Source organism: Streptomyces sp. STAM6 (assembly GCF_054963715.1).
Genome location: NZ_JBUEFZ010000046.1, coordinates 1 through 43,660, shown reverse-complemented (window position 1 = coordinate 43,660; position 43,660 = coordinate 1). Strand labels below are relative to the sequence as shown.

At 71.7% G+C, this 43,660-nt stretch carries 42 protein-coding genes and 7 tRNA genes; 34 read left to right on the top strand and 15 right to left on the bottom strand.

Annotated elements, in window-relative coordinates; all coding sequences use genetic code 11:
- Window positions 1–188 precede the first annotated feature (188 nt).
- Window positions 189–1,415, bottom strand: a complete 1,227-nt coding sequence (locus ACY34K_RS31120; RefSeq protein ID WP_462753091.1) for a serine/threonine-protein kinase — start codon at window positions 1,413–1,415, stop codon at window positions 189–191.
- 233 nt (window positions 1,416–1,648) lie between these two features.
- Here ACY34K_RS31120 and ACY34K_RS31115 point away from each other — a divergent pair, with 233 nt between their 5' ends.
- The 4 genes from ACY34K_RS31115 (at window position 1,649) to ACY34K_RS31100 (ending at window position 3,843) form a co-directional block, all read left to right on the top strand.
- A complete protein-coding gene (locus ACY34K_RS31115; protein ID WP_462753089.1) occupies window positions 1,649–1,906 on the top strand; it encodes a hypothetical protein in 258 nt (85 codons plus the stop codon).
- 188 nt (window positions 1,907–2,094) lie between these two features.
- On the top strand, window positions 2,095–2,301 hold the full coding sequence (locus ACY34K_RS31110) for a hypothetical protein (protein WP_462753088.1): 207 nt from the start codon (window positions 2,095–2,097) through the stop codon (window positions 2,299–2,301).
- A 255-nt stretch (window positions 2,302–2,556) separates the two neighbouring features.
- Window positions 2,557–3,528, top strand: a complete 972-nt coding sequence (locus ACY34K_RS31105) for a phosphotransferase family protein (protein ID WP_462753086.1) — start codon at window positions 2,557–2,559, stop codon at window positions 3,526–3,528.
- Between the two features lie 39 nt (window positions 3,529–3,567).
- Window positions 3,568–3,843, top strand: coding sequence for a TFIIB-type zinc ribbon-containing protein (locus tag ACY34K_RS31100; protein WP_462753084.1), 276 nt, complete (start codon window positions 3,568–3,570; stop codon window positions 3,841–3,843).
- 58 nt (window positions 3,844–3,901) lie between these two features.
- Here the strand turns inward: ACY34K_RS31100 and ACY34K_RS31095 are convergent.
- The 5 genes from ACY34K_RS31095 to ACY34K_RS31075 all read right to left on the bottom strand — a co-directional run bounded on the left by ACY34K_RS31095 (window position 3,902) and on the right by ACY34K_RS31075 (window position 4,367).
- A tRNA-Val gene (locus ACY34K_RS31095) sits at window positions 3,902–3,973 on the bottom strand.
- A 34-nt stretch (window positions 3,974–4,007) separates the two neighbouring features.
- Window positions 4,008–4,079 (bottom strand) — tRNA-Val (locus tag ACY34K_RS31090).
- Window positions 4,080–4,112: 33 nt separating this feature from the next.
- Window positions 4,113–4,184, bottom strand: a tRNA-Val gene (locus tag ACY34K_RS31085).
- 1 nt (window position 4,185) lies between these two features.
- A tRNA-Cys gene (locus tag ACY34K_RS31080) sits at window positions 4,186–4,259 on the bottom strand.
- Window positions 4,260–4,294: 35 nt separating this feature from the next.
- Window positions 4,295–4,367 (bottom strand) — tRNA-Gly (locus ACY34K_RS31075).
- 146 nt (window positions 4,368–4,513) lie between these two features.
- On the opposite strand from ACY34K_RS31075, the gene ACY34K_RS31070 reads away from it, so the two are divergent.
- Genes ACY34K_RS31070 through ACY34K_RS31060 form a run of 3 tightly spaced genes read left to right on the top strand, consistent with a single transcriptional unit; the run spans window position 4,514 to window position 7,271 of the window.
- Window positions 4,514–5,569, top strand: a complete 1,056-nt coding sequence (locus tag ACY34K_RS31070) for a chorismate-binding protein (protein WP_462753082.1) — start codon at window positions 4,514–4,516, stop codon at window positions 5,567–5,569.
- Window positions 5,566–6,378 (top strand): aminotransferase class IV, encoded by an 813-nt coding sequence (locus ACY34K_RS31065; protein WP_462753080.1) that lies wholly within the window; start codon window positions 5,566–5,568, stop codon window positions 6,376–6,378. Before ACY34K_RS31070 ends, ACY34K_RS31065 begins: the two co-directional genes overlap by 4 nt.
- Window positions 6,379–6,434: 56 nt before the next feature.
- Window positions 6,435–7,271: an N-acetyltransferase family protein gene (locus tag ACY34K_RS31060; RefSeq protein WP_462753078.1), complete on the top strand. Its 837-nt coding sequence runs from the start codon at window positions 6,435–6,437 to the stop codon at window positions 7,269–7,271.
- A gap of 157 nt (window positions 7,272–7,428) precedes the next feature.
- On the opposite strand, the gene ACY34K_RS31055 is transcribed toward ACY34K_RS31060, so the two are convergent.
- Window positions 7,429–7,968, bottom strand: a complete 540-nt coding sequence (locus ACY34K_RS31055) for a DsbA family protein (protein WP_462753076.1) — start codon at window positions 7,966–7,968, stop codon at window positions 7,429–7,431.
- A 184-nt stretch (window positions 7,969–8,152) separates the two neighbouring features.
- Between ACY34K_RS31055 and ACY34K_RS31050 the strand changes: the two genes are divergently transcribed.
- Together ACY34K_RS31050 and ACY34K_RS31045 are read left to right on the top strand one after the other, a co-directional pair.
- On the top strand, window positions 8,153–8,599 hold the full coding sequence (locus ACY34K_RS31050; RefSeq protein WP_462753074.1) for a hypothetical protein: 447 nt from the start codon (window positions 8,153–8,155) through the stop codon (window positions 8,597–8,599).
- A gap of 166 nt (window positions 8,600–8,765) precedes the next feature.
- On the top strand, window positions 8,766–8,927 hold the full coding sequence (locus ACY34K_RS31045) for a hypothetical protein (RefSeq protein WP_462753072.1): 162 nt from the start codon (window positions 8,766–8,768) through the stop codon (window positions 8,925–8,927).
- A 22-nt stretch (window positions 8,928–8,949) separates the two neighbouring features.
- Here ACY34K_RS31045 and ACY34K_RS31040 read toward each other — a convergent pair whose 3' ends face one another.
- Together ACY34K_RS31040 and ACY34K_RS31035 are read right to left on the bottom strand one after the other, a co-directional pair.
- Entirely contained in the window at window positions 8,950–9,510 is a 561-nt protein-coding gene (locus tag ACY34K_RS31040; RefSeq protein WP_462753070.1) for a CGNR zinc finger domain-containing protein, read from the bottom strand.
- Between the two features lie 232 nt (window positions 9,511–9,742).
- Entirely contained in the window at window positions 9,743–10,156 is a 414-nt protein-coding gene (locus tag ACY34K_RS31035) for an SsgA family sporulation/cell division regulator (protein ID WP_003959770.1), read from the bottom strand.
- Window positions 10,157–10,346: 190 nt separating this feature from the next.
- On the opposite strand from ACY34K_RS31035, the gene ACY34K_RS31030 reads away from it, so the two are divergent.
- Window positions 10,347–10,823 (top strand): TIGR02611 family protein, encoded by a 477-nt coding sequence (locus ACY34K_RS31030; RefSeq protein WP_462753068.1) that lies wholly within the window; start codon window positions 10,347–10,349, stop codon window positions 10,821–10,823.
- 52 nt (window positions 10,824–10,875) lie between these two features.
- Window positions 10,876–10,950, top strand: a tRNA-Val gene (locus tag ACY34K_RS31025).
- Between the two features lie 65 nt (window positions 10,951–11,015).
- On the opposite strand, the gene ACY34K_RS31020 is transcribed toward ACY34K_RS31025, so the two are convergent.
- Complete coding sequence (locus tag ACY34K_RS31020) at window positions 11,016–13,406, bottom strand: SCO7613 C-terminal domain-containing membrane protein (RefSeq protein WP_462753066.1); 2,391 nt, start codon at window positions 13,404–13,406, stop codon at window positions 11,016–11,018.
- A 92-nt stretch (window positions 13,407–13,498) separates the two neighbouring features.
- Between ACY34K_RS31020 and ACY34K_RS31015 the strand changes: the two genes are divergently transcribed.
- The gene (locus ACY34K_RS31015; RefSeq protein WP_462753064.1) at window positions 13,499–13,948 is read left to right on the top strand and encodes an SRPBCC family protein; all 450 of its coding nucleotides are present in this window, start codon (window positions 13,499–13,501) and stop codon (window positions 13,946–13,948) included.
- Between the two features lie 39 nt (window positions 13,949–13,987).
- Window positions 13,988–14,059 (top strand) — tRNA-Val (locus ACY34K_RS31010).
- Between the two features lie 48 nt (window positions 14,060–14,107).
- On the opposite strand, the gene ACY34K_RS31005 is transcribed toward ACY34K_RS31010, so the two are convergent.
- Window positions 14,108–14,836 (bottom strand): exonuclease domain-containing protein, encoded by a 729-nt coding sequence (locus tag ACY34K_RS31005; protein ID WP_462753062.1) that lies wholly within the window; start codon window positions 14,834–14,836, stop codon window positions 14,108–14,110.
- Between the two features lie 175 nt (window positions 14,837–15,011).
- On the opposite strand from ACY34K_RS31005, the gene ACY34K_RS31000 reads away from it, so the two are divergent.
- From ACY34K_RS31000 to ACY34K_RS30985, 4 genes are all read left to right on the top strand, one after another.
- A complete protein-coding gene (locus tag ACY34K_RS31000; RefSeq protein WP_462753060.1) occupies window positions 15,012–15,608 on the top strand; it encodes a DUF4365 domain-containing protein in 597 nt (198 codons plus the stop codon).
- The gene (locus ACY34K_RS30995) at window positions 15,608–16,831 is read left to right on the top strand and encodes a hypothetical protein (protein ID WP_462753058.1); all 1,224 of its coding nucleotides are present in this window, start codon (window positions 15,608–15,610) and stop codon (window positions 16,829–16,831) included. Before ACY34K_RS31000 ends, ACY34K_RS30995 begins: the two co-directional genes overlap by 1 nt.
- 105 nt (window positions 16,832–16,936) lie before the next feature.
- Window positions 16,937–18,913 carry a threonine--tRNA ligase gene (gene thrS, locus ACY34K_RS30990; protein ID WP_462753056.1) on the top strand — a complete coding sequence of 659 codons (1,977 nt, stop codon included), beginning with the start codon at window positions 16,937–16,939 and terminating at the stop codon, window positions 18,911–18,913.
- Window positions 18,914–18,985: 72 nt separating this feature from the next.
- A complete protein-coding gene (locus tag ACY34K_RS30985) occupies window positions 18,986–19,546 on the top strand; it encodes an HIT family protein (protein WP_462753054.1) in 561 nt (186 codons plus the stop codon).
- Between the two features lie 52 nt (window positions 19,547–19,598).
- On the opposite strand, the gene ACY34K_RS30980 is transcribed toward ACY34K_RS30985, so the two are convergent.
- Window positions 19,599–21,242: a hypothetical protein gene (locus tag ACY34K_RS30980; protein ID WP_462753093.1), complete on the bottom strand. Its 1,644-nt coding sequence runs from the start codon at window positions 21,240–21,242 to the stop codon at window positions 19,599–19,601.
- Between the two features lie 192 nt (window positions 21,243–21,434).
- Window positions 21,435–23,636, bottom strand: a complete 2,202-nt coding sequence (locus ACY34K_RS30975) for an elongation factor G-like protein EF-G2 (protein WP_462753052.1) — start codon at window positions 23,634–23,636, stop codon at window positions 21,435–21,437.
- A 271-nt stretch (window positions 23,637–23,907) separates the two neighbouring features.
- On the opposite strand from ACY34K_RS30975, the gene pgsA reads away from it, so the two are divergent.
- The 15 genes from pgsA (at window position 23,908) to ACY34K_RS30900 (ending at window position 39,015) form a co-directional block, all read left to right on the top strand.
- Window positions 23,908–24,570, top strand: coding sequence for a phosphatidylinositol phosphate synthase (gene pgsA, locus ACY34K_RS30970; protein WP_462753051.1), 663 nt, complete (start codon window positions 23,908–23,910; stop codon window positions 24,568–24,570).
- Window positions 24,567–25,481 (top strand): phosphatidylinositol mannoside acyltransferase, encoded by a 915-nt coding sequence (locus ACY34K_RS30965; protein WP_462753050.1) that lies wholly within the window; start codon window positions 24,567–24,569, stop codon window positions 25,479–25,481. Before pgsA ends, ACY34K_RS30965 begins: the two co-directional genes overlap by 4 nt.
- Window positions 25,478–26,641 (top strand): glycosyltransferase family 4 protein, encoded by a 1,164-nt coding sequence (locus ACY34K_RS30960; protein ID WP_462753049.1) that lies wholly within the window; start codon window positions 25,478–25,480, stop codon window positions 26,639–26,641. Before ACY34K_RS30965 ends, ACY34K_RS30960 begins: the two co-directional genes overlap by 4 nt.
- A gap of 222 nt (window positions 26,642–26,863) precedes the next feature.
- Window positions 26,864–27,397, top strand: coding sequence for a hypothetical protein (locus tag ACY34K_RS30955; RefSeq protein ID WP_462753047.1), 534 nt, complete (start codon window positions 26,864–26,866; stop codon window positions 27,395–27,397).
- Window positions 27,398–27,493: 96 nt separating this feature from the next.
- Window positions 27,494–28,402, top strand: coding sequence for a pyridoxal 5'-phosphate synthase lyase subunit PdxS (gene pdxS / locus ACY34K_RS30950; protein ID WP_462753045.1), 909 nt, complete (start codon window positions 27,494–27,496; stop codon window positions 28,400–28,402).
- Window positions 28,402–28,989: a pyridoxal 5'-phosphate synthase glutaminase subunit PdxT gene (gene pdxT, locus ACY34K_RS30945; RefSeq protein WP_462753044.1), complete on the top strand. Its 588-nt coding sequence runs from the start codon at window positions 28,402–28,404 to the stop codon at window positions 28,987–28,989. The genes pdxS and pdxT overlap by 1 nt, the downstream gene beginning before the upstream one ends.
- Before the next feature lie 62 nt (window positions 28,990–29,051).
- On the top strand, window positions 29,052–29,804 hold the full coding sequence (locus tag ACY34K_RS30940) for a YebC/PmpR family DNA-binding transcriptional regulator (RefSeq protein ID WP_462753042.1): 753 nt from the start codon (window positions 29,052–29,054) through the stop codon (window positions 29,802–29,804).
- A 115-nt stretch (window positions 29,805–29,919) separates the two neighbouring features.
- On the top strand, window positions 29,920–30,450 hold the full coding sequence (ruvC, locus tag ACY34K_RS30935) for a crossover junction endodeoxyribonuclease RuvC (RefSeq protein WP_462753040.1): 531 nt from the start codon (window positions 29,920–29,922) through the stop codon (window positions 30,448–30,450).
- Complete coding sequence (ruvA, locus tag ACY34K_RS30930) at window positions 30,447–31,064, top strand: Holliday junction branch migration protein RuvA (RefSeq protein WP_462753038.1); 618 nt, start codon at window positions 30,447–30,449, stop codon at window positions 31,062–31,064. The genes ruvC and ruvA overlap by 4 nt, the downstream gene beginning before the upstream one ends.
- Window positions 31,065–31,084: 20 nt before the next feature.
- Window positions 31,085–32,164 (top strand): Holliday junction branch migration DNA helicase RuvB, encoded by a 1,080-nt coding sequence (ruvB, locus tag ACY34K_RS30925; protein ID WP_462753036.1) that lies wholly within the window; start codon window positions 31,085–31,087, stop codon window positions 32,162–32,164.
- A 163-nt stretch (window positions 32,165–32,327) separates the two neighbouring features.
- The gene (gene yajC / locus ACY34K_RS30920) at window positions 32,328–32,807 is read left to right on the top strand and encodes a preprotein translocase subunit YajC (protein ID WP_462753034.1); all 480 of its coding nucleotides are present in this window, start codon (window positions 32,328–32,330) and stop codon (window positions 32,805–32,807) included.
- 144 nt (window positions 32,808–32,951) lie between these two features.
- Window positions 32,952–34,718, top strand: a complete 1,767-nt coding sequence (gene secD / locus ACY34K_RS30915; RefSeq protein WP_462753032.1) for a protein translocase subunit SecD — start codon at window positions 32,952–32,954, stop codon at window positions 34,716–34,718.
- 1 nt (window position 34,719) lies between these two features.
- Window positions 34,720–35,823: a protein translocase subunit SecF gene (gene secF / locus ACY34K_RS30910; protein ID WP_462753030.1), complete on the top strand. Its 1,104-nt coding sequence runs from the start codon at window positions 34,720–34,722 to the stop codon at window positions 35,821–35,823.
- Window positions 35,820–36,362, top strand: a complete 543-nt coding sequence (locus ACY34K_RS30905; protein WP_462753028.1) for an adenine phosphoribosyltransferase — start codon at window positions 35,820–35,822, stop codon at window positions 36,360–36,362. The genes secF and ACY34K_RS30905 overlap by 4 nt, the downstream gene beginning before the upstream one ends.
- A gap of 178 nt (window positions 36,363–36,540) precedes the next feature.
- A complete protein-coding gene (locus tag ACY34K_RS30900; RefSeq protein WP_462753026.1) occupies window positions 36,541–39,015 on the top strand; it encodes a RelA/SpoT family protein in 2,475 nt (824 codons plus the stop codon).
- A 90-nt stretch (window positions 39,016–39,105) separates the two neighbouring features.
- Here the strand turns inward: ACY34K_RS30900 and ACY34K_RS30895 are convergent, their stop codons facing one another.
- A complete protein-coding gene (locus tag ACY34K_RS30895) occupies window positions 39,106–40,335 on the bottom strand; it encodes a DUF349 domain-containing protein (protein ID WP_462753024.1) in 1,230 nt (409 codons plus the stop codon).
- 174 nt (window positions 40,336–40,509) lie between these two features.
- A complete protein-coding gene (locus ACY34K_RS30890; RefSeq protein ID WP_462753022.1) occupies window positions 40,510–41,301 on the bottom strand; it encodes a peptidylprolyl isomerase in 792 nt (263 codons plus the stop codon).
- A gap of 140 nt (window positions 41,302–41,441) precedes the next feature.
- Between ACY34K_RS30890 and ACY34K_RS30885 the strand changes: the two genes are divergently transcribed.
- Together ACY34K_RS30885 and hisS are read left to right on the top strand one after the other, a co-directional pair.
- Window positions 41,442–42,149: an MBL fold metallo-hydrolase gene (locus tag ACY34K_RS30885; protein ID WP_462753021.1), complete on the top strand. Its 708-nt coding sequence runs from the start codon at window positions 41,442–41,444 to the stop codon at window positions 42,147–42,149.
- Window positions 42,150–42,161: 12 nt separating this feature from the next.
- A complete protein-coding gene (hisS, locus tag ACY34K_RS30880) occupies window positions 42,162–43,424 on the top strand; it encodes a histidine--tRNA ligase (RefSeq protein WP_462753019.1) in 1,263 nt (420 codons plus the stop codon).
- Window positions 43,425–43,660: the final 236 nt, after the last annotated feature.

The window sequence follows — 43,660 nt, the reverse complement described above, 5'->3', positions numbered from 1 at the left end:
GCGGACCCTGCTGGGGCTCGCGAGCCCCGGCACGCGCGACCGCCGCGTTGTCGTCGGTCGCGCCCCTGTCTCCGCGGTCCCGCGGGCACGGGAGGTGCCCCCAAGAAGCGCCCTCGGGCGCGTTTCGAAAGTCCCGTCCGGCCGGAGCCCCGCCCTCCGGGCGATCGACGCTACCTCCGGAACACGCCCTAGCCCTGCAGCCCCTGCGCCGCCGCGATGCCCAGCAGCACGATCAGCGTCACCACGACGAAGACGAAGATCCGCTGGCGCAGCAGACGCGGGTTCGCCGGCCTGCGCCCGCCGCCCGACGTGCGGATGCCGGGCCGCGAGCCCGGACGGCCTCCGCCGGTGCGGGGCGACGAGCCGCGCGTGCCCCGTGGACGCCCCGCGGGCTTCGTCCCCGGCCTCGATCCCGCGGTGCCCGGCGCCGTCCGCTGCCCGGGCGCCGGCGTCCGCTGGGGACGTCCCTGTGCGGACCGGTCCCCGGCCCGCTCGGTCGTGCGCTCCGTGTAGCGCTCCGTCAGCCGCCCCGTGGTGCGGTCGTGCCCGCCGTGGTCGGGCCGCGGCACCGTGGGCCGGGTGTCCGGCAGGCCCTGGGCCTCCCGCGCGGCGATCTCCTTGAGCCGCATGGACAGCTGCAGCGTGCTGGGACGTTCCTCCGGCTCCTTGGCGAGACAGGCCCGGACGAGCGGGGCGAGCGCGTCCGGAACCCCGTGCAGCTGCGGCTCCTCGTGCACCACCCGGTACAGCATGACCTCGGAACTGCCGTGCCCGAAGGGTGAGTCGGCCATCGCCGCGTACGCCAGCGTGGCGCCCAGCGCGAAGACGTCCGTCGCGGGCGTGACCACCGCGCCCCGCACCTGCTCGGGCGCCAGGAAACCGGGGGAGCCCACGGCCGTGCCCACATGCGTGAGGGTGGACGCGCCGGTCGCCCAGGCGATGCCGAAGTCGATGATCCGCGGGCCCTTGGGGGAGAGCAGGATGTTCGACGGCTTCAGGTCCCGATGCACCACTCCGGCCTCGTGGACGGCCACCAGGCCCTCCGAGAGCGCCGCGCCGATCGCGGCCACATCGGCGGCCGGCAGGGGTCCCTCCTCGGCCACCTTGTCGTGCAGCGACGGCCCCGGCACGTACTGCGTGGCGAACCAGGGACGGTCCGCCTCCAGGTCGGCGGCCACCAGCCGGGCCGTGCACCCGCCGCGGATCCGCCGCGCGGCGGACACCTCGCGGGCGAACCGCGACCTGAACTCCTGGTCCTCGGCGAGATCCGGTCGGATCACCTTCAGGGCGACCCGCTGCCCGCGCCGGTCGGAACCGAGGTACACGACCCCCATGCCGCCCGCGCCCAGCCGCCGGTGCAGCCTGAACGAGCCGACGACACGCGGATCCTCGCGCCGGAGCCGCATCATCGCCATGTCCGTCCCCTACCTACGGTGGGGAGACCCCACCCCCGCAGCCGCGGTTATCCGTTTGACGTGGCACAGCTTACGTACCCGCGCCCCGGCACGCTCATAGGCCGCGCCCTCACGACCCGGTCGATTGTCAGTGCTGGGTGGGAAACTTGAGGAGTGGTCAGAGGGCGGCGGATCCACGCCTCCTGGCCCGTGCGATTTCCCAATGGTCCGTCGCAGAAGGGGGAGTTGGATCAATGAAGGGTGACCGCGTGGAGATAGTCGTGGACGCCGGTGACACGACTCGTACGTATGAAGTGGTGGCAAGCCGGGCGGGGCGCAGGGTCGAGACGGCGGTCCGCAGGGGGGTGGTGGAAGTGAGCGAAGTCACCCGGAACGGCTCGGTTGTACGGACCGCCCGATTCATGGCCAACCGCGTACTGGCCCTGGTCGAGCAGCCCGTACCCAGGGAGGACTCCTCGGAGCGTCCCCTCGGGGAAGTCCCCCAGTCCTAGGTCCGCGTCTCCACCCAGGGGAGTACGCCGCGGGGTGGTGGCTCATCCTCCGGGAGGCCCGCCAATCGGTACGCGGGCATGACGCCCGGAGGCCGCCGTTTCCCTAGTGTTGAGGTCAAGCGGCGGGTGCAGCACTCGTCCCCCGAGGCCGGACGCCCGCCGCTGCCAGACACGACAGGAGAGGAACCATGGCGGACACGGCATCGCGGACCATGATCCGCACGCAGGGACGGAAGGCTTCCGCCTCGTTCGGCGTCCGCCCGTCCGGCCGGCGCCACCCGCTGGTGGCCACGGCGATGGTTCTTCCCCTGGCCGCACTGCTGGTGGTCGTCTTCGGCGGCTGGGAGGCAGTGATGACACAGGCGTCGTCCGTGGGCGTGATGCTGGGGCGCTGAGCGGCGCCCCGGGCCCGGGAGAGCGGCCCGGGCCGGGGACATCCGGCCAACAACCCCGTGGGGACGGGGGTGCGGCGGACGGCAGCGGTGGCCGGTCGGCTGGGGAGCTGACCGGCCACCGCTTTGTCTTCTCCCGGGCGGCCGCCGGGAGCCTCCGTGCCCGACGGCGTGTCCCGGGCAGCGGCCCCTCCCCGGGGACCGCCCGTTTCCGGTCCCCGGCCGCGGGGCCCTGGTGAGGGGCCGTAGGGTCGGGGCGTGCAGCAGGAGACCGAGCCACTCGTCAGGGCGCTCGACGCCGTCGCCGGCCGGGCCGCGCACCTGCCCGGGCCACGCCGAGAGTGCTCCGCCTGTGGACGGACCGGGGGAGTGCTGGCCGACCGGGCCGACGGGACCGTCGTACGGCACGGGCGGGCCGTCGCCAAGGCGCACGCTCCCGGCACGGACCCCGCCGCCCACCGTGTCCGGCTCGCCGTCGCCGCGCACCCGCGGCTCGCCGGGATCCTGCTGCCACCCCTCCCGGTGGCCGCCGGCGACGTGCGGGGCCGTCCCGTGACCGCCTGGCCGTACGGGACGCCCGTCGACCCCGACGACCCTTCCGCCGCCCCCTGGGAGGAGACCGCGGCCCTGCTCGCCCGCCTCCACGCCGTACCGCCCGGGGCGCTTCCCGGGCCGTTGCCGGCCATGCGGGGGCCCGCGAAGGCGGCCGCGGCCGTGGCCCGGATGCGGGCGGCCGGTGACCGTCCCGCCACCGCTCCCGTGCTGGCCGCGTGGGCGGGGCTGCCCGCCTGGGCCCGCGACGAGGCGCCCTCGCCCGTGGCGGGCGCCCTCTGCCACGGCGACCTCCACCTCGGCCAGCTCGTCCGCCACCCCGCGGGCAGCGGCCCCTGGCTGCTGATAGACGTCGACGACCTGGGACTGGGCGACCCGGCCTGGGACCTCGCCCGCCCCGCCGCCTGGTACGCGTCCGGCCTGCTGCCCCCGGACGTCTGGGACCGTTTCCTCGGTGCCTACCGCGCGGCCGGCGGTCCGGCCGTGCCGCCCGCGGGAGACCCGTGGCCGCGTCTCGACGTGCCCGCCCGGGCCCTGACCGTCCAGACCGCGGCGCTCGCCGTCGCCAAGTCAACCGCGGAGGATCGGGAGCTGGACGAGGTCGAGCTGAGCGTCGTCGACGCTTGTGCCCGAATCGCCACACTCCCACCCGAGTTGAAGCAGACCCCCTCGTCGTAGGGTGATACCACCATCCGAACGGCGAGGAGTTGAGCCGACATGCAGTGTCCCAAGTGCCATGCGCCCATGCACACGTACAACCGCAATGGCGTCCAGATCGAGCAGTGCAGCGGCTGCCGGGGGATCTTCCTCGACTACGGGGAGCTCGAGGCGCTGACCCGCCTGGAGTCGCAGTGGGTGCAGCAGGCGCCGCCCGCGCCGCCGGCCCCGCAGGCCTACCCGGCCCAGCCCGCCCCCGCCTGGGGCGCCCCGCACCACGGCCACCACGGCCACGGCCACCACCGCAGCTTCGGCCGGATGCTCTTCTCGTCCTGAGAAGTCCGGGCAACGACGGAGCCCCCGGCCGCGAGCTGCGGCCGGGGGCTCCGGGCTGTGGACGATACTGGGATTGAACCAGTGACCTCTTCCGTGTCAGGGAAGCGCTCTCCCGCTGAGCTAATCGTCCTCGGGACCACGATCCGAAGATCGTGGGCACTGCGTGCGCGATACTGGGATTGAACCAGTGACCTCTTCCGTGTCAGGGAAGCGCTCTCCCGCTGAGCTAATCGCGCGTGGTCCTCGCGGACCCGATCCTTGCGGATCAGTGGACGATACTGGGATTGAACCAGTGACCTCTTCCGTGTCAGGGAAGCGCTCTCCCGCTGAGCTAATCGTCCTTGGAGGTGGAGACGGGATTTGAACCCGTGTAGACGGCTTTGCAGGCCGTTGCCTCGCCTCTCGGCCACTCCACCCGGAGTGCAGGGGTTCGGGAAGATCCCCCACTTCGAGCGGACGACGAGATTCGAACTCGCGACCCTCACCTTGGCAAGGTGATGCTCTACCAACTGAGCCACGTCCGCTTGTCGTTTCCGTTTCGCTTGCGCGTCCCGGCGACGTGTTGAACTCTAGCGGATTCCTGGGCCAGTACAAAAACGCGTTTGCCCAGCGTGCTGCGCTGACCCCAGCCCCAAGCGTCCCACCGGCCCTCCGCCCTAGACTCACATCCGTGCCACACCTCGCTCCCCTGGCCCGCTTCGGCGGCCTCGTCGCAACCGACCTGCGGGATGTCACCAGCGATCCCGAGGCCCTGGACTCGTCCGGCTTCTGGGCGGTCTGCGCCGACTTCGAAGGCCGTCTGACCTGCGCCCGCTTCGGTGGCGTCCGCCCGGCGCCGGTGCCGGAACCCGTCCCCGGCGCCTGGCGCGGCCCCGCGCCGGGCGACTGGACGTCCTCGCTCGACCGCGCCGCGTACACGGCGGGCGTGCGCAGGATCCGCGAGCACATCGCGGCCGGGGAGGTCTATCAGGCCAATCTCTGCCGGGTGCTCTCCGCGCCGCTCCCCGGCGGCGGCGCCGAGGCCGATGTCGAGGCCCTCACGGCGCTGCTGGCCCGGGGCAACCCCGCCCCCTATGCCGGAACGATTCGGCTGCCCGCGCACGGCGTGGAGATCGCCACGGCCTCGCCCGAGCTCTTCCTGCGGCGAGAGGGCCGCACCGTGGAGTCCGGCCCGATCAAGGGCACCGGCAGGACCGCCGAGGACCTCCTCGACAAGGACCGCGCCGAGAACGTGATGATCGTCGACCTCGTCCGCAACGACCTCGGACGGGTCTGCGCCACCGGTTCCGTCACCGTCCCCGAGCTGTGCGTGATCGAGCCGCACCCCGGCCTGGTCCACCTGGTCTCCACCGTGCGCGGCGAGCTCGCCGCCGGGGCCGGCTGGAAGGAGCTCCTCGACGCCGCCTTCCCGCCGGGCTCGGTGACCGGCGCGCCCAAGTCCAGCGCCCTGAAGATCATCGACGCGCTGGAGACCGCCCCCCGCGGGCCGTACTGCGGCGGCATCGGCTGGGTCGACGCCGACCGCCGCACCGCCGAGCTGGCCGTCGGCATACGCACCTTCTGGATCGACCGGGCGGAGGGCGTCCTGCGCTTCGGCACCGGAGCAGGGATCACCTGGGGATCCGACCCCGAGCGGGAGTGGGCGGAGACGGAACTGAAGGCCTCCCGGCTGCTCGCGGTAGCGTCGGGAACGTACGAGGCGAGCGGAAGGACCATCGGGAAATGAAGCTGTGGGTCAACGGCGGACTGCACGACGCGGACGCCGCCAGGGTGTCGGTACTGGACCACGGGCTGACCGTCGGCGACGGCATCTTCGAGACGCTCAAGGCCGTCCACGGCCGGCCCTTCGCGCTCGACCTCCATCTGGACCGGCTCACCCGCTCCGCGCGCGGCCTCGGCCTGCCCGACCCGGACCTCGACGAGATCCGCCGGGCCTGCGCCGCCGTCCTGGAGGCCAACCCCATGGAGCTGGGCCGGCTGCGCATCACCTACACCGGCGGGCTCTCCCCGCTCGGCTCCGACCGGGGGGACTCCGGCCCCACCGTCGTCGTCGCCCTCGGCGAGACCAAGCCCCGCCCCGACACCACCGCCGTCATCACCGTCCCGTGGACCCGCAACGAGCGCAGCGCGCTCGCCGGGCTCAAGACCACCTCGTACGCGGAGAACGTCGTCGCCCTCGCGAAGGCCCACGAGCGGGGGGCCTCGGAGGCACTCTTCGCGAACACCGTCGGCCGGCTCTGCGAAGGCACCGGGTCCAACGTCTTCGTCGTCCTGGACGGCCAGCTGCACACCCCACCCCTCGCCTCCGGCTGCCTCGCCGGCATCACCCGCGCCCTGACCGTCGAATGGACCGGCGCCCAGGAGACCGACCTGCCCATGGACGCCCTCGAGCGTGCCGAGGAGATCTTCCTGACCTCCACCCTCCGCGACGTCCAGGCGGTCCACCGGATCGACGGCCGCGACCTGCCGGGCGCCCCCGGCCCCGTGACCGCCAAGGCCATGCGGGTCTTCGCCGAGCGCTCCGCACAGATATAGCCGCCTCCGCGCCCAACCGGATGATGTGCGGGCCCCGGGCGGGTAGAACACCGGTGATGACCACCACCCTGCGGCCGTCCGGGCCGCTCCAGAAGGCCGCCGACGGCGCCAAGTTCCGTACTTACGACGTCTGCGTGAACAGCCGGCCCGTGGGCGCGGTCGAGCTCGGTACATCGGCCGCGTTCGGACCGGGGGCGGGGGAGATCCGGTCCCTGCGCATCCACGAGGCCGACCGGGGGCGCGGCCGTGGCACGGTCGCCGCCCTCGCCGCCGAGGAGGTCCTGCGGGGCTGGGGCTGCGACCAGATCCTGATCTCCGTCCCGGCGGACGCGGCGGTCGCCCTGCGCCTGGCCGCCGCCCTCGGCTACACCGAGCGCAGCCGGAACATGGCCAAGCGGCTCGGACAGGCCCCCGAGCTGCCCCCGGGCCTCCGGATCCGGCCCATGACGGAGGCGGAGTTCCGGCCCTGGCGGGCCGCGTCGATGGAGGGCTACGTCCGCAGCTGGACCGAACGCGGCGTCCCGCCGGAGCAGGCCAGGGCGAAGGCCGAGGCCGGCCACCGGGAGTACCTGCCCGACGGGCTCGCCACCGAGGGCGCCGCGCTCCGGGTGGCGGTGGCGGACGGCGCCGTCGTCGGGCACCTGTGGACCGGGCGGCACGTCCTGGCCTCCGGCGACCCGGTCGCCTACGTCTACGACGTGGAGGTCGCGGCCGGACAGCGCGGCAAGGGTTACGGCCGGGCACTGATGCACCTCGCCGAACGGCTCGCCCTGGACTCCGGCGAGACGCTGCTGGCGCTGCATGTCTTCACCGGCAACACCCCCGCGCTGCGCCTCTACGAGTCGCTCGGCTACCGGACCACCCACATCAACAGCTTCAAGCCGCTCCTCTAGGGCGTGTTTCGAAAGTAGCGTCGTCCGCGCGGAGGCCGGACGGGACCTTCGAAACACGCCCTGGGCCGACGCCGCGGGCTCGGGGCGGGGGCCGACGGCCGGGGAAGGGCCGGGGCGCAGGGCGGGAGCAGGCGCAGGGCCGGAGAAGCGACCGCGACTACGCCCGGGCCTCGGCCAGCAGCCGGTCGGCGATCTCCTCGACGCGCTCGCGCAGCCCCTCCTGGATCTTGCCGCCGTCCAGCCGCTGTCCGCCGATGATGTACGTCGGGGTGCCGGTCACACCGATCGCCTTGCCCTCGGCCTGGTCGGCGTCGACGATCAGCAGATGCCGTCCGTCGATGAGGGCGGTGTCGAACTCCTCGGCGTCCAGGCCCAGTTCCCGCGCCACGTCCAGCAGCAGCGGCTCACCGCGGGAGGCCAGCTCCTCGTGCCTGGCGAGCACCGCTTCCGCGTACGGCCAGCCCTTGCCCTGCGCCACGGCCTCCTCGGCCGCCTGCGCGGCGGCGTAGGCGTGCTTGTGCTTCTCCAGCGGGAAGTGGCGCAGCCGCACCTCCAGCGCGTCCCCGTAGCGCTCGCGCAGGGCGCGCAGGTCGTCCAGGGCGGTGTGGCAGTCGGGGCACTGGAGCTCGCACCAGACGTCCAGGACGACGGGGGAGGGGGCGGGCTCGGAGGCGCGGTCGGTGGTGGAGTCGCTCATGGGAGCAGTCTTTCAGGAGGGCCGCCGCCGCCCCAACCGGACCGGGGTCGCGGAGGGAAACGGAACCCGACCTGGGGAGGAGACCGCCCCGGAGATCTCCCTGAGGTCGCCCCCGACCGTGGCCGCCGCACCGCGGTCCGGTGCAGGATGGAAGGGACGTATCGCCCCACGCCTGGAGGACGGGATGCTTGCCGAGACCATTTGCTCCGCCGTCTCCGTGGCCGGGCTCGGGATCGCCGCCGTGACGGCGTACCGCAAGCGCTTCCTGGCCGCCGCCCGGATCGCGGCCTACTCGCTCGTGCCGCTCGGGCTGGTGATGACCGGTGCCGTCGAGTGGCTGGCCCGTACGGCGTTCAGCCCGACGGCATGGGCGGGATTCGGTGTGCTGGGAGTGGCGTGGCTGCTCCTCATGACCACACGCGCCGTCGAACGGCGCAGGGGCGGCGCCCGCAAGGAGCGCGGGGCCGCCGGGGCCGGGCGACCGGGGGCGGTCGCCCCCGGCGCTTCGGCGCCCTCGCTCGGGTCCGGTGCCGGGTCGTCCGCCGGCCGGCCGGCCACCGGGCCGCGGGCCGCCGCGCCCGCCGACGACCTTAGCGACATCGAGGCCATCCTCAAGAAGCACGGCATCTGAGCGGAAGCGCGGAGTCCGGGCCACCCGCGGTACGGCTTTCGGGTCCGCGGGCGTCTCGCATCCTGGGACGAGTGGCGCCCGGGGGCACGGGATGGGGTGAACTGCGGCTGAAGAAAGGCCTATTGGGTGATCGGCGGGGTGCGCGCTGCGTCATCATCACCCCGAGATGCTCGACACCACGCGGGACAGTGCGCCCGCCCCCACCGATCCTTCCGGAGAGCCGCGCGGCTGCTTGTTCGCGCTGTCCCAGCCACCGCTGATGATCTTTCTCTCCGTCGTCGGCCTGTTGCTCCTGATGGCCGCCGTGCACGATCTCTTCGTCCTGTGACGCCGGCGCGGCGGCCGCCCGGTCAGCCGGTGGCCGCCTCCTTGCGGCGCGCCCGGTACGCGGCCACGTGCAGGCGGTTACCGCAGGTACGGCTGTCGCAGTAGCGACGGGAGCGATTGCGTGACAGGTCGACGAAGGCGCGGCCGCAGTCCGGGGCCTCGCAGCGGCGCAGCCGCTCCTGCTCGCCGGCCACGACGATGAACGCCAGCGCCATGCCGCAGTCGGCGGCGAGGTGGTCGGCGACCGACGCGCCCGGCGCGAAGTAGTGCACGTGCCAGTCGTAGCCGTCGTGGTCGGTCAGCTGGGGCGTGGTGCCCGCGGCGGCGACCAGCTGGTTGATCAGCTCGGCGGCGGACCGGGCGTCGGGCGCCGCGAACACCTCGGCGAACCGTTTCCGTACGTCCTGGACGGCTTCGAGATCGCGGATGCCGAGGTCGCCGACGTCGCTGACGTTGTGGCTCCGTACGAACGTGTACAGCGACGCGACGTCCCCGAGTTCGTCGTCCCGGCCGCTCTCGGCCGCGGTGTTCATCAGATCGACGACGGTGTCGAGGGCGATCCTTGTGTCGTGTGGGATCAGCACGCTTCGCTCCCTGGCCTGCTGCGGGCCGGTGCCCGCAGAATTGCGCTGACTCTAGCGGCTCTCCCGTGCAGGGCTCCGGCGGCTCCGGGGCAGGGCCGGAACACGGCGGTGCCGTCACCGCGATGGATTCGCGGTGACGGCACCGGATGTCCGCCGGTCGGCGGCCGTATGAGGTTGTCCGCGCGGCGCCGTCGCCCCGAGTCGGACGGCGCCGTGCGGCTCTCGGCCTGGCTCAGCTTTCGGCCAGGATGTGCGAGAGCTCTGTGTCGAGATCGAAGTGACGGTGCTCGGTGCCGGGTGGCACCGCGGCGTCGGTCCTCTTCAGGAACGACTCCAGGGCCCGCGCGGGGGCTTCGAGCAGGGCTTCGCCTTCCGGCGAGCTCAGTGCGATGCAGACGACGCCCTGACCGTGGCTGCGGGACGGCCAGACTCGGACGTCGCCGGTGCCGGTGGGCCGGTGGAGCCCTTCGGCGAGGAGGTCGCGGGCGAATACCCACTCGACCGTCTCTTCGGCTCCGGTGTGGAAGGTGGCGTGCACGGCATAGGGATCGGCCGTGTCATACCGCAGGCCCGCCGGTACAGGCAGTGAGGACTCGCTCGATACAACGAGGCGCAGGTGCAGCTCGCAGCTGACCGTGGTGTTCATAAGCGCCAGGGCCTTTCGCTCAGTGTGCGCTCGGGGATTCGCACGTCGGCGAAATCGACATGCCACCTACGGTGCCGTTGTAAACCCCTCTGTCTGTTTTGTGATTGTTGAGGTACCTCGTATGGCGGTGTGTAACTGGTGGTTATACGCCCATTCCGGTGACGTCGCCGAGTCGGGTAGGTTGGGCCCTATGAATGCGGAGAGTGACGAGCGGGGGAAGGTCGTCCAATCGGCGGCCCCGGCCCCCGCGACGGGGGACGTGACGGACGGCGCGGTGGTGGAACCGGCGGTGGATCCGCCGCTCGGCTCCCGGGCGCCCGAATTCATCAAGGCGCGGCGCTCGCTGCACCTGAGCTGGCAGGTCGGTGTCTTCATCGTCGGCCTCGCCGTGGTCGGGGCAGGCGTCAGCATGCTCGTGCTGCCCGGGCCGGGCTGGGTGGTGATCTTCGCCGGTATGGCGATCTGGGCCACCGAGTTCGTCTGGGCCCAGCTGGTCCTGCGCCGCACCAAGAAGTGGGTCGCCGACGCGGCGCAGCGCGCGCTCGACCCCAAGGTCCGCAAGCGCAACATCATCCTGACCACCGTCGGACTGGTGATCACGTGCGCACTGCTCGGGATCTATCTGTGGAAGTACGGCCTCGCGATGCCGTGGGACGTCTGGGGCTGACCGGGGATGGTCAGGGGCCCCGCTGACATGGGGTAATGTTTGCGGTGCGCCCGGGCGATTAGCTCAGTGGGAGAGCGCTTCGTTCACACCGAAGAGGTCACTGGTTCGAACCCAGTATCGCCCACCACCCGGACCGGAGGCCCCGGAGACCGCGACAGTCTCCGGGGCCTCCGGCATGTCCGGGCCGGGGGCTCAGCGCATCCTGCCCAGAGCGTCCCGTAGGCGCCGTGCCTCCCGCAGCCGCTGCTCGTACGTCGCGCCCACCGCCAGCAGCAGCATCCCCGCCAGCGCCGGCGGCAGCCAGCGCGGCAGCGCACCGGCCAGCTGGACGACGTACGGCGCGAGCTCGTGCAGCCCCACCAGCGCCAGCACCGCACCGCCCAGCACCAGCGGTGTCCGCAGCCGGAAGCGGGCACCGGCCAGGGTGACCACCAGCGCGGCGACGCCCAGCAGCAGCGGCCGCGGCCAGTCCGGGTCCAGCCAGGCAGCCACCAGACTCGGCACGAGCGTCGCCGCCAGCCCGGGACCGTACGCCGTCCAGGACGACGCCCCCGCGTCGCGGCGCCTGCGCAGCGCACCCACCACGAGCGCCGGCACGGTCGCCGGCAGCGTGTACGCCTCCGGCGCCGTCACGTCCCACACCGCCAGCCGCACCCACGTCGCCGCCACGAACAGCACGGCAGCGGTCCACCCCGCCGCGCGCCCCCGCTCCGGACGCATGGCCGTCGCGGCCGCCACGACGCCGCCGAGCGCCAGCACCAGCGCCAGGACGGCCGGCCGGGAGGCCGCCAGGGCGACCGCGGGGATCGCGGCGCCCGCGCCCGTCAGCTCCACCGGCAGCGCCACCGCATGACGCCCCAGCCGGGTGCCGAGCACGGCGGTCCCCGCCGGCACCATCAGCAGGACCAGGGCGGCCCGGTGTGCCGGAAGCCCCGCGGACGCGGCCGCCGCACCGATGAACCCGGCCGCCGCGACCACCGCCGCACAGGCGAGCACCGCCCGCGGCGCCCGCCCGGCCGAGGGCCCGGCCCCCACCGCCGCACCGGCGAGGAGCACGGTGAGCAGCCCCGTCGCCGTGAGCGTGGCCGCCTCGGTGGCCAGGGACAGCGCCACGGCACTCAGCGCCGAGGCCAGCGCGCAGCCGAGAGCGACGCCCCCGAGGGGCGCGCCCGCCGCCGACGGGTCCGGCAGCCGGGTCGTCAGGACCGAGGGGCGCACCGCCAGGGCCGCGAGGGCCGCGGCGATCACCAGCTGCGCGGCGAGCGCCGGCGCGTACGGCAGGTGCAGCGCCGCCGGCACGACCGCCGTCGCCGCCCACACCAGCGCCAGCGCCCCGCACCGGGCGTCCGCCCGGGGAAGGAGCGCCAGGACCGCGGCCACCGTCAGCAGAACCGCCGGAGTCGTCCAGGGAGCCCCGGGCGCACTGGACGGGACGTCCGGCCAGACGGCCGTCAGGGCCGTCGCGGGCTCCGTCAGCGCCGTCACGGCCGGCGCCGCCGCCCACAGCACCACCACCGACTGCACGACCGCGGACGCGCTCCACAGGCCGAGCCGCACCCCGCGCGGCGTCCCGGCCCGGACCGCCGCCACCAGAGCCACCGCGCACCACAGGTAACCCGGCACCGCCCACGTGCCCGGCAGCACCTCCCGCAGCAGCCCGCCCGCACCGGCCACGGCCGCCAGACCCGCCCCGGACGCGCACGCCACCGCCCCCACCGCGGCCGGCGCACGCCACGCCGCGAACAGCCCGAGCCCCGCCACGGCCAGCAGCAGCGCCGCCGGCGCAGCGCCGCCCCCGGCCACCGACAGCCACCCGCCCGTCAGTGCCGCCCAGCTCCCCGCCACGCACGCCGAGACCGTCGCGACCACCCGTACCGCCACCGGCCGCGCCCACAGCGCGACCGCCACGTCCAGGCCCGCCGTCGCCCACGCCGCCCACCCGAGCGCCGTCGCCCCCGCGTCCGAGGCCAGCGCCGCGAGCGGCAACGGCAGTTGCGCGGCCACCACCGCGACCGGCACGGGAGTCCGCAAGCCCTTCACACCCGTCCCGTACGCCGCCCACAGCACCGCCAGGACACCCGACGCGACCGCCGCGTACCCCAGCCCGTCCGCGCCCGGCAGCGCCACCCGGTGCAGCGCGTACGCGTCCAGCACCGTCAGCACCAGTGCCAGCGCCGCCACGGACTCCGCCGTCGACGCCAGCGTGCGGCGCAGCAGCGCGACCGGCGCCGCGAGCGCCGCGGCTGTCACCACGGCCAGCACCGCGGCCCGGCCGCCAATACCCATCCGGCCCCAGCTGACCAGCGTGAAGGCGACCGCCGCGACCGTCAGCAGGACCCCGCCCAGCGTGAGCAGCACATTCTGGGCACTGCGCGGAGTCGTTTCCGGGGTCCGTGGCGGGAGCGGCCCGCCCGCTCCCGCGGCCGCCGGCCCGGCGGCCGCGTGCAGCACACCCAGCAGCCACGCCCGGCGCGCCAGCAACTGCGAACGTCGTGCGTCGAGCTGGGCGAGCTCCCGGTCGATCAGCACCAGCTCATGGGCGGGCTGCGGCGGCGACGGCTGCGGTGGTGGCACATTCTTCATGGGGGGAGTGTGGAGCCCGGTCACACCGCCCGGCCATGGGCGCGGATACTCAGATACGGCGTGAGTACGGCCCCCGCGGACACACTGGCCGCATGGACTGGAGCCACTACCGATTCCGGAGCGTCTGGTGTCTGCCCGCCCCGCCGGACGCCGTGTACGCGGTGCTGGAGCGCCCCGACGACTACCCCCGCTGGTGGCCCCAGGTGCGCGAGGCGGCCCGGCGCGACGACCGCACCGGAACCGCTCGCATCCGGTCCTTCCTCCCCTTCGACCTCGTCCTTACCGTCACCGAGCGGCGCCGCGACCCCGCCGCGCGCGTCCTGGAGTCGGCGCTCTCGGGTGACGTCGAGGGCTGGGCGCGCTGGACCGTCAGCGCGCACGGTGCCGGTGGCAGCCGGGCGCTCTACGAACAGGAGGTCGACGTCCAACGGCCCCTCCTGCGGTACCTCGCCGTCCCCTGCAGGCCCCTGTTCGCCGCCAACCACAGGCTGATGATGCGGTCCGGGCGCCGCGGCCTCGCGGCCCTGCTCCGCGCGGTTTGAAGGAAGCCCCGGGGGACCTGTATGGTTCAGTGCGTTCCCGGGCGATTAGCTCAGTGGGAGAGCGCTTCGTTCACACCGAAGAGGTCACTGGTTCGAACCCAGTATCGCCCACCGGGAAAGGCCGGTCCGTGCGTCCACGGACCGGCCTTCTTGCGTCGGTCACGCGGCGGCGGCCGGCAGCTCCGGCCGCAGCGGCCACGCCGGATCGACCTCTTCCTCCGAACCGTTGCGCGCGAACCACGCCTGCAGCCCACGCGCCTGCGCCGCGTGCCACACCGCCTGCAGCGTGTGCAGCTCCGCCGGGGACAGCTGCTGCATCCGGGCCGCGAACCGCCGCCCCACCGCACGCACGACCTCCATCGCCGCCGTGGCGTCGGCCGCCGCGTCGTGCGCGCCGTCCAGCACCACGCCGTACTGCGCGCACAGATCGGTCAGCGTCCGCCGCCCCTTGCGGTACCGGTCCAGATGCTTGTCCAGCACCCTCGGATCCAGCACGCACAGAGACGCGTTCTGCAGATAGCGGGAGAGCGACGAGGCGCGGTGACGGCGCAGCTCACGGTCGAGCAGCGTCAGATCGAACGGCGCGTTCATCACCACCAGCGGACGGCCCGCCGCGCACTGTTCGGCCAGCGCCCGCCCTATCTCCTCCATCACCGGCGAGGGCCAGCGCCCGTTGCGCCGGAGGTGATCGTCCGTCAGACCGTGCACCTCGGTGGCGGCCGGAGGTACCGGTATGCCCGGATTCACCAGCCAGCGAGTGACACGGGCACGGCCGCCCGCGGCGTCCTGGACGACGACGGCGGCCGAGACGATCCGGTCCTCCTCGACGTCAACTCCGGTGGTTTCCGTGTCGAATGCGGCCAGGGGCCCTTCGTACCAGAGCGTCATTGCCCGAACTCCTCGCGCCGGTCGGGCAGATGGCGTCATCCCCTGCCCGAATCGGTGATACCCGGGCTGTTTGCACCGTACGCAACCCGGTGACAACACAGATGACGGACACAGAAGATGACGCTCCGTCGCGGGGAAACCGATCGCACCTCCCTCCCGGAAGGCACCAAGAGCCATGGCGCTCGCGCAGCCCGAACCTGGGAGCACCCCCCGCGCCGACGGCCGCGGAGGAGGGGTGCTGCCCCAGCGGGTCGCACCGCAGCGCGGCGCACTCGCCACCACCGCCTGCATGGAGACCCTCCAGGTGGGCTACCTCCACGCCGTCGCGGCCGCCGCGGGCTGCTCGCTCTCCCAGCCGTTCCCGGACAACGGCATCGACTGGCACGTCAGCCACAGCGCCCCAGGACACACCGTCGACGACGAAGTCACCATCAAGGTGCAGCTCAAGTGCACGTACCAGATCCCGCCGCACCCGCCGGGGCCCGCGTTCTCCTTCACCCTCGACAACGACCACCTGGTGAAGCTGGCCCGCACCCCGGTGTCCGTGCACAAGATCCTGGTCGTGATGCTCGTGCCCAGATCCCAGGACGACTGGCTGCGCGCCGGCCACGACCGCCTCGATCTGCGGCACTGCTGCTACTGGACCAACCTCGCGGGCCACCCGGTCACCGGCCGGCGCCGCACCACCGTGCGCATACCGACCACACGGATCTTCGACGACCGGGCACTCTGCGAGATCATGACCCGGGTCGGGGTGGGAGGGAGACCCTGATGCACCGCCCCTTCGACGAGCCCGTCCGGCCCCACCCGCCGGTCGGCGCCCCGCCCTTCGGAGCCACGGCCGCCGTCCCCGACCCCGCCCACGTCGACCCCGTCGTGCTGGGCGCGCTCCTCGGCCGGCACGGCTGGCGCCGCCGCGGCGGCGCCGCCGGACGGTACAGCCGCTGGACACCCCCCGGCCCCGGCACGCCCGCCATCAGCCTCCTCGTTCCCGAGAGCCGCGCCTTCCCCGACTGCGAGGACCTGCTCGGGGAGGCGCTCACGGCCCTCGCCCGCTGCCCGGCGCCCTCCGCACGCGAGGTCCTCGTCGGCCTCACCGTCCCCAGCGACGAGATCCGCTGGTGGCGCGACGTGCCCCCCGGACCCTCGGGCAACGTCCCCTGGACCGTCCAGGACCAGCTGCGCTCCGCCGCCCGGCAGATCCTCCTCGCCGGGGCGCTCGCCGCCCGGGCCCGCGCCGGCTACCACGGCGCCCGCCACCGCCGGCAGGCCCAGGCCTCCCTCGAAGGCGTCCTCGTAGGCACCCACGCCGGTGAACGCGGACTCACGGCCTTCGTCCCCGTCGAGCCCGGCCGGGCCGTCACCGTCCGGCTCTACCACGCGTTGTACGCCGCCCGGGAGGCCGTCGACTACGCCCGCGCCACCGGCCGCACCGAGGCCTTCGACGCGGCCGTCGCCGCCGGCGTCAGCCGGGAGCTGACCGAGGCGCTCGTCGCCCTGGTCCGCGGCGCGGAAGGAGCCAGGATCGCCCTCGAATGGTCCCCCGCCGCCGGTGTCCCCGAAGGCTGCGCCGCCCGCCCCGAACCCGTCGAGTTCTCCCCGGGCGACCTGCCCGCCCTGCGCGAGGCGGGCGCCCGCTACCTCAGGGACGAGCCGTCCGTACCCGTCCGCATCACCGGCGCCGTCGTACGGATGCGCAGGTCCGGCACGGGCGGCGAGGGGACCGTACGGCTGCGCGTCCTGGCCGGGGCCGAGGTGCCGCACGTCCGGGTGACGCTCGGCGAGGACGACTACCGCACGGCGGGCCACGCCCATCTGCTCGGCCTGCCGGTCCGGGTCGTGGGCCGGCTGGAGAGCCGGGGCGGCTTCCGGCGGCTGACCGACGCCTCCGGCCTGACACCCGTCCTGGTCGACGAGGCCGAGCGGGACCGGCTGATGAAGTCCCTCCACGAGAACCTGGGCTTCTTCGGGGAGACCGGCGGCCTCGGCGACTGAGCGGCGGGCGGGGAAACCGTTTCGCGACCGGGGGCGGCCGGTCGGTACCATTCGGTACTGCGCGCGTACCGAACGCGGCGCATCCCCTTCAGGCAGGAGAGACCGGTGTCAGACGTCCGTGTGATCATCCAACGCGATTCCGAGCGGGAAGAGCGCGTGGTGACGACGGGCACTACGGCCGCCGACCTCTTCCACGGCGAGCGCACCGTCGTGGCCGCCCGGGTCGCGGGCGAGCTCAAGGACCTCGCGTACGAGATCAAGGACGGCGAGACCGTCGAGCCCGTCGAGATCTCCTCCGAGGACGGCCTGAACATCCTGCGCCACTCCACCGCGCACGTCATGGCCCAGGCCGTGCAGGAGCTGTTCCCCGAGGCCAAGCTGGGCATCGGCCCGCCGGTCAGGGACGGCTTCTACTACGACTTCGACGTCGAGCGCCCCTTCACCCCCGATGACCTCAAGGCCATCGAGAAGAAGATGCAGGAGATCCAGAAGCGCGGCCAGCGCTTCTCGCGCCGCGTCGTCACCGACGAGGCCGCCCGGGAGGAGCTGGCCGGCGAGCCGTACAAGCTGGAGCTCATCGGCATCAAGGGCTCGGCCTCCAGCGACGACGGCGCGGACGTCGAGGTCGGCGGCGGCGAGCTGACCATCTACGACAACCTCGACGCCAAGACCGGCGAGCTGTGCTGGAAGGACCTCTGCCGCGGTCCGCACCTGCCCACCACCCGGAACATCCCGGCGTTCAAGCTGATGCGCAACGCCGCGGCGTACTGGCGCGGCAGCGAGAAGAACCCGATGCTCCAGCGCATCTACGGCACCGCGTGGCCGTCCAAGGACGAGCTCAAGGCGCACCTGGACTTCCTCGCCGAGGCCGAGAAGCGCGACCACCGCAAGCTCGGCGCCGAGCTCGACCTCTTCTCCGTCCCGGACGAGATCGGTTCCGGCCTCGCCGTCTTCCACCCCAAGGGCGGCATCATCCGCCGGGTCATGGAGGACTACTCGCGCCGGCGGCACGAGGAGGAGGGCTACGAGTTCGTCTACTCGCCGCACGCCACCAAGGGCAAGCTCTTCGAGAAGTCCGGCCACCTGGACTGGTACGCCGAGGGCATGTACCCGCCCATGCAGCTCGACGAGGGCGTGGACTACTACCTCAAGCCCATGAACTGCCCGATGCACAACCTGATCTTCGACGCGCGCGGCCGGTCCTACCGCGAGCTGCCGCTGCGCCTGTTCGAGTTCGGAACGGTGTACCGGTACGAGAAGTCCGGCGTCGTGCACGGCCTGACCCGCGCCCGCGGCTTCACCCAGGACGACGCGCACATCTACTGCACCAAGGAGCAGATGGCGGAGGAGCTCGACAAGACGCTCACCTTCGTCCTGAACCTGCTGCGCGACTACGGTCTGACCGACTTCTACCTGGAGCTGTCCACCAAGGACCCGGAGAAGTTCGTCGGCTCCGACGAGATCTGGGAGGAGGCCACCGAGACCCTGCGGCAGGTGGCCGAGAAGCAGGGCCTGCCCCTGACTCCCGACCCCGGTGGTGCCGCCTTCTACGGCCCGAAGATCTCCGTCCAGGCGAAGGACGCCATCGGCCGCACCTGGCAGATGTCGACCGTCCAGCTCGACTTCAACCTGCCGGAGCGGTTCAACCTCGAGTACACCGCGCCCGACGGCTCGCGCCGGCGCCCGGTCATGATCCACCGTGCGCTGTTCGGCTCCATCGAGCGGTTCTTCGCGGTGCTGCTGGAGCACTACGCGGGCGCCATGCCGCCGTGGCTGGCCCCCGTGCAGGCGGTCGGCATCCCCATCGGCGACGCCCACGTGCCGTACCTGCAGGAGTTCGCCGCCGAGGCGAAGAAGAAGGGCCTGCGGGTCGAGGTGGACGCCTCCTCGGACCGGATGCAGAAGAAGATCCGCAACCAGCAGAAGCTCAAGGTGCCGTTCATGATCATCGTCGGTGACGACGACATGAACGCCGGCACGGTGTCCTTCCGCTACCGCGACGGCTCGCAGGAGAACGGCATCCCGCGCGACGAGGCGCTGGCGAAGCTGGCGGACGTCGTCGAGCGGCGCGTGCAGGTCTGATCCGGCCACGGTGCGAGGGGCGGTCCCGCAAGGGTCCGCCCCTCGCCGCATCTCCCGTCACCATCAGCGAATATGCTGGCCCGCATGACGACTGAGCCGGAACAGCAGATCGGAGTCGGGACGCCTGACGCGTTCCAGCGCCTGTGGACGCCCCACCGGATGGCCTACATCCAGGGGGAGAACAAGCCCACCGGCCCGGGGGCCGAGGACGGCTGTCCGTTCTGCACGATCCCGTCGAAGTCCGACGAGGACGGCCTGGTCGTCGCCCGGGGCACGAAGGTGTACGCCGTGCTCAACCTCTACCCGTACAACGGCGGGCATCTGATGATCGTCCCGTTCCGGCACGTCGCCGACTACACGGAGCTCGACGACGCCGAGACCGCCGAGCTCGCGCTGCTCACCAAGCAGGCCATGACCGCGCTGCGGGCGGCCTCCGGCGCGCACGGCTTCAACATCGGACTGAACCAGGGCTCGGCGGCGGGCGCCGGCATCGCCGCCCACCTGCACCAGCACATCGTGCCCCGCTGGGGCGGCGACACCAACTTCATGCCCGTCATCGGCAACACCAAAGTGCTGCCGCAACTTCTCGGCGACACCCGGGCGATGCTCGCCGACGCGTGGCCGACGGCCTGAGCTCGCCGGTCATGCGTCGTGAACAACGGCCCGATGGCCTGACGGCAGCCGGTCACGCGTCGTAGACGTCGGCCTTCTTGGGCATCGGGTCCTGCACCAGACCGCTCAGCACCATCGAGCGGTTGGTGAAGCGCTCGGTGTCCACGCCGTGCTCGTCGAGCATCTTGATCGTCGCGGCGTGCACCGCCCGCAGCACGGGCGTCGCCGCGCGGATCGCGTCGTCGGCCATGAAACGGTGCGCCCAGGGCTTTCCGGCCCAGGCGTGTCGCAGACCGAACGGCTCGGGCAGCACCAGCTTGCCACCGAGGAAGTCGAGGACCGGCGGGAACCAGGTCAGCGGCGCGCGGACGGCCAGCCGCACCACCTCGTCGTTCTCGACCAGCGGCTGCGGGATCTCCTTGGTCTCCCAGAACCGGATGGACTTCGACACCACCTTCACCTTGGGCTCCGACTTGGTGGTGAACAGACCGTGGACCGGCCCGAGCGCATGCCCGGTCACCTCGATACGGAGGGTGTGCAGCAGTGCCGTGACGGTGACCATCATGGTGAGCACCAGCTGGCCGTCCCACAGGACGAACTGCACGCCCAGATAGTGGCGGTTGCCCTTGTCGAACTGGTTCTCGTTGCAGACGCGCTGTATCTCGTGCGGCTTCACCTGGAACGCCACGACGTCCTCGCCCTCCGGGCGGGCCACTTCCTTGGCGCCCTCGCCGATCGGGGCCACGATCCAGTGGTTCACCGACGGCGTCGGGAAGCCGGTCTTCAGCGAGCCGCGCTCCAGCAGCTTCAGCTGGTCGTGGATCGGCCGGATGACGTCCCACGTCCGGAAGGTGTGGATCTCCTTGCCGGCCTGCGGAACGAGTTCCTCGGCGAGGTGCCAGCTGCCCCAGCGGGTGCCCATGCCGAGTATCCCCTTGGGACCGGCGTAGAAGACGAGGTTGGAACGCTGCTCGGCCGTGAGCTTCTCCAGCGACTGGCGCAGCTCCTCCGCCGCCGTCTCGTTGGGGTCGTGCGGAACCGCCTCCGGCACCTTGGGGCCGACACCGCCGCCGCTGAGCAGCCCGTCCCAGCGAGCCCGCAGATCCTTGGCGGTCCGCTCGCAGATCCGCTTGGCCAGGAACCAGCCCACCACCGGAGCGATGATCATGCCCCTGAGATAGAGCGCCAGCAGGCCCGTGAACGGCAACCGGAGCAGGAACAGCGCGGCCAGGATGCCGACCCCGATGAGCAGCCCGGTGCCCATCGCCCCGGCCTTCCTGTCGGCGGCACCGGCCGCGAGGGTGCGGCGCAGCTGGAACACCGCGAGCCAGAGCAGCAGCCCCGGCAGGAACACCACGCCGAAGAACACCGTGATCAGGGTGAGCAGCTTGTCGCGCTCCTTGCGGATGCGGCTGGCGGCCAGGCAGTGCTCGACCACCGGCTGCGGCTCGGTGCCGAACGACTGGATGAGCGGCTTGCGGGCCCCGCCGAGCATCCGCACCTGGACGGCGCGCGAGAAGGCCTCACCCAGGTTCGGCTGGAAGAGCTTGTGCAGCTTGCCCTTGGTGACGGTCGACTCGTGCCACTCGTTGTTGGCCTTGAGGATGTCCTCGACCGGGCTGTCGCGGTACGCCGCGGACGCCAGCGCGTGCGTCGCCACCGTCTGCCCCGCCGAGCCCTGGAGCGGAACCTGAGCCCCGGGACCGAAACTGTCCATTGCCACTGCCGCCCCCATCGCCGCGTGTAACGCCACCGCATCGCCCCGCACTGCGGCTGTTCCCAACCACCGAGCTCCGCACACCTGCTGAGCTGGGCACTACAGCGTATCGGGGGACCCCGGCGCTCGTCAGGAGACGGCTGAATGCCGCCCGTCCGGGGCCAGTTGGACGGGCGGCGGGGTCAAACCGGTTCAGCTCGCCGTTCGTTCGCGGACCTTCTCCGCGACCTGCGGCGGCATCGCCTCGTGGCGTGCGTAGGAGCGGTCGAACCGACCGGTGCCGTGGGAGATGGACCGCAGGTCGACGGCGTACCGGCCGATCTCGATCTCCGGGACGTCGGCCCGAACGAGGGTCCGTCCCGGGCCCGCCTGTTCGGTGCCGACGACGCGGCCGCGCCGTCCGGACAGATCGCTCATCACCGGACCGACGTACTCGTCCGGGACGAGGACCTGCACCTCGGCGACCGGTTCCAGGAGGTTGATGCGGGAGTCCGCGGCGGCCTCGCGCAGCGCGAGCGCGCCCGCGGTCTGGAAGGCGGCGTCCGAGGAGTCCACCGAGTGCGCCTTGCCGTCGAGGAGGGTGACCCGGACGTCGACGAGGGGGTAGCCGGCCGCGACACCCCGGGCGGCCTGCGCCCGTACGCCCTTCTCCACGGAAGGGATGAACTGGCGCGGCACGGCGCCGCCGACCACCTTGTCGACGAACTCGATGCCGGAGCCGGGCGGCAGCGGTTCCACCTCGATCTCGCAGATGGCGTACTGGCCGTGCCCGCCGGACTGCTTCACATGGCGTCCTCGCCCGGCCGACTTGTCGGCGAAGGTCTCCCGCAGGGACACCTTGTGCGGGACGACGTCGACCTGGACGCCGTAGCGGTTGCGGAGCCGCTCCAGCGCCACGTCCTTGTGCGCCTCGCCGAGGCACCACAGGACGACCTGGTGGGTGTCCTGGTTCTGTTCCAGGCGCATGGTGGGGTCCTCGGCGACCAGCCGGGCCAGCCCCTGCGACAGCTTGTCCTCGTCCGCCTTGCTGTGCGCCTCGATGGCGAGCGGCAGCAGCGGGTCGGGCATGGTCCACGGCTCCATGAGCAGCGGATCGTCCTTGCGGGACAGGGTGTCGCCGGTCTCCGCGCGGGCCAGTTTGGCGACGCAGGCGATGTCGCCGGCGATGCAGTGGTTCAGCTGCCGCTGCTGTTTGCCGAACGGCGCGGACAGCGCGCCGATCCGCTCGTCCACGTCGTGGTCCTCATGGCCCCGGTCGGCGAGCCCGTGACCGGAGACGTGGACCGTCTCGTCGGGCCGCAGGGTGCCGGAGAAGACCCGTACGAGCGAGATCCGGCCCACATAGGGGTCGGAGGCCGTCTTGACGACCTCGGCGACCAGCGGACCGTCCGGGTCGCAACCGATCTGCGGGCGCGGCCGCCCGTCCGGGGTGGTGACCGCCGGTGCCTCGCGCTCCAGCGGGGTGGGGAAGCCGCGGGTGATGAGCTCCAGCAGTTCGACCGTGCCGAGCCCCTGTTTGCCGCCGTGGGCCGCGGGCGCCGCCGCCAGGACGGGGTGGAAGGTACCCCGGGCGACGGCCTTCTCCAAGTCGTCGATCAGCGTCTTCAGATCGATGTCCTCGCCACCGAGATAGCGGTCCATGAGGGACTCGTCCTCGCTCTCGGCGATGATTCCCTCGATGAGCCGGCCGCGGGCCTCCTCGATGAGCGGCACCTGGGCCTCGTCCGGCGGGTTCTCCTTCCGCTCGCCGGAGGCGTAGTCGAAGATCTTCTGGGTGAGCAGCCCGACCAGTCCGGTGGCCGGGGCGTGCCCGTCCGGTGTCTGGGCGCCCAGCACCGGCACATAGAGCGGCAGCACGGCGTCCGGGTCGTCACCGCCGAAGATCCGGGACAGCACCCGGGTGAGCTCGTCGAAGTCGACACGGGCCGTGTCCAGGTGCGTGACGACGATCGCGCGGGGCATGCCGACCGCCGCGCACTCCTCCCAGACCGCGCGGCAGGAGCCCGCGATGGCGTCGGCCTCCTGCGCGGCCGACACGACGAAGAGTGCCGCGTCCGCGGCGCGCAGGCCCGCCCGGAGCTCGCCGACGAAGTCGGCGTACCCGGGGGTGTCCAGCAGGTTGATCTTGCAGCCGCCCCATTCGAGGGGGACCAGGGAGAGCTGTACGGAGCGTTGCTGACGGTGTTCGATCTCGTCGTAGTCGGAGATCGTCCCGCCGTCCTCGACCCGGCCCGCCCGGTTGACCGCTCCGGCGGTCAGCGCGAGTGCCTCGACCAGGGTCGTCTTGCCGGATCCGCTGTGGCCGACCAGCACCACATTCCGTACCGATGAGGGCTGGTCGGCCGTAAGAGCCCTGCCGGCGGCTCCGGGGTGTGTGTTCGCCTTGTCGCCCATGATTCTTCCTCCTGATCGCCGGTGCACGGGGTGCACGGTGGAGGTGGGGGGCGCGGGCGCGGGGAGCGGCCCTTCCTGGGCAGCTCCTGGGGTGCCCGCGGTCGTCTTTCGAGCTTTCCACTCCCTTCAGGTTGCGTCCATACGTCGGACAGCGCCGGACGCCACGGCGGGTGCCCGGGTAGCCCGGCACGGGCGGTCGGGCCGCGCTGGCTACGATGGGCCAGCCGGTGGCCGTAGGGGCCGCGCGGCCCACCGACCCCTCGGGAAGGCCATGCTGAACAAGTACGCGCGTGCGTTCTTCACGCGTGTTCTCACGCCGTTCGCCGCGTTTCTGCTACGGCGGGGGGTGAGCCCCGACGCCGTCACCCTGATCGGAACGGCCGGCGTCGTCGCGGGCGCGCTGGTCTTCTTCCCGCGTGGGGAGTTCTTCTGGGGCACGATCGTCATCACGCTGTTCGTGTTCTCCGACCTCGTCGACGGCAACATGGCCCGGCAGGCCGGGATCTCCAGCCGCTGGGGAGCATTCCTGGACTCAACCCTCGACCGGGTCGCGGACGGTGCGATCTTCGGCGGATTCGCCCTGTGGTACGCGGGCAAGGGCGACGACAATGTGTTGTGTGCCGTGGCCATCTTCTGTCTCGCCAGCGGTCAGGTCGTGTCGTACACCAAGGCGCGCGGCGAATCGATCGGGCTGCCGGTGGCCGTGAACGGGCTGGTCGAGCGCGCCGAGCGGCTGGTGGTCTCACTGGTCGCGGCGGGCCTCGCGGGTCTGCACGGGTTCGGTGTACCCGGCATCCAGATCCTGCTGCCGATCGCGCTGTGGATCGTCGCGATCGGAAGCGCGGTCACGCTGGGACAGCGCGTGGTGACGGTGCGGCGGGAGTCCGCCGAGGCCGACGCGGCCTCGGCCAGGGGGAGTGAGGCGACGTCATGAGCGGGGTCAAGGACCGGTTGACCGACGGGTTGTACGGGCTGGGCTGGAGCGCCGTCAAAAAGCTGCCCGAGCCCGTCGCGGTCGCCCTCGGCCGCCGGATCGCGGACACGGCCTGGAAGCGGCGCGGAAAGGGCGTGCTGCGCCTGGAGGCGAACCTCGCGCGCGTGGTGCCCGACGCGTCGCCGGCCCGGCTGGCCGAGCTGTCGAAGGCCGGCATGCGCTCGTACATGCGGTACTGGATGGAGTCGTTCCGGTTGCCCACGTGGAGCGCGGAGCGGGCGAGGAACGGTTTCGCCGTCAAAGACGTGCACCACCTGACGGACGGGCTCGCGGCAGGAAAGGGCGTGATTCTCGCGCTGCCCCACCTGGCCAACTGGGACCTCGCCGGCGTCTGGGTCACCCGGGCGCTCGGCGTGCCTTTCACCACCGTCGCCGAGCGGCTCAAGCCGGAGACGCTGTACGACCGGTTCGTCGCCTACCGCGAGTCCCTCGGCATGGAGGTCCTCCCGCACACCGGGGGCGCCGCCTTCGGCACCCTGGCGCGCCGGCTGCGCAACGGCGGGCTGGTCTGCCTGGTCTCCGACCGCGACCTGTCCGCATCGGGAGTCGAGGTGAAGTTCTTCGGCGAGACCGCCCGGATGCCGGCCGGTCCGGCGCTGCTCGCCCAGCAGACGGGCGCCCTGCTGCTGCCCGTCACGCTCTGGTACGACGACTCGCCCGTCATGCAGGGACGGGTCCATCCGCCCATCGAGGTACCCGAGACAGGTACCCGCACCGAAAAGACGTCCTCCATGACACAGGCGCTGGCCGACGCCTTCGCCACCGGTATCGCCGACCACCCGGAGGACTGGCACATGCTGCAGCGGCTGTGGCTCACCGATCTCGACCCCGCGAAGGGGCCGTCGGCGTGAGGATCGGCATCGTCTGCCCGTACTCCTGGGACGTGCCGGGCGGCGTCCAGTTCCACATCCGGGACCTCGCGGAGCACCTCATCCGCCTCGGTCACGAGGTGTCTGTCCTCGCCCCCGCCGACGACGAGACCCCGCTCCCGCCGTACGTGGTGTCCGCGGGACGCGCCGTGCCCGTGCCCTACAACGGCTCGGTGGCCCGGCTGAACTTCGGCTTCCTGTCCGCCGCACGAGTACGGCGCTGGCTGCACGACGGGGTCTTCGACGTCATCCACATCCACGAGCCCGCCTCCCCCTCACTGGGACTGTTGTCCTGCTGGGCGGCCCAGGGGCCCATCGTGGCGACGTTCCACACCTCCAACCCGCGGTCCCGCGCGATGATCGCCGCGTACCCGATCCTCCAGCCCGCGCTGGAGAAGATCAGCGCGCGCATCGCGGTCAGCGAATACGCCCGGCGCACCCTGGTCGAGCACCTCGGCGGCGACGCCGTGGTCATCCCCAACGGAGTCGACGTCGAATTCTTCGCCCGCGCCGAGCCAAAGGCCGAATGGCAGGGCGAGACGATGGGGTTCATCGGGCGCATCGACGAGCCCCGCAAGGGCCTGCCGGTGCTGATGAAGGCCCTGCCGAAGATCCTCGCCGAACGGCCCCGGACCCGGCTCCTCGTCGCCGGCCGCGGCGACGAGGAAGAGGCCGTCGCCTCCCTGCCGGCCCGGATGCGGTCACACGTCGAGTTCCTCGGCATGGTCAGCGACGAGGACAAGGCGCGGCTGCTGCGCAGCGTGGACGTGTACGTCGCCCCCAACACCGGCGGCGAGAGCTTCGGCATCATCCTCGTCGAGGCGATGTCGGCGGGCGCGCCCGTACTCGCCAGCGACCTGGACGCGTTCGCGCAGGTACTGGACAAGGGGGCGGCGGGGGAGATGTTCGCCAACGAGGACGCGGACGCCCTCGCGAAGGCGGCGGTGCGCCTGCTCGGCGACCCCGAACGCCGCCAGGAACTCCACGAGCGCGGCAGCGCGCATGTGCGGAGGTTCGACTGGTCGACCGTCGGCGCGGACATCCTCGCGGTGTACGAGACGGTGACGGCGGGCGCGGCGGCGGTGGCGGCGGACGAGCGCGTCGGCGGCCTTCGGGCCAGGTGGGGCCTGGCCCGCGACTAGGGCGTGTTACCGGGGCCCGTCGCTCGGGTTGTCGGCCGGGTGCACCCGCGGATGTGGGCATGCGTTCCGCCTGCGGCGATGGGGGTCCCCCTGCTCGAGCGGAGCCGGAAGCCTGGGGGAGGGTGGGTACAGCGGCACCACGGTCCGCGGACAGAAGGGGGTCCGGGGCGGAGCCCCGGGACGGGGTGCGGGGCGGGCCCCGCACACAGATAGCCTGCCGGGGTGATCGAAACCATCGTCTGGATCGCCGTCGCCCTCCTGGCCGTCGGCCTCTACCTGAGCTGGACCGCCGGCCGCCTCGACCGTCTGCACGCACGGATCGACGCCGCCCGTGCCGCGCTCGACGCCCAGCTGGTGCGGCGGGCCTCGGTCGCCCAGGAGCTGGCCACCTCCGGTGTTCTCGACCCCGCCGCGTCGATCGTGCTGTACCAGGCCGCGCACGCCGCCCGGCAGGCCGAGGAGGAGCAGCGGGAGGTCGCCGAGAGTGAGCTGAGCCAGGCGCTGCGGGCCGTCTTCGCCGAGCGGGAGCAGGTCGACGTGGTCCGGGAGGCGCCGGGGGGCGAGGAGGCGGCCGGGGAGCTCACGGCGGCGGTGCGGCGGGTGCCGATGGCCCGGCGGTTCCACAACGACTCGGTACGCGCGGCACGTGCGCTGCGCAGGCACCGTACGGTGCGCTGGTTCCGGCTGGCCGGTCACGCCCCCTTCCCGATGGCCTTCGAGATGGACGACGAACCGCCCGCCGGCCTCGCAAAATGAGCCACCGTCTCCACATTGGCCCTTGATGTGGACCGGTCCGGCCGGGTTTCCTCGCTGTAGTTGAAAACGCCCCCGTTCTCACGAGTGAGGTCATCCGTGTCCAGCACCACCACCCCGCAGTCCCCCGAGACCGGCACCGCCCGCGTCAAGCGCGGCATGGCCGAGCAGCTCAAGGGCGGCGTGATCATGGACGTCGTCACCCCCGAGCAGGCCAAGATCGCCGAGGACGCCGGCGCCGTCGCGGTGATGGCCCTGGAGCGGGTGCCCGCCGACATCCGCAAGGACGGCGGCGTGGCCCGTATGTCCGACCCGGACATGATCGAGGGCATCATCGACGCCGTCTCCATCCCGGTCATGGCGAAGTCCCGCATCGGCCACTTCGTCGAGGCCCAGGTCCTGCAGTCCCTCGGCGTGGACTACATCGACGAGTCCGAGGTCCTCACCCCGGCCGACGAGGTCAACCACTCCGACAAGTGGGCCTTCACCACGCCGTTCGTGTGCGGCGCCACCAACCTGGGCGAGGCCCTGCGCCGTATCGCCGAGGGCGCGGCCATGATCCGCTCGAAGGGCGAGGCCGGCACGGGCAACGTGGTCGAGGCCGTCCGCCACCTGCGCCAGATCAAGAACGAGATCGCCAAGCTGCGCGGCTTCGACAACAACGAGCTGTACGCCGCCGCCAAGGAGCTGCGCGCCCCGTACGAGCTCGTCAAGGAGGTCGCCGAGCTCGGCAAGCTGCCCGTGGTGCTCTTCTCCGCCGGTGGTGTCGCCACCCCCGCCGACGCCGCGCTCATGCGCCAGCTCGGCGCCGAGGGCGTCTTCGTCGGCTCCGGCATCTTCAAGTCGGGCGACCCGGCCAAGCGCGCCGCCGCCATCGTGAAGGCCACCACCTTCTACGACGACCCGAAGATCATCGCGGACGCTTCCCGCAACCTGGGCGAGGCCATGGTCGGCATCAACTGCGACACCCTCCCCGAGGCCGAGCGTTACGCGAACCGGGGCTGGTAATGACCACTCCTGTCATCGGCGTCCTGGCACTGCAGGGCGACGTAAGGGAGCACCTGATCGCCCTGGCCGCGGCCGACGCCGTGGCCAGGCCGGTCCGGCGCCCCGAAGAGCTCGCCGAGGTCGACGGCCTGGTCATCCCCGGCGGTGAGTCCACCACCATCTCGAAGCTGGCCCACCTCTTCGGGATGATGGAGCCGCTGCGCGAGCGGGTGCGGGCCGGGATGCCCGTGTACGGCACCTGCGCGGGCCTGATCATGCTGGCCGAGAAGATCCTGGATCCGCGTTCCGGACAGGAGACCGTGGGCGGGATCGACATGATCGTCCGCCGCAACGCCTTCGGCCGGCAGAACGAGTCGTTCGAGGCAGCCGTCGACGTCAAGGGCGTGGACACCCCCGTCGAGGGCGTCTTCATCCGGGCACCGTGGGTGGAGTCGGTCGGCGCGGAGGCCGAGGTGCTCGCCGAGCACGACGGTCACATCGTCGCCGTGCGGCAGGGCCACGCGCTCGCGACCTCGTTCCACCCCGAACTGACGGGCGACCACCGGGTGCACGCCCTGTTCGTGGACATGGTGCGCGCAGCGGGCTGACCCGATCCCGGTAGGATCTCTGGGGTTCGTTCGGAAATTGGTTACGCGAAGGAGACAGGCAGATGTCCGGCCACTCTAAATGGGCTACGACGAAGCACAAGAAGGCCGTGATCGACGCCAAGCGCGGCAAGCTCTTCGCGAAGCTGATCAAGAACATCGAGGTCGCGGCCCGCACGGGCGGCGCCGACCTGGACGGCAACCCGACGCTGTTCGACGCCGTGCAGAAGGCCAAGAAGCAGTCGGTCCCGAACAAGAACATCGACTCGGCGATCAAGCGCGGCGGCGGCCTCGAGGCCGGCGGTGTCGACTACGAGACGATCATGTACGAGGGTTACGGCCCCAACGGTGTCGCGGTGCTCATCGAGTGCCTCACCGACAACCGCAACCGCGCCGCCTCGGACGTCCGGGTCGCGATGACCCGCAACGGCGGCTCGATGGCCGACCCGGGCTCCGTCTCGTACCTCTTCAACCGCAAGGGCGTCGTGATCGTCCCCAAGGGCGAGCTGTCCGAGGACGACGTGCTCGACGCGGTCCTGGAGGCGGGCGCCGAGGAGGTCAACGACCTCGGCGAGACCTTCGAGGTCCTCAGCGAGGCCACCGACCTGGTCGCGGTCCGCACCGCGCTCCAGGAGGCCGGCATCGACTACGACTCCGCGGAGTCCAGCTTCGTACCGACCATGCAGGTCGAGCTGGACGAGGAGGGCGCTCGCAAGATCTTCAAGCTGATCGACGCCCTGGAGGACAGCGACGACGTGCAGAACGTCTTCGCCAACTTCGACGTCTCGGACGACGTCATGGAGAAGGTCGACGCCTGACCCACGCATCGCGACGGGCCGACGGGAACACACCCCCGTCGGCCCGTCGCGTTGTCAGTGGCACCGGCTAGCCTGCACCAGCAGTGGCTGAACAGCTGAACGAAGGAGGGGTGGCGTGCGCGTACTGGGGGTGGACCCGGGGCTGACGCGGTGCGGCGTCGGCGTCGTCGAGGGCGTCGCAGGCCGTCCCCTGACGATGCTCGGAGTCGGCGTGGTCCGCACGCCGGCCGACGCGCAGACCGCCGAGCGCCTCGTCCTCGTCGAGCGCGGAATAGAGGAGTGGCTCGACGAGTTCCGGCCGGAATCCGTCGCCGTCGAGCGGGTGTTCAGCCAGCACAACGTCCGCACGGTCATGGGCACCGCCCAGGCCAGCGCCGTGGCCATGCTCTGCGCCGCCCGGCGCGGGCTGCCCGTCGCGCTGCACACCCCCAGTGAGGTCAAGGCCGCCGTCACCGGCAGCGGCCGGGCCGACAAGGCCCAGGTGGGCGCCATGGTCACCCGCCTCCTGCGGCTGGACGCCCCGCCGAAACCGGCCGACGCCGCCGACGCGCTGGCCCTCGCCATCTGCCACATCTGGCGCGCCCCCGCGCAGAACCGGCTCCAGCAGGCCGTCGCCCTGCACGCATCGAAAGGCCGTACGTCATGATCGCCTTTGTGAGCGGCCCGGTCGCCGCGCTCGCCCCCACCACGGCCGTCATCGAGGTCGGCGGCGTCGGCATGGCCGTCCACTGCACACCCCACACCCTCTCCGCGCTGAGGGTCGGTCAGGAGGCCAGGCTCGCCACCTCGTTGGTGGTGAGGGAGGACTCGCTGACGCTGTACGGCTTCGCCGACGACGACGAACGGCAGGTCTTCGAACTGCTCCAGACCGCGAGCGGCGTCGGACCGCGCCTCGCCCAGGCCATGCTCGCCGTGCACACCCCCGACGCCCTGCGCCTCGCGGTCGCCTCCGGCGACGAGAAGGCGCTGACCGCGGTCCCCGGCATCGGCAAGAAGGGCGCCCAGAAGCTGCTGCTGGAACTGAAGGACCGGCTCGGCGAACCGGTCGGCGCCCACATCGGCAGGCAGGGCGCCGCCGCGGCGTCCGCCGCCTCCTGGCGCGACCAGCTGCACGCCGCGCTCATCGGCCTCGGGTACGCCACGCGTGAGGCGGACGAGGCCGTCACCGCCGTCACCCCGCAGGCCGAGGCCGCGGACGGCGAGCCGCCGATCGGCGGGCTCCTCAAGGCAGCCCTCCAGACCCTGAACCGCACCCGCTGAGACCGCGAGGCACTTCCACCGTGAACTGGGACGACACCGCACACCCGAGCGACGACACCGCCGCCGACCGGCTCGTCGGCGCGTCCGCCGACGGCGAGGACCAGGCCGTCGAAGCGGCCCTGCGCCCCAAGTCGCTGGACGAATTCGTCGGCCAGGAGCGGGTGCGCGAACAGCTCGACCTGGTCCTCAAGGCCGCCCGGGCCCGCGGCGCCACCGCCGACCACGTCCTGCTGTCCGGCGCCCCCGGTCTGGGCAAGACCACCCTCTCCATGATCATCGCGGCCGAGATGGGCGCCCCCATCCGCATCACCTCCGGCCCCGCCATCCAGCACGCCGGCGACCTCGCCGCGATCCTCTCCTCCCTCCAGGAGGGAGAGGTCCTCTTCCTCGACGAGATCCACCGGATGTCCCGGCCCGCCGAGGAAATGCTCTACATGGCGATGGAGGACTTCCGCGTCGACGTCATCGTGGGCAAGGGCCCGGGCGCGACCGCCATCCCGCTGGAACTGCCGCCCTTCACCCTGGTCGGCGCCACCACCCGGGCCGGGCTGCTGCCGCCCCCGCTGCGCGACCGCTTCGGCTTCACCGCCCACATGGAGTTCTACGCCCCGGCCGAGCTGGAGCGGGTCATCCACCGCTCGGCCCAGCTCCTCGACGTCGGTATCGAGGCCGACGGCGCCGCCGAGATCGCCGGCCGCTCCCGCGGCACGCCTCGTATCGCCAACCGTCTGCTGCGCCGGGTCCGCGACTACGCCCAGGTCAGGGCCGACGGGCTGATCACCCGCGAGATCGCCGCGACCGCCCTCGGGGTGTACGAGGTGGACGGCCGCGGTCTCGACCGGCTGGACCGGGCCGTGCTGGAGGCCCTGCTCAAACTGTTCGGCGGTGGACCGGTCGGTCTGTCGACCCTGGCGGTCGCCGTGGGCGAGGAGCGGGAGACGGTCGAGGAGGTCGCCGAGCCGTTCCTCGTCCGGGAGGGACTGCTCGCCCGCACGCCCCGTGGCCGGGTCGCCACGCCCGCGGCATGGGCGCACCTGGGACTCGTACCGCCGCAGGCAGCGGCCCCGGGAAGCGGACAACAGGGGTTGTTCGGGGCGTGACGGCGACGTCAGTCGCCGGGGCAGGAACCACGGTGCCATGCTGGGCGTTGTTCCATCGATGCGGACTCGCCTAGACTCCGCCGATGCCGACCCTTCGGTCGGCGTACCCACCCCCGAAGATCAGGCCGCGGCTCCCCGCGACCGTGCGAAGGATTTCCGTCCCGTGAGTATCGTGACCCTCCTCCCGTTCATCGTCCTCATCGGGGCCATGTTCCTGATGACCCGCTCTGCCAAGAAGAAGCAGCAGCAGGCGATGGAAATGCGGAACCAGATGCAGCCCGGCACCGGCGTACGCACGATCGGGGGGATGTACGCCACCGTCAAGGAGGTCGGCGACGACACGGTCCTCCTCGAGGTTGCCCCGGGCGTCCACGCCGTCTACGCCAAGAACGCGGTCGGCGCCGTCCTCGAGGACGCGGAGTACAACCGCATCGTCCACGGCGACGGCGACCTCAAGTCCGACACTCCCGTCGTGCCGGACGACGCGTCGTCGCTGACCGAGCCGGCCGGTGACGCCGACGTCGAGGACGCCGCCGCCGACTCCAAGCCGAACCTCTCCAAGAAGGCCGAGGCCGGCGAGGCCGAGACCAAGGACGCCGAGCCGAAGGACGGCAAGGCCGACGGCGAGGCCGACGCGAAGTAGTCACGCACGGGGATCGCGGGAGCCCACCGGCGCCCCCGCGGTCCCCGGATCGTGTCCACATCTGCGGGGGAAGGTCCCCACACCACTTCGTGGCCGCCCCGCGCACACCCGGCGCGGGGCGGTTGGACAGGGAGAATCGACAAGGTGGCAGCACCGAAGAAGGGCAGAGGGCCGTCGGGGGGCCAGGGCAAGCCGGGGCGTGTCCTCGCGTTGTTCCTGATCGCCATGGTCGCGCTCACCGCCGGGATGTTCGCGTCCAAGCAGGTCACCCCTCGCCTGGGCATCGACCTCGCCGGCGGTACGACGATCACGTTGAAGGCGAAGGCCGAGGCCGGCCAGGAGGACGCCGTCAACGAGACCAACATGAACACCGCGGTCGGCATCATCGAGCGCCGTGTCAATGGTCTGGGTGTCTCCGAGTCCGAGGTTCAGACCCAGGGCCGCGAGAACATCATCGTCAACATCCCCAAGGGGACGAACTCGGAACAGGCCCGGCAGCAGGTCGGCACGACCGCTCAGCTGTACTTCCGCCCGGTTCTGACGGTCGCCGGCAGCGAGCCGGTGCCCACGCCCTCCGGCAGCCCGTCGCCGTCCGGCAGCCCGTCCCCGAAGGCGTCCGCGTCCGGCGCGGGCGGGGACAAGGCCGAGGACGACAAGGAGAAGGCCGGCTCGCCGTCGCCGAGCGCCACCACCCAGGGCCGCGCCGTCACCGACGGCCTGAAGAAGGCCCCGACGCCGAGCGGCTCCGCCTCGCCGAAGGCCTCCGAGACGCCCAAGGCTCCGGTGCCGCCCGCCCCCGACGCCGCCACGGCCGAGCTGCAGAAGCAGTTCGCCGCCCTGAACTGCGCCGACCCCAAGCAGCGGGCCAACGCCGGCAACGGCGTCAAGCCGTCCGAGCCCACCGTCGCCTGCGGCGAGAGCGCCCCCAAGATCTGGGAGAAGTACATCCTCGGCCCGGCCGAGGTCGACGGCAGGGACGTCGACGACGCCAAGGGCGTGCTGGACCAGCAGCGCGGCCGGTGGATCGTCACGATGGACTTCACCGAGGCCGGCACCAAGAAGTTCCAGAAGATCACCAGCAAGCTGTCGCAGCAGGCGCCGCCGCAGAACCAGTTCGCCATCGTCCTGGACGGCGAGGTCGTCTCGGCCCCGCAGGTGAACCAGACGCTCGGCGCCAGCGCCGAGATCTCCGGCAACTTCGACCAGCAGTCCGCCCAGGACCTCGGCAACATCCTGTCCTACGGTGCGCTGCCGCTCACCTTCGAGGAGCAGAGCGTCACGACCGTCACCGCCGCGCTCGGCGGTGAGCAGCTGAAGGCCGGTCTGATCGCGGGTGCGATCGGTCTCGCCCTGGTCGTCGTCTACCTGGTCGTGTACTACCGCGGCCTGGCCCTGATCGCGCTGCTCAGCCTCCTCGCCTCGGCGATCATGACGTACACGATCATGGCGCTGCTCGGCCCGGCCATCGGCTTCGCGCTGAACCTGCCGGCCGTCTGCGGTGCGATCGTGGCCATCGGTATCACCGCGGACTCGTTCATCGTGTACTTCGAGCGCATCCGCGACGAGATCCGCGAGGGCCGCACGCTGCGCCCGGCCGTCGAGCGCGCCTGGCCCCGTGCCCGCCGCACCATCCTGGTCTCCGACTTCGTGTCGTTCCTCGCCGCCGCGGTGCTGTTCATCGTGACCGTCGGCAAGGTCCAGGGCTTCGCGTTCACGCTCGGCCTGACCACCCTGCTCGACGTGGTCGTGGTGTTCCTCTTCACCAAGCCGCTGATGACGCTCTTCGCCCGCACCACGTTCTTCGCGAGCGGACACCCCTGGTCCGGCCTGGACCCGAAGCGACTCGGCGCCAAGCCGCCGCTGCGCCGCTCCCGCCGCGTCTCCGCCCCCATCGACCCGAAGGAGGCGTGAGATGTCCAAGCTCGGCAATCTCGGCGCCCGGCTGTACCGCGGCGAGGTCGGCTACGACTTCGTCGGAAAGCGGAAGATCTGGTACGGCATCTCCATCCTGATCACCATCACAGCCATCGTGGGCCTGGCGGTGCGCGGCCTCAACATGGGCATCGAGTTCAAGGGCGGCGCCGTCTTCACCACGCCCAAGACCTCGGTCTCGGCCTCCCAGGCCGAGCGGATCGCCGAGGACGCGGCCGGCCATGACGCGATCGTCCAGGAGCTCGGCACCGGCGGTATGCGTATCCAGGTCAGCAGCCTGGACACCAAGCAGGCCGCCGAGGTCCAGAGCAAGATCGCCCAGGAACTGAACATCCCGGCGAACAGCATCCCCGCCGAGCTGGTCGGACCCAGCTGGGGCGAGCAGATCGCCAACAAGGCCTGGACCGGCCTCGGGGTCTTCATGATCCTGGTGGTGATCTACCTCGCGATCGCCTTCGAATGGCGCATGGCGCTCGCCGCCCTCATCGCGCTGATCCACGACATCACCATCACGGTCGGTATCTACGCGCTGGTCGGCTTCGAGGTCACCCCGGGCACCGTGATCGGTCTGCTGACCATCCTCGGTTACTCGCTGTACGACACGGTGGTCGTCTTCGACTCCCTCAAGGAGGGCACGAAGGACATCACCAAACAGACGCGCTGGACGTACAGCGAGATCGCCAACCGCTCCATCAACGGCACGCTGGTCCGGTCGATCAACACCACCGTGGTGGCGCTGCTCCCGGTCGCCGGCCTGCTGTTCATCGGTGGCGGCTTCCTCGGCGCCGGCATGCTGAACGACATCTCGCTGTCGCTCTTCGTCGGTCTCGCCGCCGGTGCGTACTCGTCGATCTTCATCGCCACGCCGCTCGTCGCCGACCTCAAGGAGCGCGAGCCGCAGATGAAGGCGCTGCGCAAGCGCGTCCTGGCCAAGCGCGCCCAGGCCGCCGCCAAGGGCGAGCCGGCGGAGTTCGGCGACGGCACCGACGAGCCGCAGGACGCCGTGGCGGACGACACCGCCACTGCCGGTGCGGTCGTCGGCCAGCGCCGCCCGTCCACCCGCGGCCGGGGGAAGCGGCGATGACGGTCAGTACGCAGGAGCTCCTGCTCAGCCGTATCCGGGACGTCGCCGACTATCCGAAGCCGGGAGTGATGTTCAAGGACATCACCCCGCTGCTCGCCGACCCGGCCGCCTTCGGCGCGCTCACCGGCGCGCTGGCCGAGGCGTGCGTACGGCACGGCGCGACGAAGATCGTCGGTCTGGAGGCGCGCGGCTTCATCCTGGCCGCACCGGTGGCCGTCACGGCGCAACTGGGCTTCGTGCCCGTGCGCAAGGCGGGCAAGCTGCCCGGCGCGACCCTGAGCCAGGCGTACGAGCTGGAGTACGGCACGGCCGAGATCGAGGTGCACGCCGAGGACCTGCTGCCCGGTGACCGCGTCATGGTCATCGACGACGTCCTCGCCACCGGTGGCACCGCCGAGGCCTCGCTGGAGCTGATCCGGCGGGCCGGCGCCGAGGTCGCGGGAGTCGCCGTGCTCATGGAGCTCGGCTTCCTCGGCGGACGGGCCCGGCTGGAGCCCGCCCTGCGGGGTGCTCCGCTGGAGGCGCTGATCACCGTCTGACCGGGGCGGATCCGGCCGATCCGCCGGGCGGAACAGCCATGGGACGGGCATCCGGGAACACCGGATGCCCGTCCCGCGTTGTTGCGTGTCCCAGTCCCGGGGCGAGCGGGGCGCCCGGGGTCAGTACCATGGGATTCCGGGCCTGACCGGGGGACCCGGACCCGCACGAGGAGCGCTCTTGCCAGACGAGGCCCAGCCACTCTCCGCCGCGAAGCCCGACAAGAAGGCCGAAAAGGCCGCGGCGCCCCCAGCCACGCCCCCCGAGAAGGCCGAGCCCAAGCCCGCGGCCCCGCAGCGTGCGGCCGGCCCGGCCCCCGTCTCGGCACCCAAGCCCACGCCGCCGTCCGCCACCCGCTCCGGTGGCTCCTCCAACCGCGTGCGCGCCCGTCTCGCCCGGCTCGGAGTGCAGCGCTCGTCGCCGTACAACCCGGTGCTGGAACCGCTGCTGCGCATAGTCCGGAGCAACGATCCGAAGATCGAGACGGCGACGCTGCGCCAGATCGAGCGCGCCTACCAGGTCGCCGAGCGCTGGCACCGCGGCCAGAAGCGCAAGAGCGGCGACCCGTACATCACGCATCCGCTCGCCGTCACCACCATCCTCGCCGAGCTGGGCATGGATCCGGCGACCCTGATGGCCGGCCTGCTGCACGACACGGTCGAGGACACCGAGTACGGCCTGGACACCCTCCGCAAGGACTTCGGAGACCAGGTCGCCCTCCTCGTGGACGGCGTCACCAAGCTCGACAAGGTCAAGTTCGGCGAGGCCGCGCAGGCCGAGACCGTCCGCAAGATGGTCGTCGCCATGGCGAAGGACCCGCGCGTCCTGGTCATCAAGCTCGCCGACCGCCTGCACAACATGCGCACCATGCGCTACCTCAAGCGGGAGAAGCAGGAGAAGAAGGCCCGCGAGACCCTCGAGATCTACGCCCCGCTGGCGCACCGGCTGGGCATGAACACCATCAAGTGGGAGCTGGAGGACCTCGCCTTCGCCATCCTGTACCCCAAGATGTACGACGAGATCGTCCGCCTCGTCGCCGAGCGCGCCCCCAAGCGGGACGAGTACCTCGCCATAGTGACCGACGAGGTCCAGGCCGATCTGCGGGCCGCCCGTATCAAGGCCACGGTCACCGGCCGGCCGAAGCACTACTACAGCGTTTACCAGAAGATGATCGTCCGCGGCCGTGACTTCGCGGAGATCTACGACCTGGTGGGCATCCGCGTCCTCGTCGACACGGTCCGCGACTGCTACGCCGCCCTCGGCACCGTCCACGCGCGATGGAACCCGGTCCCCGGCCGGTTCAAGGACTACATCGCGATGCCGAAGTTCAACATGTACCAGTCGCTGCACACGACGGTCATCGGACCCAACGGCAAGCCGGTCGAACTGCAGATCCGCACCTTCGACATGCACCGCCGCGCCGAGTACGGCATCGCCGCGCACTGGAAGTACAAGCAGGAGGCCGTCGCCGGCGCCTCCAAGGTGCGCACCGACGTGCCGAAGAAGGCCGGCAAGGACGACCACATCAACGACATGGCGTGGCTGCGCCAGTTGCTGGACTGGCAGAAGGAGACCGAGGACCCCAGCGAGTTCCTGGAGTCCCTGCGCTTCGACCTCTCCCGCAACGAGGTCTTCGTCTTCACCCCCAAGGGCGACGTCATAGCGCTGCCCGCGGGCGCCACCCCCGTCGACTTCGCCTACGCCGTCCACACCGAGGTCGGCCACCGCACCATAGGGGCGCGGGTCAACGGACGGCTCGTTCCGCTCGAATCCACCCTCGACAACGGCGACCTGGTGGAGGTCTTCACCTCCAAGGCCGCCGGCGCCGGCCCGTCTCGCGACTGGCTCGGCTTCGTCAAGTCGCCCCGCGCCCGCAACAAGATCCGCGCCTGGTTCTCCAAGGAGCGCCGCGACGAGGCGATCGAGCAGGGCAAGGACGCCATCGCGCGCGCGATGCGCAAGCAGAATCTGCCCATCCAGCGGATCCTGACGGGCGACTCGCTCGTCACCCTGGCGCACGAGATGCGCTACCCGGACATCTCGTCGCTGTACGCCGCGATCGGCGAGGGCCATGTCGCCGCCCAGGGTGTGGTGCAGAAGCTGGTGCAGGCCCTCGGCGGCGAGGAGGCGGCCAGCGAGGACATCGCCGAGTCCGCCCCGCCCTCCCGGGGCCGCGGCAAGCGCCGCGCCAAGGCCGACCCGGGTGTGGTGGTCAAGGGCGTCGAGGACGTGTGGGTCAAGCTCGCCCGTTGCTGTACGCCCGTGCCCGGCGACCCGATCATCGGCTTCGTCACCCGCGGCAGTGGCGTATCGGTTCACCGCGCCGACTGCGTCAACGTCGACTCGCTCTCCCAGCAGCCCGAGCGGATCCTCGACGTCGAATGGGCGCCCACCCAGTCCTCGGTCTTCCTGGTCGCCATCCAGGTCGAGGCCCTCGACCGCTCACGGCTCCTCTCGGACGTCACCCGCGTCCTGTCCGACCAGCACGTCAACATCCTCTCCGCGGCCGTCCAGACCTCCCGCGACCGGGTGGCCACCTCACGGTTCACCTTCGAGATGGGCGACCCCAAGCACCTGGGCCACGTCCTGAAGGCCGTCCGGGGCGTGGAGGGCGTGTACGACGTCTACCGGGTCACCTCGGCGCGCAGGCCGTAGCGGCCCCGAAGCCGGAAAAGCCCGGGGGCCCCGGTGCGCGGATTCCGCGCACCGGGGCCCCCGGGCGTTCGCCACAAAGGAGCGCCGGCGTCAGCCGCCGAACTCCTGCAGGCCCTTCAGCGCCTGGTCCAGCAGCGCCTGGCGGCCCTCCAGCTCGCGGGCGAGCTTGTCGGCCTTGGCGTCGTTGCCCGCCGCCCGGGCCGCGTCGATCTGCTTCTGCAGCTTGTCGACCGCGTCCTGCAGCTGGCCCGTGAGACCCGCCGCACGCGCGCGTGCCTCCGGGTTCGTACGGCGCCACTCGGCCTCCTCGGCCTCCTGGATCGCCCGCTCCACGGCGTGCATACGGCCCTCGACCTTCGAGCGGGCGTCACGCGGCACGTGCCCGATGCCCTCCCAGCGCTCGTTGATCGCGCGGAAGGCGGACCGGGCGGCCTTCAGGTCCGTCACCGGCACCAGCTTCTCGGCCTCGACCGCGAGCTCCTCCTTCAGCTTGAGGTTCTCGGCCTGCTCCGCGTCACGCTCCGCGAAGACCTCGCCGCGTGCCGCGAAGAAGATGTCCTGCGCACCCCGGAAGCGGTTCCACAGGTCGTCCTCGTGCTCGCGCTGAGCACGGCCCGCTGCCTTCCACTCCGCCATCAGCTCGCGGTACCGGGCGGCCGTCACACCCCAGTCGGTCGAACCGGAGAGCGCCTCGGCCTCGGCGACCAGCCTCTCCTTGATCTTGCGGGCCTCCTCGCGCTGCGCGTCCAGCGACGCGAAGTGCGCCTTGCGCCGCTTGGAGAAGGCCGACCGGGCGTGCGAGAAGCGGTGCCACAGCTCGTCGTCGGACTTCCGGTCGAGCCGGGGCAGGCCCTTCCAGGTGTCCACCAGCGCCCGCAGCCGCTCGCCCGCGGCGCGCCACTGCTCACTCTGTGCCAGCTCCTCGGCCTCGGCGACCAGCGCCTCCTTGGCGTGCCGCGCCTCGTCCGTCTGCTTGGCCTTCTGGGCCTTGCGCTCCTCGCGCCGGGCCTCGACGGTCGCCACGAGCGCGTCGAGCCGCTTGCGGAGCGCGTCGAGGTCGCCGACGGCGTGGTGCTCGTCGACCTGGTGGCGGATGTGATCGACCGCGGCCATCGCGTCCTTGGCCGACAGGTCGGTGGTCTTCACCCGCTTCTCGAGGAGGCCGATTTCGACGACCAAGCCCTCGTACTTGCGCTCGAAGTAGGCCAGGGCCTCCTCGGGAGTGCCGGCCTGCCACGATCCGACGACCTTCTCGCCGTCGGCTGTACGCACGTACACGGTGCCCGTCTCGTCGACGCGGCCCCACGGGTCGCTGCTCACAGCGCCTCCTCCACATGATGCCGGCGAGGGGGTTGGCCCCCCGGGCATCGTCCACAGTTTTCCGACGGGCCTCGCCCGCCCTCCACAACGCGAATCCAGCCCGCGCTGCACAACGCCAATCTAGGCGACCGGCCGCCCGGCTGTCCGCACCGAAGCCGACCGAAATTCAGTGGTTCACACCTTGCTGACGGTGGCCTTCTCGACGGTGACGGGCTTCTTGGGCGCGCCGTCCTTGGCGCCGCCCGCGACGCCGCCCTTGGCCACGTCCTGGACGACCTTGAGACCGGCCGCGTCCATCGTGCCGAAGGGGGTGAACTGCGGCGGCAGCTTCGTGTCCTTGTACACCAGGAAGAACTGGCTGCCGCCGGTGTTCGGCTGCATGGTGTTGGCCATGGCCACGGTCCCGGCCGGGAACGTCACCGAGCCGTCCGCACCCGGCTTGCCCAGCGCGGTCAGGTTCTCGTCCGGGATGTTGTAGCCGGGGCCGCCGGTGCCGTCACCCTTCGGGTCACCGCACTGGAGGACGAAGATTCCCTCGGTGGTGAGCCGATGGCACTTGGTGCCGTCGAAGTACTTCTTGTCCGCGAGGTGCTTGAACGAGTTCACCGTGTGCGGTGTCTTCGCCGCGTCCATGGCGATCGTGACATCACCGTGGTTCGTCTTCAGGGCCATCGTGTACTTGGCCTTCTTGTCGACGGCCATCGCCGGCTCGGGCGACGAGCTCTCGCTCTCCGAGGGCTCCGGAGAGCCGTCCGGGGCCGTGGCGGCGGAGTCGCTCTTGTCGTCCCCGTCGGAAAGACCCACGGACGCGTACGCCGCGGCGCCGGCGGCCAGCACCACGGCGAGAGCGGCGGCGATGATGGAATTGCGCCGCTTGGCCTTCTGGCGGGCCTCCTCACGGCGCCTCTGCTGCCGCTCGAACTTCTCCCTGGCGAGCTGCCGCCGTCGCTGATCGCTGCTGACCACCGCGTTCTCTCCCTGTCGGTCGTCTGTTCCTGTCCTGGCCGAGTGTGCCCGTACCGTATACGGGTTGGCTGTGGAATGAGCAGCGCCGGTAGGCTCTGATCTGCTGCATTCTTCCGCCGGACGACTTCTTAAGGACGATCGTGCTCATTGCCGGGTTCCCCGCCGGGGCCTGGGGGACCAATTGCTATCTGGTCGCCCCCGCCGCGGGCGAGGAGTGCGTCATCATCGACCCGGGCCACCAGGCCGCCCAGGGAGTCGAGGAGACGCTCAAGAAGCATCGGCTCAAGCCCGTGGCGGTCGTGCTCACCCATGGCCACATCGACCACGTCGCCTCCGTCGTCCCGGTCTGCGGCGCCCATGACGTACCCGCGTGGATCCACCCCTCCGACCGGTACATGATGAGCGACCCGGAGAAGGCCCTCGGCCGCTCCATCGGGATGCCGCTCATGGGCGAGCTGACCGTCGGGGAGCCGGACGACGTGCACGAGCTCACCGACGGAGCCGCGCTGAAGCTGGCGGGCCTGGAGCTGACCGTGTCGCACGCGCCCGGCCATACCAAGGGGTCGGTGACCTTCAGCCTGCCCGAGGCCGCGGACATCCCGCCGGTCTTCTTCTCGGGCGACCTGCTGTTCGCCGGCTCCGTCGGACGCACCGACCTGCCAGGCGGTGACATGGCCGAGATGCTCGACTCGCTGGCCCGCGTGTGCCTGCCGCTCGACGACTCGACCGTGGTGCTGTCCGGCCACGGCCCCCAGACGACCATCGGCCGTGAGCGCGTCACCAACCCCTATCTGCGGGACGTGGCCGCCGGCCTCGGGAGCGCGAACGCTCCCCGACGAGGAATGTGACGAGAGACTCCCGTGAGTACCTTCCAGGCCCCCAAGGGCACGTACGACCTGCTGCCGCCGGAGAGCGCCAAGTTCCTGGCCGTCCGTGAGGCCATCGCCGCGCCCCTGCGCAACTCCGGCTACGGCTACATCGAAACCCCCGGCTTCGAGAACGTGGAGCTGTTCGCGCGCGGTGTCGGTGAGTCCACCGACATCGTGACGAAGGAGATGTACGTCTTCGAGACCAAGGGCGGCGACAAGCTGGCCCTGCGTCCGGAGACCACGGCTCCCGTACTGCGAGCCGTCCTGGAGGCGAACCTGCACAAGACCGGCAACCTGCCGGTCAAGGTCTGGTACTCGGGCTCGCAGTACCGCTACGAGCGCCCCCAGAAGGGCCGCTACAGGCACTTCTCCCAGGTCGGCGCGGAGGCGATCGGCGCGGAGGACCCGGCGCTGGACGCCGAGCTGATCATCCTCGCCGACCAGTCGTACCGCTCCCTGGGCCTGAGTAACTTCCGCATCCTGCTGAACAGCCTGGGCGACAAGGAGTGCCGCCCGGTCTACCGGGGCGTGCTGCAGGACTTCCTGCGCGGCCTGGACATCGACGAGGACACGCGCCGCCGCGCCGAGATCAACCCGCTCCGTGTCCTCGACGACAAGCGCGAGTCGGTCCAGAAGCAGCTCGGGGACGCCCCGCTGCTGCGGGACTACCTCTGCGACGCCTGCAAGACGTACCACGAGGAGGTCCGCGAGCTGATCACGGCGGCCGGCGTGGTCTTCGAGGACGACCCGAAACTGGTGCGCGGCCTGGACTACTACACGCGTACGACCTTCGAGTTCGTCCACGACGGCCTCGGCTCGCAGTCCGCGGTGGGTGGCGGCGGGCGCTACGACGGCCTGTCCGAGATGATCGGCGGCCCCGCGCTGCCGTCCGTCGGCTGGGCGCTCGGCGTGGACCGCACGGTGCTGGCGCTGGAGGCCGAGGGCATCACCCTCGACATCCCGGCGGCCACCAGCGTGTACGCGGTGCCGCTCGGCGAGGAGGCCCGACGGGTCCTGTTCGGCGTCGTCACCGAGCTGCGCAAGGCCGGTGTGGCGACGGACTTCGCGTACGGCGGGAAGGGGCTGAAGGGCGCCATGAAGAACGCCAACCGGTCCGGTGCGCGGTACGCGATCATCGCCGGCGAGCGCGACCTCGCCGAGGGCCGGGTCCAGCTCAAGGACATGGAGTCCGGTGAGCAGGAGCCGGTCGCGCTGGAGGGGCTCGTGGCGACCCTGCGCGACAGGCAGGCCTGACCGCCGGCGCGCAGACGCGAGGCCCCCAGGGGCGTGAAGACGAGCGGGAGGCGGGGCCGGGACCACCCGGCCCCGCCTCCCGCTCGTCCCGTTTCCTTATATCCATCGAACGGCGGACACGGCCCGGCGTGCGGCAGAATGATCCCTGCCCAGCTCCCGATCGACGGAACGGCGATATGACGACGACAGCAGCGGTGGACGACACGTCAACGGAACGCGGCACGACGGGCGCGAGC

Excerpts from the sequence above, each read along its gene's own strand:
- ACY34K_RS31120 (WP_462753091.1), bottom strand. The coding sequence starts at position 1,415 with ATGGCGATGATGCGGCTCCGGCGCGAGGATCCGCGTGTCGTCGGCTCG.
- ACY34K_RS31000 (WP_462753060.1), top strand. The coding sequence starts at position 15,012 with ATGGCGCTCGCGCAGCCCGAACCTGGGAGCACCCCCCGCGCCGACGGC.
- ACY34K_RS31065 (WP_462753080.1), top strand. The coding sequence starts at position 5,566 with ATGAAGCTGTGGGTCAACGGCGGACTGCACGACGCGGACGCCGCCAGG.
- ACY34K_RS31055 (WP_462753076.1), bottom strand. The coding sequence starts at position 7,968 with ATGAGCGACTCCACCACCGACCGCGCCTCCGAGCCCGCCCCCTCCCCC.
- ACY34K_RS31045 (WP_462753072.1), top strand. The coding sequence starts at position 8,766 with ATGCTCGACACCACGCGGGACAGTGCGCCCGCCCCCACCGATCCTTCC.
- ACY34K_RS31020 (WP_462753066.1), bottom strand. The coding sequence starts at position 13,406 with ATGAAGAATGTGCCACCACCGCAGCCGTCGCCGCCGCAGCCCGCCCAT.
- secF (WP_462753030.1), top strand. The coding sequence starts at position 34,720 with ATGTCCAAGCTCGGCAATCTCGGCGCCCGGCTGTACCGCGGCGAGGTC.
- ACY34K_RS30975 (WP_462753052.1), bottom strand. The coding sequence starts at position 23,636 with ATGGGCGACAAGGCGAACACACACCCCGGAGCCGCCGGCAGGGCTCTT.
- ACY34K_RS31110 (WP_462753088.1), top strand. The coding sequence starts at position 2,095 with ATGGCGGACACGGCATCGCGGACCATGATCCGCACGCAGGGACGGAAG.
- pdxT (WP_462753044.1), top strand. The coding sequence starts at position 28,402 with ATGACCACTCCTGTCATCGGCGTCCTGGCACTGCAGGGCGACGTAAGG.
- ACY34K_RS30995 (WP_462753058.1), top strand. The coding sequence starts at position 15,608 with ATGCACCGCCCCTTCGACGAGCCCGTCCGGCCCCACCCGCCGGTCGGC.
- ACY34K_RS31030 (WP_462753068.1), top strand. The coding sequence starts at position 10,347 with ATGAATGCGGAGAGTGACGAGCGGGGGAAGGTCGTCCAATCGGCGGCC.
- ACY34K_RS31015 (WP_462753064.1), top strand. The coding sequence starts at position 13,499 with ATGGACTGGAGCCACTACCGATTCCGGAGCGTCTGGTGTCTGCCCGCC.
- ACY34K_RS31005 (WP_462753062.1), bottom strand. The coding sequence starts at position 14,836 with ATGACGCTCTGGTACGAAGGGCCCCTGGCCGCATTCGACACGGAAACC.
- ACY34K_RS30965 (WP_462753050.1), top strand. The coding sequence starts at position 24,567 with ATGAGCGGGGTCAAGGACCGGTTGACCGACGGGTTGTACGGGCTGGGC.
- ACY34K_RS31060 (WP_462753078.1), top strand. The coding sequence starts at position 6,435 with ATGACCACCACCCTGCGGCCGTCCGGGCCGCTCCAGAAGGCCGCCGAC.
- ACY34K_RS31115 (WP_462753089.1), top strand. The coding sequence starts at position 1,649 with ATGAAGGGTGACCGCGTGGAGATAGTCGTGGACGCCGGTGACACGACT.
- ACY34K_RS30905 (WP_462753028.1), top strand. The coding sequence starts at position 35,820 with ATGACGGTCAGTACGCAGGAGCTCCTGCTCAGCCGTATCCGGGACGTC.
- ACY34K_RS30940 (WP_462753042.1), top strand. The coding sequence starts at position 29,052 with ATGTCCGGCCACTCTAAATGGGCTACGACGAAGCACAAGAAGGCCGTG.
- ruvA (WP_462753038.1), top strand. The coding sequence starts at position 30,447 with ATGATCGCCTTTGTGAGCGGCCCGGTCGCCGCGCTCGCCCCCACCACG.
- ACY34K_RS30980 (WP_462753093.1), bottom strand. The coding sequence starts at position 21,242 with ATGGACAGTTTCGGTCCCGGGGCTCAGGTTCCGCTCCAGGGCTCGGCG.
- ACY34K_RS30985 (WP_462753054.1), top strand. The coding sequence starts at position 18,986 with ATGCTGGCCCGCATGACGACTGAGCCGGAACAGCAGATCGGAGTCGGG.
- ACY34K_RS31035 (WP_003959770.1), bottom strand. The coding sequence starts at position 10,156 with ATGAACACCACGGTCAGCTGCGAGCTGCACCTGCGCCTCGTTGTATCG.
- pgsA (WP_462753051.1), top strand. The coding sequence starts at position 23,908 with ATGCTGAACAAGTACGCGCGTGCGTTCTTCACGCGTGTTCTCACGCCG.
- ACY34K_RS31050 (WP_462753074.1), top strand. The coding sequence starts at position 8,153 with ATGCTTGCCGAGACCATTTGCTCCGCCGTCTCCGTGGCCGGGCTCGGG.
- ACY34K_RS31100 (WP_462753084.1), top strand. The coding sequence starts at position 3,568 with ATGCAGTGTCCCAAGTGCCATGCGCCCATGCACACGTACAACCGCAAT.